The sequence below is a fragment of the Allobosea sp. WAO genome (assembly GCF_001509835.1).
Lineage (GTDB): Bacteria > Pseudomonadota > Alphaproteobacteria > Rhizobiales > Beijerinckiaceae > Allobosea.
In genome coordinates, this window is record NZ_JXTJ01000016.1 from 56,559 (window position 1) to 110,735 (window position 54,177).

Sequence of the window (54,177 nt, forward strand, 5' to 3'; positions counted from 1 at the left end):
GGCGGAAGGTTTCTCAGTCGAGCGCCCGGTGTTCTCCGAACCCGGCATGCCGGATATCGAGAACCTCTATGCCCGGATCGGCAATGACGGGCCGATCCTGGTCATCGCCGGCCATAGCGACGTCGTCCCGCCCGGCGACCTTTCCGCCTGGACGCATGACCCCTTCGCCGCCGAGATCGTCGACGACACGCTTTACGGACGCGGCGCCTGCGACATGAAGGGCGGTCTCGCCTCGATGGTCGCGGCGGTGATCCGCTATCGCCGCGAGAACCCGCAGGCACCGGGTTCGATCGCTTTTCTCATCACTGGCGACGAGGAAGGTCCGGCGGTCAACGGCACAGTCAAACTGCTGGAATGGGCAAAGGCGCGCGGCGAGCGCTTCGACCATTGCCTGCTCGGCGAGCCGACCAATCCTGCGACGATGAGCGACATGCTCAAGATCGGCCGGCGCGGCTCGCTGACCGGCAAGCTCACCGTCCAGGGCATCCAGGGCCATGTCGGCTATCCGCATCTCGCGCAGAACCCGATCCGCGGCATGGTCCGGCTGCTCGCCGGGCTGGATGCAACGCCACTCGACGCCGGCACCGAGCATTTCGACCCGAGCAATCTCGAGGTGACGACGCTCGATGTCGGAAACCCCGCGACCAACGTGATCCCGGCGCAGGCGCGCGCGGTGTTCAACATCCGTTTCAACGATCTCTGGACGCCCGAGACGCTCGCCGGCGAGATCGAGCGCCGTCTGCGCGAGGCCGCCGGCAATACGGTGCGCTACGAGATCATTTTCGAGCCGACCAATGCCGTCGCCTTCCTGACGCAGCCCGGCCCCTTCGTCACCATGGTCGCCGACGCGGTCGAGGCCGAGACAGGCAAGCGCCCGGCGCTGTCGACCACCGGCGGTACCTCGGATGCACGCTTCATCAAGAACTATTGCCCGGTCGTCGAGTACGGCGTGGTCGGCCAAACCATGCACCAGATCGACGAACGCGTCTCGCTGGCCGACCTCCGAGCGCTTGAGCGCATCACCCACGGGCTCCTGACGACCTATTTCGCCGCAGCCCCAGCGGATTGACGGAACCTTTCGGGTCGGACATGCTTTAGACGAAAGTCTAATGCTGTCGAGCCCGGAGGGTCTGGCCATGAGGCTTGGTGCCGACGATGTGACGCGCTCGCTGCGAGCTTCATGGCGCCTGCTGTCAGCCGATTCCAGGGCCCTGCCCGATCTCGACCTTTCCCGCGACGGCTTCTGGCGTTCCTATCTCGCGCTGGTGCTGACCGTTCCGGCGATCATTCCGATCCTCGCCGCCGAGCGCGTGCTGGCCGGGCTGCCCAATACCGCCGGCCTGTTCGACGCCCCTGTCCTGCTCGCCTCGGTGATTGCCGCCGAGCTGCTCGCGGTGATCACCGTGCCGGCGCTGCTGATCATGCTCGCGCCCGGCCTGCTGCACTCACCGCGCTATACTGGCTTCATCATCGCCTGGAACTGGGCGAGCATTCTCTCGGCCGGGCTGATCGCCGTTCCGGCCGCGGTCTTCGCGCTCGGCTGGTCGAATGCCGGCATCGCGACCTTCCAGGCCCTCGCCTTCGGCGCGATCGTCCTGCGGCTGCGCTATTGTGTCGCCCGCGCCGCCTTCGGCCCGCAAAGCGGCATCGCTGGTGCAATCGCCTGCGCCAGCCTGCTTGCCGACTACGCGATCATCCGCAGTTTTGGCCTTGCCGGCTTCTAGTTCTCCAAATGGGCTCTAGATCTGCGTGACCGGCATCAGGGTGACGCCGTAATAGAGCGCCTTGCCCCTGGTGGTGAGCGATTCCGAGACGGGGCCGATCTCGAAGCCGGCCTTGGTCAGCTCGGTCACCGCCCTGGCCTTGACCGAGGCCGACACCGACGCGTCGAAGTTGATCTTCAGCTCGATCGTCGCCTCCAGGACCTTCACGACCTGATGGGCATTGCCCTGCCCGATATTGGTGCGGACGGTCTCGCGGCAGACCGGCCTGAGAAGGGCACGTATCTCGGCCAGTTCATCGTGCGCATAGGTGTAGATCCTGGCGTCCGCCACCGTCACCACAGCGCTTCTCGCGGCGCGAGCCGTCGCGGAAAGGTTGAAGAGCGTCTTGAGAGCAGGCGCCTCGATGCTGAAGCTGCCGCCGATCTGGCTGGCGACGTCGCGGCTTTCGGTCTCGCTCGGTGTCGGCTTGAAGCCATAGAGATCGACCGAGTAGCGCGCGGTGCAGAGTGTCGCCAGTTGCACCGAGCGGGGGCTCTGGTCGCGCGGGTCGTAATGCTCCCTCGCGACCAGCAGACCCGGCCCATGCAAGGTGCTGGGCGGCACGTTTCGCGTGAAGCCGTACTTGACGATGATGCCTTCGAGTTGGCGGTCTTCGCTCTGGCAGGCGGCCAGTGGGAGCCCGGCGAGAAGACAGAGTGCGAGCCGTAATCCCAGTTTCCGACTCATGGCCAACTCCGGCCGGCGCTGACAAATCCAATATACTTAAAGTTGCATATCGACTCTCTGACCGCAACCTTGAGTAGCGTTCGTCAGTCGATCGGGGGATAGTCGACGCCCGCAAGATAGAGCCCGCAGGACGGAGCGAGCGCGGCGCATTGCGAGCGGTCGCGCGCGGCGAGCACCTTGCCGACCTTGTTCTCGGGCCAGCGCCCCATGCCGACCATTTTCAGGCAGCCGACCATGGAGCGGACCTGATGGTGCAGGAAGGAGCGGGCATGGGCATAGACCACGATCTCGGCGCCCTCGCGCCGGCAATCGAGCCGGTCGAGCGTGCGCAGCGGGCTGTTGGCCTGGCACTCGGCAGCTCGGAAGGCGGTGAAGTCGTGATGCCCGAGCAGCGCCTTGGCGGCTCGGTCCATGGCCTCGTGATCGAGACGCACGGGCACATGCCAGACACGGCCGGCATCGAGCGCCGGCTGCGCCCTGCGGTCGAGGATACGGTAGATGTAGTAACGACGCAGCGCCGAGATCCGGGCATCGAAGGTGTCGGGCACCACCTCGGCGCTGAGCACCGCCACCGACAGGCGCTTGAGCCTGGCATTGCTGGCGTCGCGCACCACATCGGTGCGCCATTCCTTGTCGAGATCGACATGGGCGACCTGATGGGTCGCATGGACGCCGGCATCGGTGCGCCCGGCGCAATGCAGACGCACCGAATGGCCGCAGAAGGCCTCGACCGCCTCCTCGACGCTCTGCTGGACGGAGGGGCCGTTGAGCTGGCGCTGCCAGCCCGAGAACGGCGCCCCGTCATACTCGATGACGAGCTTGTAGCGCGGCATCGCGCTAGAGTTTCGCGCCGGCCGAGAGCCGGGCGCCGCGCAGGAACTCGCCGCCGCTCATCGGGGCGCGGCCGGCGCGCTGGACCTGCAGCAGCTTCACCGCGCCGACCTTGCAGGCGACCGTGCCCTCGTCGTCGAGCAGAGTGCCGGGTTCGGCAGCGCCACCCGCGCGGGCCGTGCGCAGCAGCTTGAGGCGCTCAGGCCCCTTGCCGAGATCGACTTCGACGAAGGCGCCCGGAAAGGGCGAGAGGCCGCGCACGAGGTCGTGCACCTGCTGCGCCGGCAGGGTCCAGCTCAGCTTCGCCTCGTCATTGCCGATCTTGCTGGCATAGGTGACGCCTTCCTCCGCCTGCGGCGTGAAGCGCAGGCCCCCGCGCCCGAGCGCCGCCAGAGCCCGCACCATCAGGTCGGCGCCGAGGACGGAAAGCCGGTCATGCATGTCGCCGGCGGTGGCATCGCTGTCGATGGCAAGGCGCTCGACCATGCCGACCGGGCCGGTATCGAGCCCCTCCTCCATCTTCATCACGCAGACGCCGGTCTCGGCATCGCCGGCCATGATCGCGCGCTGGATCGGAGCGGCGCCGCGCCAGCGCGGCAGCAGCGAGGCGTGCAGGTTGAGGCAGCCCAGCTCGGGAACCTCGAGGATCGCCTTGGGCAGGATCAGGCCATAGGCGACGACGACCGCGACATCGGCCTGGTGCGAGGCCATGATCTCGGCTGCCTCGGCGGCCTTCAGCGTCTTGGGCGTGAAGACCGGGATACCGAAGCGCTCTGCAGTGCGCTGCACCGGCGACGGTTTCAGCTCCATGCCGCGCCCGGCAGGAGCCGGCGCGCGCGTATAGACGGAAACGACCTCGTGGCCCTGGCCGATGATTTCGGTCAGGGTGGGCACGGCGAAGTCCGGCGTGCCCATGAAGATGATGCGCAGGCTCATGTGATTTCCCGGCCGCTCAGGCCGCGCTCTCCCGACGGGCGGCCTTGGCGAAGCGCTTGGTCACGCGCTCGCGCTTCAGACGCGACAAATGGTCGATGAAGAGAATGCCGTTGAGGTGGTCGATCTCGTGCTGGAGGCAGGTGGCGAGGATGCCATCGGCCTCGACCTCCTGCGTCGCGCCGTCGAGGTCCATATAGCGTACCTTGACCCGCGCCGGCCGCTCGACCTCCTCATAGTATTCGGGGATCGACAGGCAGCCTTCCTCGTAGACGCTCAGCTCGTCGGAGCTCCAGGTGACCTCTGGATTGACGAAGACCATCGGCGCCTTCGGCGTTTCCTCGTCATCATCGCTCTTCTTGGAAACATCGATGGTGACGAGGCGAACCGGCTCGCCGATCTGGATCGCAGCGAGGCCGATGCCCGGAGCGTCGTACATCGTCTCCAGCATGTCCTCGGCGAGCTTGCGGATCTCGGGCGTGATCGTTGCGACAGGCGCAGAAACCAGCCGCAGCTGACTGTCAGGCAGGATGACGAGGGGGCGAATGGCCATGGAGCGCTCTGCAACAAATGTCTTGAGATTGAGGCGACATAAGCACTTGTACCGTAGCGGTCAAACTGTTCCGCTTTCGTTCGCACTAGTGTAGGTTCATTCGATGAACCAGATCGCTTTTGTCCTGCTCGAACGGCCCGTCAGCTGGGCGGAAGCCGCCTTCGGCTTCGCCGGCCTTACCCTGCTGCTGCTCGTTCTGGCGCTGCTCTTCTCCTGGCGCGGCGGACGCCGGCACGCGGCAGAGGCGGCTGCCGCGGCCGAGCGAGCCCGCGAAATGGACGACAAGGTCGCCGAGATGAACCGGATGCAGTCCGAGCTGACCGGCCGGATGCAGACCATGGCCGAAATCCTCTCGACCCGGCAGGGCGATCTCGCCCGCCTCGTCGCCGACCGGATCGACGGCTTGCGCCAACAGGTCGGCGCCGGGCTCGAGCAGAATGTCCGCCAGACCAATGAGAGCCTCGGCAAGCTGCAGGAACGGCTCGCCGTGATCGACAGCGCCCAGAAGAACCTGACGGAGCTGACCGGCGAAGTGGTGACGCTGAAGGACGTCCTCGCCAACAAGCAGGCGCGCGGTGCTTATGGCCAGGGCCGGATGGAGGCGATCATCCGCGACGGACTGCCGGCGGCATTCTTCTCGTTCCAGCCGACGCTTTCCAATGGCCGCCGGCCCGATTGCCTGGTGACCTTGCCGGGCGATGGCCGCGGCCTCGTCATCGATGCCAAGTTCCCGCTGGAGAGCTTCACCCTGCTGCGCGCGGCGCGCGGCGACGAGGCGAAGAAGCAGGCCGCGGCGCGGGTGCGCGGCGATGTCGGCCAGCACATCAAGGACATTGCCGAGCGCTATTTCCTGCCCGGCGAGACGCAGGACATGGCGCTGCTCTTCGTGCCTTCCGAAGCGATCTACGCCGACCTGCACGAGCATTTCGACGACGTGATTCAAAGGGCGCACCGGGCCAGGGTGATGATCGTCTCGCCCTCGCTGCTGGCGCTGGCGATCCAGCTGATGCAGTCACTCGTCCGCGATGCCCGCATGCGCGAAGAGGCGCGGGTGATCCAGTCCGAGGTCGGCAAGCTGCTCGACGATGTCCGCCGGCTCGGCGACCGCGTCGACAAGCTCGATACGCATTTCCGCCAAGCGCAGGAGGATGTCGGCCTGATCAAGACCTCGGCCGGCAAGGTCACCGGCCGGGCGGAGCGGATCGGCGCGCTGGAGTTCGACGACGGTCCGGGCAGCCAGCCGAACCTACCCTTTGCGAGGGAAACCCGGCTCAAGGCGGCAGAATAAACCCGCGCCGCCATCTGCTGATCACATTCCCGCGTAGTCCTGCGCGCCCGACCCGCTGCGCAGGAGATCGCCCGACGTGCTCGTCCAGATCGGAACCCTCATCGCCGCGACGAGCCTCGTCCAGCTCGCCAACGGCTTCTTCAACACCTTCCTGTCGCTGCGGCTGACCACCGAGAACTTCGGCCCGACGCTGACCGGCATCGTACTCAGCGCCTACTTCATCGGCTTCTCGATCGGCGCCGTCGGCAGCGGCGCCATCATCCAGCGCATCGGGCATATCCGCGCCTATGCCGCCTTCGCCGGCATGGTCGTCGTCGGCACGGCCGGCATGGCGCTCTTCGTCTCGCCGCTCGGCTGGATCCTGTGCCGGATGGCGATCGGCACCGGCTGCGTCGGCCTGTTCATCACCACCGAGAGCTGGCTGAACGCCAAGGCCCCTGCCGACCAGCGCGGCCGGATCTTCTCTATCTACATGGTCGGCACCTTCCTGGCGCTCGCGGCAGGCCAGCTGCTGATCGGCAAGCTGCCGATCGTCTCGTTGACCCCGTTCTTCATCATCATCGCGCTGTTCGCGCTGGCACTGATGATGGTCAGCGCGACGCGGGCCGAGGCGCCGGCGCTCGCGCCCGAGGCTTCCCTCCCCTATGGCGAATTGACCCGGCAGGCTCCGGTTTCGGTGATCGGCTGCATCGTCTCGGGCATCGTCACCAGCGCCTTCTACGCGCTGGTGCCCGCCTGGATGGCGCGCAACGACATTCCCCAGGCAACGATCGCCTTGTTCATGCTGGTCGCGGTGCTCGGCGGCTTCGCCTTCCAGGTCCCGGTCGGCAAGGTCTCGGATCGCGGCGACCGGCGGGTCGTCCTGGCCGGACTGGCGATAGGCTTCGCCGTCGCAGCCATCCTGATCCAGCTCGTGCCTCCGAGGCTCGTCTTCGTGCTCCCGATCGCGGCATTGCTCGGCGGCTTCATGTCGACGCTCTACCCGGTCTGCGTCGCCCATGCGCTCGATCGCATGCCCCAGGACCGCGTGGTGGCGGTGAGCGGACGGCTGATCCTGGTCAGCGGCATCGGCTCGGCGCTGGGCCCGATCCTCGGCGCCCAGGTGATGGGCCAGCTCGACATCAACGGGCTGCTCTATTTCATGGCCGCCGCGGCGATCGCGCTGGCGGCCGTCGCGGGCCTGCGGATCAGGCACCGCGCGCCGCCGGAGCAGATGGCGGAGCGGCCCTTCGCCATCATCGATCCACTGGCGGCGCCGATCTCGCAGGAGCCGGAAGCGACGGACGCGGACGGAACGCCGCGTCCGCTCCCCACCTAAGGCTGGTTCAGCCGGCCTTGAGGGTCGCCGACAGCGCCGGCTTTACGTTCAGCGTCTGGAAGACCACGCAATAGCGCTCGGTCAGCTTGAGCAGGCTGTCGAGCTTCTCCTGCGGCGCGTCGGTCTCGACGTCGAAGAACAGGCGGATCGCCTTGAAACCCACGGCGGCGTCCTTGGCGACGCCGAGCGTACCGCGGAAGTCGAGGTCGCCCTCGGCGCGGACGACGCCCTTCCTCAGCTCGATTTCGAGCGCTGTCGCAACCGCCTTCAGCGTGACGCCGGCACAGGCGACCAGCGCTTCCAGCAGCATGTCACCCGAGCAGAGCTCCGCGCCAGAACCGCCGGTCGCCGGATGCAGGCCGGCAAGCGCGATGGCGCGCCCGGTCTCGACCTTGCAGGCGATGTGCTGGTCGTCGAGCTCGCCCTTGGCCTTGAGCGTAATCACCGCCGCATCGGGCGCCTCGCGATACTTGTCCTTGAGCGGCGCCTGGAGGGCGCGGAGCGCGGTGACGTCCATGATGGCTTGTCCTCGATCGAAACGGATGCCGGCAGGGTTTACCGCATCGGGCGGAAAAACGGATGCGGTTTTCGGCAGGGCAGCGCCCCGCCTCACGCACGGTTCACGCGGCGACTTCCGCCACCTCCGGCTGCGCCGCACCGAGCTCCTTTTCCAGGGAGCGGCGCAGTTCGCGACGCAGGGCGACGAAGCCGACCGAGCGGGGCTCACGCGGATATGGCAGGAGATTGTCGAGTCTGAAGGCGAGCGGCCCCGGCGTCTGCGGCAGCACGAGGATGCGGTCGGCGAGACGAACGGCCTCCTCGACGCAGCCCGTGGCGATCGCAGCCGCCGGCCGCCCCTGGCGGCAGAGGTCCGCTAGCGGCGCGGCGAGCCGGCGCTGCGCCTCCTCGTCCAGCTCGGCGAAGGGCGCGTCGACCAACAGCAGCTTCGGGCGCAGCAGCGACAGCCGGGCGATCGCAAGGCCCTGCAGCTCGACCGCCGACACGGTACCCGGCCGCCGCTCCGCCAGCCCACCGAGACCGACCCTGACCAGGGCATTGGCAATCAACCCTTCCCGGGCGAAAGGCGTCGCGCCGGGAAGCGCGAAAGCGAGGTTCTCGGCAAGATTGAGCCAGGGAAAGAAGCTCGGGCGGGAACCGAGCAGGCCAAGCTCGGCAGTCGGCACTGGGTCGGCATCGGCATCAAGACCGGCAAGGGCTCGCAGCACGGCGCTGCGTCCAGCGACCGGCCCGCCGAGCAGCGCGACAACCTGCCCGGAAGCAGGACGCAGGGCGGCGGCGTCGAAACCAGCAGCGAAGAGCTTTGGATCATGGGAACAGACGGACATCGGGCGCTTCCTTCCAGATCAGGCGAAGGGAAGCGCAGGCGGCCACGGCCACCTTCTCGTCTCCCACGCTTTAGCGGCATTTATTTCGCGCCCGCAAGCTGAGGCTCAAATCGGCGCGTATCCTTTAATACGGTTCTTTCGTCCGCTTTGTCAAACGAAACACCCTTGCGTCACCACCACATCCCCGCGCTCTCGGCGGCCTTGTGCTGCTGGGGCTGGTCGTCGCGCAGCGAGCGGTCGAGCGTGCGCAGCACCTCGCGCTTGCTCGCCTCGAAGGCCGGCGAGAGCCGGTCGCGCGGCCGGGTCTGCGGGTTGTCGAGCTCATCGAAGACGCGGCCCGGCCTCGGCTGCATCACCATGATCCTATCGGCCAGCGTCACCGCCTCCTCGACATCATGGGTGACCATCACGACAGTCGGGCGGCTTTCCTCCCAGAGCGCCAAAAGGTGCTCGTGCAGGCTGGCCCGGGTGGTGGCGTCGAGCGCCGAGAAGGGCTCGTCCATCAGCAGGAGCTTGGGGCGGGTGATCAGGGCACGAGCGATGGCGACGCGCTGTTGCTGGCCGCCGGAGAGCTCGCGCGGCCAGCGCTTGTCGTAGCCGCCAAGGCCGACCCGCTCAAGCGCATGGCCGACGAGGCGCTGGCGTTCGCCGGCTGCGAGATCCGACAGGCCGAAGCCGACATTGTCGGCAACGCTGAGCCAGGGGAACAGCCGCGGCTCCTGGAAGATCACCCCGACATCGGCACGCGGCTCGGTGATCGCCTTGCCGTCCAGCACGATGCGGCCCTCGCTCGGCCGGTCGAGACCGGCGACGAGGCGCAGCAAGGTGGTCTTGCCGCAGCCGGAGCCGCCGACAAGGGCGAGGATCTCGCCCGCCGCCACCTCGGCGGTGATGCCGGCGAGCGCCCTGGTGCCGTCGGCATAGGTCTTGGAGAGCTTGTCGAAGGTCAGCATCGCCGCGCCCTCAGAGCTTGTCGCGCGCCGTGTCCTGCCAGCGCAGGAACGGCCGGGCGAGCGCGACGAGCACGCCGTCCGCGAGCTTGCCGAGCACCGCGAAGGAGATGATCGCGGCGATGATGGTGGCCGGCCGGCCAAGCTGCTGGCCGTCGACGAGGAGATAACCGAGACCTTCGCTCGCGCCCATGATCTCGGCGGCGACAACGAACATGAAGCCGAGGCCGAGGCCGCCGCGCAGCGCCGTGAACCAGTCCGGCAGGATCGCCGGGAGCAGTACGCGCCGGACCATGGCGAGCCGACCCAGGCGGAAGACGCGCCCAACCTCGACGATCTTGCGGTCGATCGAGAGGATAGCGGCGGCGACGCCGAGATAGATCGGGAAGAAGACGCCGACCGCGATCAGCGCCACCTTCGACGCCTCGAAGATGCCGAACCAGAGGATGAAGAGCGGCACCCAGGCGATCGACGGGATGGCGCGCAGCGCCTGCAGGGTCGGGTCGAGCAGGCTGCGCGCCACGGGCAAGGCGCCCGTCAGCGCGCCCAGCACCGTGCCGGCGACGGCGCCGATGCCGAAGCCGGCGAGCACGCGCCAGAGCGTCGCGGCGGCGTGCGTGGCGAGCTCGCCGCTGCGTGCGAGCTCCCAGAGCGTCGCGCCGACGACGCTCGGCGGCGGCATCAGCCGGCCATTGGCAAGGCCGGTCCTGACCAGCACCTCCCAGATCACCGCGAGCACGACCGGCAGCACCAGCCCGGCGAGCCGCAGCCGCGCCTTGCCGGACCGCTTTGCCGGCGCAGCCGCCGGCACCGAGGCCGTACCGATCTCGATCGCGCTCATCGCCGCCCGGTCACGCCGCTCAGTTGGTGGCGGCGAAGCGCCGGTCGAGGAGCGCGTCGACCGCGGCCTTCACATCGGTGCTCGCAGGCAGAACCCCGGCCTGCTGCAGGGCAAGCCCGGCGGCCAGGATGGTCTCGGCCTGGGCCGGGCCGATATTGCTGTGGGTCAGCTCGGTACGGGTGAGCTGGCGCTCGATCACCGCATCGGAGAGCTTCGTCGCCTCGACCAGCGCCTTCTTCACCTCGCCTGGATTGGCGAGGGCGATGGCGCGCGCCTCCTCATAGGCCTTGAGCACCTTGCGGACGAGATCCGGGTTCTTTTCGGCGAACTCCTCTCGGACGTTGAGCACGCCCCAGGTGTTGTCGGCCGCCTTGCGGTGGAAGAGCTTCGCGCCGCTCTCGATCTCGGCAGCCGCCATCAACGGATCAAGCCCTGCCCAAGCCTCGACATCGCCACGCTCCAGCGCGAGCCGGCCGTCGGCATGCTGCAGCAGGACGAGCTTGACGTCCTTCTCGGTGAGGCCGGCATCGGCGAGCGAGCGGACGAGGAAGATGTGCGGATCGGTGCCGCGGGTGACGGCGACGCGCTTTCCCTTGAGATCCGCAACCTTGGTGATCTCGCTCTTGGCGCCGGTGACGAGCGCCGTCCATTCCGGCCGCGAATAGACATAGACCGACTTGATCGGATTGCCGTTGATCTTGCCGATCAGCGCAGCGGCGCCGGCCGTGGAGCCGAAATCGAGCGAGCCGGCATTGAGGAATTCGAGCGCCTTGTTGGAGCCGGCGGAGAAGACCCAGCGCACCTTGATGCCGTCGGCTTCCAGCGCCTTCTCGAGGATGCCGCGCTCCTTCAGGACGAGGCCGACCGGATTATAGGTCGCGTAATCGATGCGGATTTCCTTCGGCGCCTGGGCCAAAGCGGTGCCGGCTGCGACGGTGAGAGCGGCAAAGCCGGCAAGGACGGCGCGGCGGCTCGGAAGCAGAGTCCGGATCATGGCGTTTCCCTTTCGTCATATGGCTGCGAAGGGATCGGAGGCCCTTGCCGGGCCTCCCGCGCCCCACGCTTTAGCTGCACTTGTTTCGCGCCCGCAAGCTGGTGGCTCAAATCGGCGCGTATCCGGTTTTTAGGTTCACGCGTTCTGTTTGTCAAACAATACTTCCGAAATCCGGCTTAGCCAATTTGTACATTACTTCTCTGTTCAATAGAGATTTCTGCCATGGCCGGCATCGTGCTAGGGATCGTTCCCGAGCCCCCTCGCCGCGAAGACACAGCCGTGCAGCCGACCAACGACAAGCCTGCCCCGAAACTGGCCGAGCTGATCGAGGACCCGGCTGCGGCCGTCGCAAAGCTGGCACGACAACTCCGCGGTGGAAACGAGGCCCTGCGCGCCGAACTCGTCGCGGCCCTGCGCGACGCCCTCGAGGAAGGCCGCGTTTCGGCCAAGGACCTCCTCGCCCGGACCCGCAATGGTCTTGCCTGCGCCAAGCGGCTCTCGGCCTCGATGGATGCCGTCGTCGCCAGCCTGCACGCTGCGGCGACACGGCATTTCTATCCCGTCCAGAACCCCTCCTCCGGCGAGCGCATGGCCGTCGTCGCCGTCGGCGGCTATGGCCGCGGCACGCTGGCCCCCGGGTCGGATGTCGACCTCTTGTTCCTCTTTCCGGACAAGCAGACCGCCTGGGGCGAGAGCGTGGTCGAGGCCGTGCTCTACCCGCTCTGGGACCTGAAGCTGAAGGTCGGCCATTCCGTCCGCTCGATCGAGGACTGCATCCGCGAAGCCCGCGGCGACATGACGATCCGCACCGCGCTGCTGGAATCCCGTCTCGTCGCCGGCGATGCCACGTTGTTCAAGGAGATGCAGCGGCGCTACGGCGCCGAAGTCGTCGAGGGCACGGCGCCCGCCTTCACCGAGGCCAAGCTTGCCGAGCGCGAGACCAGGGTGATGCGGGCCGGCACCTCGCGCTATCTCGTCGAGCCCAACGTCAAGGACGGCAAGGGCGGGCTGCGTGACCTCAACACGCTGTTCTGGATCGCCAAATACGCCTATCGCGTCGACGATCCCGCGGATCTGGTCGAGGCCGGTCTGTTCGACGCAAGAGAACTCGCGATTTTCCAGCGCGCCGAGGAGTTCCTCTGGCGGGTGCGCTGCTGGATGCATTTCATCACTGGCCGGGCCGAGGAACGCCTTTCGTTCGACCTGCAGCGGCAAGTTGCGGCGGCGATCGGCTATGCCGGCCGCAATGGCCAGGCGCCGGTCGAGCGCTTCATGAAGGCCTATTTCCTCACGGCCAAGGACGTCGGCGACCTCACCGCGATCGTCTGCGCCGCGCTGGAGGCGCGCCAGCAGAAGCCGCGCGCCACGCTGACGCGGCTTCTCGGCTCGTTGACCAAACGCAAGCGCGTGCGCGCGCTCGGCCATCCCGATTTTACGCTGAAGGGCCAGCGCCTTGCCGTCATCGACGACGACGCCTTCAAGCGCGACCCGGTCAACCTGCTCCGGCTCTACGAGATCGCCAGCCGCGACGACCTCGCGATCCACCCCGATACCAGTCGGCTGGTGACGCAATCGCTCCGCCTGGTGACGGCCCAGCTGCGCCATGATCGCGAGGCCAACCGGATTTTCCTGGAGATCCTCACCTCGCGCCGCTCGCCCGAGGCCGTGCTGCGGCGCATGAACGAATCCGGCCTGCTCGGCCGCTTCATCCCTGATTTCGGCCGCGTCGTCGCGATGATGCAGTTCAACATGTATCATCACTACACGGTCGACGAGCATCTGATCCGTTCGATCGGCATCCTCGCCGAGATCGATGCCGGAGCGCTGGAGGCCGAGCATCCGCTGGCCAATTCGATCTTCGCCTCGATCGCCAACCGGCGCGCCCTCTATGTCGCGCTGTTCCTGCACGACATCGCCAAGGGCCGGCCGGAGGACCATTCGGTCGCGGGAGCACGCATTGCGCGCAAGCTCTGCCGGCGCTTCGGCCTGAGCGAGGCGCAGACCGAGACCGTGGTCTGGCTGATCGAAAACCATCTGGTGATGTCGACGATCGCCCAGAGCCGCGATCTGGGCGATCCCAAGACGATCGAGAGTTTCGCCGCGATCGTACAGTCGCTGGAACGGCTGAAGCTGCTGCTCGTGCTCACCGTCGCCGACATCAAGGCTGTCGGCCCCGGCGTCTGGAACGGCTGGAAGGGTCAGCTCCTGCGCACGCTCTATTACGAGACCGAGATGGTGCTCGCCGGCGGCCATTCGGCGATCGAGCGCAAGGCAAGGGTCGAGCTGAAGCAGGACGCGCTCGCCGAAAAGCTCTCCGACTGGCAGCGGGACGCCGTTCAAGCCTATCTCGCCCGGCACTACCCGGCCTATTGGCTCAAGGTCGAGCTCGACCGGCAGGAGCAGCATGCGCGCTTCCTGCACGCAGCCGAGGCGGCTGGGCGCACCACCGCCACCAAGGTCGAGACCGACAGCTTCCGCGGCGTGACCGAGCTCACCATCCTGGCTCCGGACCATCCGAGGCTGCTCGCCATCGTCACCGGCGCCTGCGCGGCGGCCGGCGGCAACATCGTCGACGCCCAGATCTTCACCACGAGCGACGGGCTCGTGCTCGACACGATATTCGTTTCGCGCGCCTTCGAGCGCGACGACGACGAACTGCGCCGCGCCGAGCGGATTGCTGCGGCGATCGAGCGCGCGCTCAAGGGCGAGATCAAGATCGCCGATCTGGTGGCACAGCGCCGCGCCCCGCCGCCACGCGGCCAAACCTTCCAGGTCGCGCCAGAGGTCATCATCGACAATGTGCTATCGACCCGGCACACCGTTCTGGAGGTTTCCGGGCTCGACCGGCCGGGCCTGCTCTACGATCTCACCACCGCGATCTCGAAGCTCAATCTCAACATCGCCTCGGCCCACATCGCCACTTTCGGGGAGAAGGCGGTCGACGTGTTCTACGTCACCGACCTGACCGGAGCGAAGATCACGACCACGGCGCGCCAGCTGATCATCCGCCAGGCGCTGCTCGCCGTATTCAGCTTCGACCACGACAAGACCCCGGCCGCGCGGGGCAAAGCACCAGCCCGAGCTTGATTTCGGGCGACCGAAATCCGATATCGGCCTCGAAACAGGCGCGGGACCAGCTCCCGCCCCTGACAGTTTGCATGACCGGAGTTTGATGACGCGATGACGCAGAACCCTGCGATGGACGATCCCAAGCCCGAGACGGAAGCCCAGATCGAGACTGAGGGCCAGGCGCCCGACGCCCTCGCCGCCGCCGAGGCCGAACGCGACGACCTCAAGGACAAGCTGCTGCGCACGCTCGCCGAGATGGAGAATCTGCGCCGCCGCACCGAGCGCGAGATCGCCGACGCCAAGGCCTATGCCGTGACCAGCTTCGCCCGCGACATGCTGGGCTCGGCAGACAACCTCCGCCGCGCCATCGAGAGCGTGCCCGCGACAGCCGAGGCCGCCGCCGATTCGGCCTTGAAGTCCGTTGTGGAAGGGGTCGAACTCACCGAGCGCGAACTGCTCAAGACGCTGGAGCGCCATGGCGTGCGGCGCATCGAGCCGCATGGCGAGAAGTTCGACCCGAACATGCACCAGGCGATGTTCGAGGCGCCCGACGAGAGCATCGCCAAGGGCCTGGTCTCGAAGGTGGTGCAGACCGGCTACAAGATCGGCGAGCGCGTGCTGCGGCCGGCGCTGGTCGGCGTCTCGGCCGGCAGCGCCAAGCCGACGGCGAACGGCGCCCAAGGCCCTGACGAGGCCTCCGGCAACTAAGCGACAGCGCAAGGGCAAGCGAGGTCGCTCGCCCTCGTCTTAGTCAATCTTCTTGGCCGAGCCGTCGAGGATCAGACCGGCGGCTTGGTCACGCGGCGCAGCGTCAGGTTGATCCTCCCGCTCTGCGGCAACAGGCTCGACGAGCCCGCGAGGATGCGGTCGATGCCGTGATAGGCCAGCCTCGCCTCGCCGCCGAAGACGAGCGCATCGCCCGAGGCCAGCTTCAGCGAAACCGTCTTGCCGCCGCGCACCGTGCCGCCGATGCGGAAGACGGCCGTGTCGCCGAGCGAGAGCGACAGGACGGGCGCGGCGAAGTCCTCCTCGTCACGGTCCTGGTGCAGCCCCATTTTTGCCGCCTGCTCGTAGAAATTGATCAGGCAGGCCTGCGGCGGATGCGGATAGCCCGCGAGGTCCTCCCAGGCGCGCAGCAGCCGCGAAGGCATGGCCGGCCAGGGCGCACCGGTTTCCGGATGATCAGGCTGGTAGCGATAGCCGCGCTCGTCCGAGACCCAGCCGAGCGCGCCGCAATTCGTCATCCGGACCGAGAAGGGCTTTCCCGTCTTCGGCATGCGCGGGACGAAGAACGGCGCCTGCCGCGCGACCTCGCGCAATTCGCCGACCAGCGCCGCTTGCTCACCTGCGTCGAGATACCCCGGCCAATGGGTGACGCCGGGGGCAACCGCGAGCGGCGCCATCGGGATCAGAACTTGTCGAGCCCGAGCACGTCGGCCATCGAATAGAGCCCGGGCTTGCGGCCGCGGCCCCAGAGCGCCGCCTTGACCGCGCCCTGTGCGAACAGGCTGCGATCCTCGGCGATATGGGCGAGCTCGAGCCGCTCGCCAGCCCCGGCGAAGATCACCTTGTGATCGCCGACCACCGTGCCGCCGCGCAAAGCGGTAAAGCCGATCGCGCCGGCCGGGCGAGCCCCGACCTGGCCGTCGCGCACGGCGACGCGGGCCTGGGCGAGATCGACGCCGCGGCCTTCCGCCGCCGCCTCGCCGAGCAGCACCGCCGTGCCCGAGGGCGCGTCGACCTTCATGCGGTGATGCATCTCGGTGATCTCGATGTCCCAGTCGGCGCCGAGCGTCGTGGCGACCTTGCGCACCAGCGCAGCCAGGAGATTGACGCCGAGGCTCATATTGCCGGAGCGGATGATGGCCGCATGCCGCGCGGCGGCCTCGAGCCTCGCGAGATGGCCAGGCTCCAGCCCGGTCGTGCCGACGACATGGGCGATGCGAGCCTGGGCGGCGAGGCCGGCAAAGGCGACTGTGGCCTCAGGCGAGGTGAAATCGAGCACGCCCTCAGCCTCGACGAAGGCTGGCAGGGCATCGTCGGTGACGATGACGCCGCTGGCGGGCAGGCCGGCCAGCACCGCTGCGTCCTGGCCGATCGCGGGCGAGCCGGGACGCTCGATCGCGGCGCTGAGCACGCAGCCCTGCGCCTCCGCGACCGCCTTGATCAGCGTGCGGCCCATCCGGCCGGCGGCGCCGACGACGACGAGGCGCATGTCGCTCATGATGAAACGCTCCAGAAATGCCAAGCCAGCGCCCACGCGGGCGACGGCAATGCCTATAAGCCGCTTCGGCGCCGGCCGAAACGAAAAACGGCCGGGCGAACCCGGCCGTTCCGATAAGAGGTGAAGCTGGCCTTACTCGGCCGGCTGGATCGCCGAGACCTGCCACTGGCCGCCGCGCGGACGCACGAAGGTCCAGAGCTCGGTGACCTCGCGCGGGATCGTGGCGTGGCCCTCGACGACGCGGCCGCCCTCACGCTCGACCAGCGCATTGAGCGAGCTGAACCGCATCGCGACCGTGGCGTATTCGACGCCGGCCTCGCGCCAGGATTCGGCGAGGTCGCCCTGCAGCAACTTGACGTCGGCGACGCGGTCGACGAGGCCCTTGCCGGCGTTCTCGGCGATGTCTTCGGAGAAATAGCCAGCCATCTCCGGGGTAGCGAGACGACGCAGCGTGCCGAGATCCTCGTTCGAATAGGCGATCTGGACGTCGTTGAGCAGACGCTCGAAGCTGCCGTAATCGGCCGGCGCGAGCTCGAACTCGACCGGCTTGGCCGCGGCAGTCGCCGCACCCATGCCGCCCATCATGCCGCCCACGCGCTGCGCAGCCTGCGGCTGCTCCGGCTGATAGGGCGCACGATCAAGCGGCGCGCCGGCAGCGGCGAGCTGCGGCTGCGAGCGGCGACGGAAGAAGCGCAGCGCGAGCCAGATCAGGCCGCCGATCAGCGCAACCTGGAACAGCATGCCGAGCATGCCAGCAAGGCCGCCGAAGCCGGCGCCCGAGAGCAGGCCGAACAGGCCGGCGCCGAGCAGACCAGCGCCGATGCCCATCATCATGTTGCGGGCGAAAGACGGACGCGCCGCCTGGGCGGCGGCGGCAGCGCCGGGGGCGGCCGCCGAAGCGCTGGGCGCAGGGGTCGCGGTACGCTGCATCGGCGCAGCGCCGGTCGGCGCCGTCTGGGTCGGCGCAACCTGCTGCGTGGTGCGCGAACCGCGGCTGCCAAAGCCCTTGCCACCGCCGGGCCGAGCCTCGGCGAGGACGGGAACGAGCAACAGCGCACCAGCCACAAGGGCGACGGCCCGGCCACGCCGGGCAAGCGAAATCAAAGACATGGTCCCTCCCGGGGCCGGATTGGCCCTCTTCGCGCAAATATGGAGGGGTCGTACGACTTTCGCAAGGTGAGAGCCCTGCCGGAAAGCGCAGTTTCCGCCAGCGGCGGGCGGTTTAGGCCGCGAGCGCTCCATGCTATGCTTTCGGCTTCGTTACGCAGCGACAGCGAACGAAAGGAGCAGGCCATGATCCGGATCATTCGGAGGCTGCACCGCACCGGCGCGACGGCATCATGCCTCGCCGCGCCTCTCGCGACATCGCTGCTGCTCCTGGCGCTCCAGGCGCAGTTCCTGCCGGCGCAAGCGCAGGACCATGCCGAGGCGCTCGACCGGCCGCGAATGGCCCAGGCGCCCGAGCCCTATTGCTTCTGCTGGAGCGACGGCAAGAAGATCGCGGAGGGCGCGACCGCCTGCATCCGCACCACCAAGGGACGACGCCTCGCCCTGTGCGGCCGGGTCATCAACATGATGTCCTGGGAGGTCAGCGAGAATCCCTGCCCCGAGAGCTGAGCGGAGCACCGCGAGCGCGGCACCTCAGGCCGAACGGGGCTTGCAACGAGACCCCGGAAAAGGAAAAGCGCCGCCGGTTTCTTCCGGCGACGCTCCCCTAACCGTCTCTATGGTCCTTCGACTTCAGACTGACTTTTGTCAGAACGCTCCGACCACGATCGCCAGAACCAGCAGAAAAGCCGCTCCCATGGCCAACCGGTCGAGACTTAGCGCAAGGCTCATTGAACCCTCCTTTGTCATTGACCTGTCGCCGACGTTAGCAGAATCGAGCCTCGCCGCAAGCGGAAACGGCGCGAGAAGCGGAAGCCGGCGAGAGCAATGACCTTAATCAAGGGTTAAAGCATTCATTCGCTTTGTATATGGTCAAGATCAAGACCTTTCTCGTAAAAGGCTTTAGTATTCACAGGTCAACAATAGACAGTGACCATCACAATCCCGCCCGAGTTGTTGCGGCGCAATATTGTCCCACGCGGAACAGACGTCACCCTCCGGCCGACGTTTCGTCAAGCGGCGGCCACGATGAGTCGCTCCAGCGCCTTGCCCACGGCAATCACCTGCGCGTCAGCGCCGAAGCGTCCGACGAGCTGGAAAGAGACCGGCAGGCCGCGCGGGCCGCGCATCAGCGGCACGGTCAGGCATGGCGTCCCCATCAGGGTCCAAAGCCGGTTGAAGCGGGAATCGCCGGTCGAGGCCAGCGTCGCCGGCGCCTCGCCGGGTGCGGCATAGGTCACGAGGACATCGACCTCGCCGAGCCAGGCCTCGGTGACGTGACGCCCGCGCCGCGCGACGCGCCTCGCCTCGTCGTACTGCGCCGGCGTCGTCCGGCGGGCCTCGTCGAGATAGGCGCGCAGCTTGGGCGGCAAGGCATCGCGATGGTTGGCATATTCCCAGCCCAGGGCCTGCGTCGCCTCCCAGTCCTGCAGCGGCCCGTGCGCCTTGAAGGCATCGGCGAGCTCGGCAGGCGCGACCCGTTCCACGACGCTCGCGCCGGCCTGCCGCGCCAGCGCGGCGATGCGCTGCAAGGCCTCCTCGCAGGCAGGTTCCGGCGCCTCGGCGAATTCCTGGCGGTTGAGGCCGAGCCGGAGCCCCTGCAACGATGCCTCGGTGGCATCAAGTTCCGGCCGGACGGTCAGCGCCGCCAGGGCGAAGCCCAGATCGTCGGCGCTGGCCGCCATCAGGCCGAGCGTATCGAGCGAGCGCGAATACGGCTTCACGCCGACGGTGGGCAGCAGATCATAGGAAGGCTTGATGGCAGCCGCGCCACAATAGGCCGCCGGGCGGATCACCGAACCGCCGGTCTGCGTGCCGATGGCGAGCGGGATCAGCCCGGCTGCGACCGCCGCGGCCGAGCCGGCCGACGAGCCGCCGGGGCTGGCAGTCGGATCGTGCGGATTGCGGGTCGGGGCGGGATCGAGAAAGGCGAAGGCGGTGGTCTGGGTCTTGCCGGCGATCGTCGCGCCGGCCGCTTTCAGCGCCATGACGATCGCGGCGTCAGCGCGTGGCTGCCAGCCCTCATAGATCGGCGAGCCCATTCCGGTCGGCAGATCGGCGGTGTCGATGATGTCCTTGACGCCGCAGGCGATGCCGGCGAGCGGGCCCTCGCCCGGCTCCAAGGCCTGCGGGCGACTGGCGAAGGCGCGCAGCTCGCCGTCGCGCGCCTCGATGCGGCTTTCGCTCTCGGCGAGGGCCGCCTGGGCGGAAACCTCGCCATTGGCGACACGGCGGGCAATCTCGCGAACCGAAAGCATGGCACGTTCCTGGATGGCATAGCGGCCGCAGGCTCGGGCCGGACAAGGCATGCTGGCACGAAGCCGTCGCGCTGCGGTAGCCGGCAAATCGCGGCCATGTAGCAGTCTGGTGCATGGCCCCGCTATAGCAGCCGGGGCCATGCGGGCTTCAGGCGAGGCGGCTCAGTAGCTCGCCCGCCCGCCGGAAAGGTCGAAGATGCCACCGGTAGAGAAGGAGCATTCGTCGGAGGAGAGCCAGAGCACCATGCGCGCGATCTCGTCGACCTCGACGAAGCGGCCCATCGGGATGCGGGCGAGGATATCCGCCCGGCGTTCGGCGGAGATCTCCTTCGCCATCGCTGTCTCTGCTGCCGCAGGGGTCACCGCGGTGACCATAATGCCGTCCAGCGCAGTGTCGCGAGCGACGCTCTTGGTCAGCGCGATCAGCCCCGCCTTGGAGGCGGAGTAGGCGCCGGCCATGGCCATGCCTTCCTTGCCCTGGATCGAGGCGATGTTGACGACATGGCCGCGCAAGGGATGGCCGCCGGCGCTCGGCGCGCGTGGCGGCTGCTGGCGCATCAGGCCGACCACTGAGCGCGTCACCAGATAGGTGCCGAACAGGTTGACCTGCAGCACACGCTGGAAATTCTCGGGCGAGGTTTCCCAGATCGGCTTCACCTCGCCGAGCACGCCGGCATTGTTGACGAGGATATCGATGCGGCCATGGCTGGCGAACGCGGCCTGCGCCGCCTCCTCGACAGCCCCCGCCACCCTGATGTCGAGATGGCGCCTGCTCACGCGGCGGCCGAGATCGACAACCGCCTCGGTCAGCGCATTCGCGTCCTGGTCCCAGAGCTCGACGCTGGCGCCAGCCGCCAGAAGAGCCCGGGCGATGCCACGACCGATCCCACCGGCACCGCCGGTGACGATGGCGCAGCGGCCGGAGAGATCGTAGCGCACGCTCATCAGCCGGCACTCCATTGTGTCTTGGTGCGGGTGATCTGATGGCGATAGAGGCCGAGCGTGAAGGGCCCCTCGCCGCCCAGCGCCGCCAGGCGGTCGGCGCCGAGCTCAGCCTTCGCCAGCGCGACGAAGTCAGCCTCGTCGCCCCAGCCTTCCAGCAGCAGCACCCAGCGCGGCACGGCGTTGGCGACCCCGCGCGCCTTCTGCTCGGCAGTGGCGACGCCGCTCGCCTGCGCATCGGCCGTCAGCAGATGGACACCGGCTATGCCCGGCTGGGCCAGCAGATCGGGAATGAGGCCGCGGAGCAGAGCGGCCTTATGGCTCTCGGCGGCCTCATCCGGCACGTCATAGCGCAGCGTCGCGATCAGGCCGCCTTGGGCGGGCCCAGACGTATGAGCGACCTTGCAGATCGAGCGAGCGACCGAGCGGAAATGCTTCACGGCCGACAATGTCCAAGGCGTCGGCGCGTTGACCCGGGCAGTGTAGTCCTGCCCCTTCAGCACCTCGACGGTCTGCGCCTCGTAGAGGTTGAAGAATTCGAGGTCTGCCTCGATCGCGACATAGCGCCGGCCGCGCAGGAAGCCGGGGATGCCGACACGCTCCGGCATGTGCTCTTCGCCATGCCAGGCATAGAACTCCGCCCTGCCCTCCGGCGCGATGTCGTGCCAGATCGCAACCGCCCCCTCACCCGCCAGGCTCATCTTTCCTCCGTCAGGCTCGCTGCCGGGCACATTGACTCGGCCCCTTTCCGTCTCTATACGAAAATCGAATCCAAATTGGAAATCATTTCCAATAACAATATCGAACGGGACGAAACGGGTGACGATCGCTGCGGTCGAGCGCGCATTGAAGATACTGGAAGCCCTGGCCGGCGAGGCCGAGGGCGCCGATCTCAGCCTGCTCGCCGAACGGCTCGACCTGCCGGTCAGCGCCACGCATCGCCTGCTGGCGACGCTCGCCGAACGCGGCCTCGTCGCGCAGGACGCCAGTTCCGGCGCCTATGGGCTGACCCTGAAGCTCGCCCAGCTCGCCTTCCGCAATCTCGACCTGCGCGGCCTGCCCGACGCCGGCCAACTCGTGCTCGACGACCTCGCCCGCACCACCCGCGAATATTGCCGCCTCGCCGTCGTCGAAGGCGAGGATCTGGTCTGGATCGCCCGCGCCCAGGGCGCGACCGCCGGCCTGCGCTACGAGCCGCCGATGGGCACAGACATCGTGCTGCACGCCACCGCGACCGGAAAAGCCTGGCTCGCCAGCCTGCCCGAAGCGGAAGCGCTGCGTATCGTCTGCGCCCGCGGCTTCGAGGCGGAGGGACGCACCGGCCCGAATGCCCTCGGCGACGTCGATGAATTGCGCGCCCATCTCGACGAGACCCGCAAACGCGGTTTCGCGGTCGCGATCGAAGAGGGCGAGATCGGCACCGTCGCCATGGCGGCGACCTTCCGCGCAGGCCCCGAGCCGGAGGCGGCCATCGCCGGGACATTGAGCGTCGCCGGCCCGCTGCAGCGCATGCACGAAGTCCGGCGCGAGGAGATCGCAAGCGCGCTGCGGCACGCCGCGCAGGCCATGGCCGAAATCTGGCCGCTGCGCCGCCGACAGATCACGCCGGCCGGCGCGCAAGCGCCGCGCCTGCGCGCGGCGGCAACCGGAACACCCGCATGAGCCAGAATAACGCCGCCACAAACAGCACCGCCACCACTTCCGCCCCGCCTCCGGCCACGACCAGCAGTGCCAGGGCCGGCGCGCTCGCCTCCGCCATAGCCTGGCCGCTCGCCAGCTTCGCCGTGCTTTTGCTCGCCTGGCAATGGTTCGTGCCGGCCGCCGGCATCCCGGAATACATCCTCCCCGTCCCCAGTGCCTTCTTCGAGCGCCTCTGGACCGACCGCGCCCTGATCTTCCAGCACACGCTGGTCACCGCCAACGAGATCGTGCTCGGCTTCCTGATGGCGGCGGTGATCTCGATCCCGCTCGGCTACATCATCGTTTCGGTGAAACTGCTCGAGAAGGCGATCTATCCGGTCATCGTCTTCTTCCAGCTGGTGCCGAAGATCGCGATCGCACCGCTCTTCGTGGTCTGGTTCGGCTTCGGCCTGTTTCCGAAGGTGCTGCTGACCTTCCTGCTCTGCTTCTTCCCGACGCTGGTTGCGAGCATGACGGGGTTTAGGGCACTGGACGAGCGCGTGCTCTACCTCACGCGCTCGATGGGCGCCTCGGCCTGGCAGACCTTCCGCTATGTTCGGGTTCCGGCGGCGCTGACCTACATCTTCTCGGGGCTCAAGGTGTCGGCGGTCTTCGCCGCGACCGGCGCGATCGTCGGCGAATTCGTCGGTGCCAACGCCGGGCTCGGCTATCTCCTGCTGCGTGGCACCAGCTTCCTCGACATGCCGCTGATCTTCGCCTGCCTGGTGGCGCTGAGCTTCGTCGGCATCCTGTTCAGCTATCTCGTCGACGGGCTCGAAATGCTGCTGATGCCATGGCAGCGCAAGGGCTGAAGACCGACTGAAGGCCAAGGGAACGACCATCAATCCGGGCAAACCGGAATCATAAGGGAGGACAGGACCATGCTCAGAAGGACATTGCTCACCGCAGCCGCCGTGCTGGCGCTCGGCACCAGCGGCGCGCTCGCCCAGGCCGGCGGCAAGCCGATGAAGATCACGCTCAACTTCCTCGCCGCGGCCCCGAATGCCGGCTTCATGATGGCCAAGCAGATGGGTCTCTACGAGAAGGCCGGGATCAACCTGACGATCGAAGAGGGCAAGGGCTCGGGCACCACGGCTCAGATGGTCGCGACCGGACAGAGCGATGTCGGCTTCGCCGATGCGCCGGCCGCTATGCAGCTGCGCACCAAGGGCGCGCCGGTGAAGATCGTCGCCCCCGTGCTGCAGACCAACGGCTTCGCCATCATCTCGCTGGAAGAAAGCGGCATCGCCTCGCCGAAGGACCTGGTGGGCAAGAAGCTCGCGGTCCAGCCCGGCACGGCGCAGACGATCCTGCTCGACGCGATCCTCGCCTCGAACCAGATCGACAAGAGCAAGGTCGACGTCATCAACATCGATCCCGGCGCCTTCGTCGGCGCGCTGCTCGAGAAGAAGGTCGACGCCATCCTCGGCGGCGCCGATTTCCACTCGATCCAGATCCGCGAGCGCGGCTTCAAGGTGCGCGACATGTTCTATCGCGATGTCGGCGTGCCGACGGTCGGGCTCTCGATCATCGCCCGCGACGACAAGATCAAGGCCGATGCCGATCTCTACAAGAAGTTCATCGAGGCGAGCCTGCAGGGCTGGGACGCCGCACGCAAGAACCCGGATGCCGCCGCCGATGCGGTCGTCGCGCAGTTCCCCGCGGTGAAGAAGGCGCAGGTGCTGGCGCAGTTCGAGGTCGTCAACAAGCTGCTCTGCGCGCCCGGCGCGACCGCGCTCGGCAAGGTGCCGGAGAAGAACTGGAACACCAGCTTCGAGCTGCTGACCCAGTATCTCGGCCTGCCCAAGGACAAGCCGATCACCGATTACTACACCACCGAGCTGCTGCCGGCTTCGCCGCCGGCCTGCTCGTAGACCGCACGAAGCGTCACCGGAACCGCGCCGTCATTCCGGCCGCACTGCAGCGGAGCGCCGGAACCCATCGTAGAGCACGACGCCCTTCGATGGATTCCGGGCCTACGCCGCTTCGCGGCTTGCCCGGAATGACGGTTCGGTTCTCGACTGGGAACGAAAAATGACCGCCACAGCCGCTTCCGCCGCCGCCTCGATCGAGGGGCGCGGCATCGTCAAGACCTTCGGCGGCTTCACCGCCGTCGACGGGCTGACACTCGACATCCGGAGCGGCGAGTTCGTCAGCCTGATCGGCCCCTCCGGCTGCGGCAAGAGCACCTTCATGCTTATGGCGGCCGGGCTGATCCCGACCAGCAGTGGCGAACTCCTGGTCAACGGCAAGCCTCTGCGCGAGCCGCTGACCGATATCGGCATCGTCTTCCAGGACCATCTCCTGCTGGAATTCAGGACGGCGCTGGAGAACGTCATGCTGCAGGCCGAGATCCGCGGCCTGCCGCCCGCGCCGGCGAAGGAACGGGCGCTCGATCTATTCAAGAAACTCGGGATCTCGCACGCGGTCGACCGCTACCCGAAGCAGCTCTCGGGCGGCATGCGCCAGCGCGTCTCGATAGCCCGCGCGCTGATCCACGATCCGTCCGTACTGATGATGGACGAGCCCTTCGGCGCGCTCGACGCGATCACCCGCACCCAGATCCGGCACGACCTCGAAATGCTCTGGCTCGAGCAGGCCAAGACCGTGGTCTTCATCACCCATTCGATCGACGAGGCGATCGGCCTGTCCGACCGGGTGCTGGTGATGTCGCCAACGCCGGGACGGATCGTCGACGAGATCAAGATCGAACTGCCGCGGCCCCGCCCGGCCCATCTCGGCGACTATCCAAGCTTCAACACCTATGCCGACCGCATCCACGACGCCTTCCGGCGCTTCGGCGTGATCAAGTACTGAGAGCCGGTTTGCCTCAGCTGACGACCGGCAGGACCTCGACGTCGTAGCCGTGCGAGATGCTGCGGCCGAGCTTGCGGTCGTGCAGCTCCATCTCGAAGCGGGCAGCCGGGCGAATGCCGCCGATGGCGCCTAGCGTGCCGCAGAACATCGCCGAGCCCGGAGGCAGGCCGCCGCCGGGCTTGCGCGAGATCAGGTCGGCGGGCGTGCGCAGGCTCGCAAGCTTGCCTTCCTGATAGAGCTCACGCTTGCCGTCGATCACGGCGAAGGCACGCATCTCGATCTCGTCCCAATGGCCCTCGACTTCGGCAAGCCGCCAGAGTGCACTGGCAATGGGCTTGCCGCAGAGCTGCTTCGACAGCGCGATCCCGAAGGTCTCGGCCTTGCGGTCGGTATGGTCGGATCCGAGCCCGAGCCAGAGCCCGTCGGCCAGCGAGACCAGCAGCGGTTCGACCTCGCCGGACGAATCCGGACCGAGCACGGAAAGCATTGGCGCCTGCGTCAGCGTCTGCGCGTCGACCCGGTAGAACACCGGCATCGCGCTCGGCCTGGGCACACCGATGGCGGCGAGTTCCTCGACATGGTGGCGCAGCGCCGCCTCGTCGCGGCCGGCCCAGCCGGCGATGACGAGATGGTCGATCTCGACCGCGACCCTGTCGCGGCCGGCCATGGTGAAACGGTCGAAGGAAAGCATGGTCATTGCACTACCGATGGGAGCCAAAGGGCGAGTTGCGGGAACCACATCAGGATCAGGACGCCCAGGATGTAGACGAGGAAGAAGGGGATGACGCCGGAGAAGACGTCGGTGATCGGGCCGCCATCGCGGCGCATGCCCTGGAGCACGTAGAGAACGGTACCGTCAGGCGGCGAGATCAGCGCGATCTCGACCAGCATGGTGACGATGACGCCGAACCAGACCGGGTCGTAGCCCAGCGCGACGACGACCGGGAAGATCACCGGGATCGTGGTGATCACCATGGAGAAGCCCTCCATGAAGGTGCCGAGCGCGAGGTAGAAGCCGATGATCAGCAGCATCACCGCCCAGGGCGGCAGCGGCATCTCGCCGACGAGCTTGGCCAGCGCCTGCGGCACGCCGAGGCCGACGAAGACGTAGTTCAGCACATAGGCGCCGAACAGGATGAGCCCGATCAGCGCGGTGTTGCGCGCCGTCGCCTCGGCCGAGTCGTTCAGCATCTTGAAGGAGAGCCGGCCCTCGATCGCCGCGAAGACGATCGCGCCGATCACACCGAGCGCGGCCGATTCCGTCGCGGTGGCGAGGCCGCCATAGATCGTGCCGAGCACGATCAGGATCAGGATCGCGGTCGGCGCGAGGTCGACGAGGCTGCGCAGCTTGACCGAAAGCGGGATCCGCGGCGTCGCGGGGTCGACATGCGGTGCGTCGGTCTTCGCCTTCCAGAGGATGACCAGGACGAAGAGCACGACGACCAGGATGCTGGGACCGACGGCAGCCAGATAGAGAGCGCCGACTGAGGTCTCGGTGATCAGCCCGTAGATGATGAAAGTGATGCCGGGCGGGATCAGGTTGCCGAGCGCGCCGCCTGCGGCGAGCGAGCCGAGCACCATCTTGGGATTGTAGCGCGTGCCCTTGAAGAAGGGCAGCGCGACCGAGCCCATGGTCGCAGCTGTCGCGACCGAGGAGCCCGAGATCGCCGAGAACACGCCGGATGCTGCGATATTGGTGTGCAGCAGGCCGCCGGGCAGTCGGTCGAGCCAGACATTCAGCGCCTTGTAGAGCCGATCGGACAGCCCGGCGCGCAGGAGGATCTCGCCCATCAGCAGGAAGAGCGGCACCGCGACGAGGACGAAGCTCGACGAAGGGTTCCAGACGGTCTGGCCGATGAAGGTCCAGAACGGCCTGTCGGAAAAGGAGAACCCGATGATCAGGCCGAGCACGCCGAGCGCTGCGCCGATATAGATCCCGGCGCCGAAGAACAGCAGGAACAGGCCGACGAGCAGCAGCACCTCGCCGATCAGGAGGTTGCCCGGGCCGATGCCCATGAAGCTCATCGCCACCATCATGCCGACTAGGACGAGCAGGAAGACGATGGCGATCATTTCGTCGCTCCCTTGCCGGTCGCTGCGGCAGGCATGGCATCGACCGCACCGACGGCCTCCAGCGCCTCGGCCGCCTCTTCATCATAGGTACGCTGGTGCAGCAGCGCCTCGGCCTCGCTGCCGCGCCCGGCCAGCACCAGCAGGGTGCTTTCCGCGAGCATCAGCAGGATCAGGACGAGGAAGACGAGGATGCCGAAGGTCCAGAGCCCCTGGGGAATCCAGAGTGGGGTGCGCAGCACGCTGATGTCAGTGGCGCCGAACAGCAGTGACTCGTCGACCAGTTCCCAAGCGCCCTTGGCGACGAAGCCGATGAAGACCGCGAGCGCCGCCAGGCTGAGCAGATGCATGGGGTAGCGGATCTTCGGCGGCAGGAAGTTGATCAGCACGTCGATGCGGACATGGGCCCGGCAGGTCAGCGCGTGGGCGAGCGCCCAGGAGATGCCGAAGGCCAGCGCATAGCCGGTCAGTTCGGTGGTCGACTGCGAGGAGAAGCCGAGGAAGCGACGCGCCAGCACGTCGAAGGTGATGAAGGCGGCACAGAGGATGAAACCCCAGCCGGCGGCATAGCCCATGAAAGTGCCAAGCCTTGCCACGAGCCGCCGACATAAGGCGGCCGCGACGATCATTCTATCGAGCATCGCGGCCGTTCCCTTCAGCGTGCTTCGTAACGGACACCGGTGATCGGGGCGACCAACCGGTTATAGGCTTCACCGCAGCGCTCGCCGCAGCGCTTAACCCAGGCCGGCAGCACCGCGGTGCGCAGGCTGGCCCGCAGCGTCTCCATGTCGGCATCTGTCGGGCGGGTGATGGTCATCGGCTTGTTCTCGACGACATGGCCGATCTTGCAGCCTTCCTTCTGGCCGGCATTGCAGGCGATGCCGTCTTCGGTGGCTTCCAGGCCGAGCGCCCATTGCTGGTCCTCGACCTGCTTGAAGGTGGCCTGCAGGAAGTCGCGCACCGCCGGGTCGAGCTTGTTCCACCAGGCGAGGTTCGCGACATAGGCAGAGTTCCCCCAGGAAACCGGCAGCGCGTACATGTGCTTGGTCACCTCGTACCAGCGCGCGCCATTGCCGGTCGCGGTGCCGGTGATGGCGCAGTCGACGATGCCGCGTTCGAGCGCGCCATAGACCTCGGGGAAGCCGATCGCCGTCGGCTGGGCGCCGAAGGACTGCACGAAATCATTGGTGGAGCCGCCGGCGGTGCGGATGCGCCTGCCCTTGAGATCGGCGAGGCTCTTCACCGGCTCGCGGCAATAGAAGACCTGCGCCGGATAGGGGAAGGTCGCGATGATGCGGACCCCGAAGCGTTCCAGCTCCTTATTCACCTCCGGCAGCACGGCGTCGATCACCTTGCGCGACTGCGCATGGGACGGGTTGAGCCCGGCGAGATCGGACATTTCCAGCATCGGCACGTCGCCGGCGACGGTCGGCAGCGCAGGCGCCCCGATGTCGATCTGGCCGGAGCGGATCACGCGCAGCAGCTCGGGGCCGGTCAGCGCGCGCTCGGGCCAGCTTGCCAGCGTGACCTTGATGCGGCCTCCCGACTTCTCCGGGATGCCCTCGCGCAGCATCGGGATGTCGACCTTGGTGTATTGTGGGATGGTCGGCGAGAGCTGCGTCACCATGGTGACGTTGACCGCCGGTCCCGGCGGCACGGTCTGGGCATGAGCCGTCCCGATGGCGCACACGGCCAAGGCCGCCGCCAGAGATCTGGAAATCCTCATATGGTTCTCCCGGTGCGTGGCCGCGACGCGGCGGCCACGCATCATGGATGCAATCGCGATGCCTGCAACGACCTAATGCCGTTGCGTCATCAGACGCGTGTTACTTGGCCTGATAGGCAACGCCGGAGATCGGCGCCACGGCGCGGTTGTAGACCTCGACGCAGCGGGCGCCGCAACGCTCCATGAACTGCGGCAGGATCGCCGAGGTCAGGGTGGTGCGGAGCACGTCCTGATCGGCCTGGACCGGGCGGAAGAGGCCCATCGGCTTCGCTTCGACGACCTTGCCGATCTTACAGCCGGCCTTGTCGCCGCTGTTGCAGGCGAGGCCGTCCTCGGTGGTCTCCTCGCCGAGCTTCCACTGGGCGTCCTCGACCTCCTTCATCGTGGTCTCGAGGAAGGCGCGGACCTGCGGATCGAGCTTGTTCCACCAGTTGAGGTTCACGACATACATCGAGACCGACCAGAACAGCGGCAGCGCGTATTGCGACTGGCTGACCTCGTACCAGCGCGCACCGTTGCCGGAGCTGGAGCCGGTGATGGCGCAATCGACGACGCCGCGCTCAAGAGCGGTGTAGACCTCGGGGAAGCCGATCGCCGTCGGCTGGGCGCCGATCGAGTTGACGAAGGTGTTGGACGAACCGCCGCCGGTGCGGATGCGCTTGCCCTTGAGGTCGGCGAGGCTCGTGACCTTGTCGCGGCAGAAGAAGACCTGCGCGGCGAAGGGATACATGCCGACGATGCGCGTGTTGAAGCGCTCCAGCTCCTTGTTGAGCTCGGGCAGCAGCGCCTGCGCAACCTTGCGCGCCTGGCCGACCGTCGGGTTGAGGCCGGCGAGATCGACCATGTCGAGCATCGGCACCTCGCCCGAGACGGTGTTCAGCGGCACGGCGCCGATATCGACCTGGCCGGAACGGACGAGGCGGATGATCTCGGGACCGGTGAGGTTGCGTTCCGGCCAGCTCGCCAGGGTGACGTTGATGCGCCCGCCCGATTTCTTCGGCACGCCTTCGCGCAGCAGCGGGATATCGACCTTGGTGTATTGCGGCAGGGCCGGGCCGACCTGCGTCACCGCCTGGATGTTGACGGTCGGACCGGCAGGCAGGCTCTGCGCCGAGGCCGGGCCGGCAAGGGCGAGCATGAGGGTCGCGAGCGAGGCATAGCGAAGTCGTTTCATGGCAAGCGCTCCTGTCGGGTCGATGGGATCGGCGGGTAGTAGTTGAACTCGATCATCAGGCAGCCGTCCTCGGTGAAGAACGGACCATGCAGGACCTGGGCCGGGCGGCAGGCATAGGAGCCGGCCGGCAGCAGTTCTGAATTGCCGAGATCGTCGGGACGACCGATGCGGAGCGATCCCGAAATCAGCAGGACCTCCTCGCACCAGTCGTGCACCACCGGCTCGGCGACAAAGGCACCGGGCGCCCACCGCGACAGCCGCGTCATCGCTCCGCTGCGTCCGGCATGGTCGAGACTGCCGGAAAGAAGCTTCTGCTCGACGCCGGCATAGCCCGCGACCGGTTCCCAGCCCTCCGGCGCGAGCGCATCGAAGAATTCGCGATGAGCTTTCGCGAAGGCGCCGAAGCCGGGATGAGATGAGCCGCTCACAGGACCGACAGCCGGCTGTTCTTGAGATCGGTGACCAGCATCGCACCCGGCGCATGCGTGATCGCAAAGGGCGGCCGGGCGGCGGCGATCACCGCCTGCGGCGTCACCCCGCAGGCCCAGAACACCGGGAGTTCGCCCGCGCGCACCTCGACCGGGTCGCCGTAATCGGGCTTAGACAGGTCGCGGATGCCGATCTGCTCGGGCAGGCCGATATGGATCGGCGCGCCATGGACGGACGGAAAGCGCGAGGTGATCTGGATGGCGCGGATCGCATCGGCCGGGCTGAACGGGCGCATCGTCACCACCACTGGCCCGGCGAAGGGCCCGGCCGGCGCGCACGGGATCGAGGTCCTGAACATCGAGACGTTGACGCCTGCGGCGACGTTGCGGACCTCCAGTCCGTCGGCGAGCAGCGCCTCCTCGAAGGAGAAGCTGCAGCCGATGACGAAACCGACGAGATCGTCGCGCCAATGCGAAAGCAGATCGGTCGGCTCCTCGACCAGCTCGCCATCGCGCCAGACCCGGTAGCGCGGCAGATCGGTGCGCAGATCGAGATCAGCACCGAGGTCCGGCATGTAGGGATCGCCGGGCTCGGTCATGCCGATGATCGGGCAGGGTTTGGGATTGCGCTGGCAGAAGCGCAGGAAATCGCCGGCGACATCGCGCGGCAGCACCACGAGATTGCCCTGCACGAAGCCGGGTGCCAGCGACGAGGTCTGGCAGGAGAGCCCGCCCTCACGCACGGCGCGACGCGCCTCGGCTCCGGTCATGGAGCTGCGCTCCGACCTGGTCGACTGTTCCAACATTCCCCTCGTGCCCCTTGACGGTGCCTCTGCGTCAATATTGGGGGGAAGCCGGCGATGTCGTCCAATTGTCATTTGGGATCGCTGCTGATAAATCTGACTTATCGACAGGGGCGCCCATTGATCGAGTTCCGCACGCTCGAAACCTTCGTCTGGGTGGCGCAGCTGAAGAGCTTCCGCGGCGCGGCGGCGCGCCTCAACACCACCCAGCCGGCGGTTTCGCAACGCGTCGCGCAATTGGAAGACCAGCTTGGCGTGCGTCTGCTGGAGCGCGGACGGCGCTCCTTCGCCCTGACCGAGGCCGGGCGCTCGGTGCTCGCCCAAGCCGAGCGCCTGCTGCGGCTGCGCACCGAGCTGGTGGCCTCGGTAACCGACCGCTCGCAATTGCGCGGCACGCTGCGGCTCGGCGCGGCGGAAACCATCGTCCACACCTGGCTGCCGCGCTTCATCGAGGCGATGTCGGCGCGCTATGAGCGGATCACGCTGGAGATCGAGGTCGATATCTCGCCGAATCTGCGCGAGCGTCTGCTGAGCCAGCAAATCGACCTCGCCTTCATGCTCGGCCCGATCAGCGCGCCCTCGATCCGCTCGCAACCGCTGCGCAACGAGCCGATACGCTTCTTCGCCAGCCCGCGGCTCGGCTTCTCGGCCGGACAGAACCCGCTGGCAGAGATCGCCGCCTTCCCGATCATCACCTTCGCGCGCAACACCCAGCCCTATATGCGGCTGCGCGAGTTGCTCGCCGACCCGCATCTGCCGCCTACCCGCATCCATGCGAGCGCCGCAATGGCGACTGCGGTTCGCATGGCGCTGGACGGGCTCGGCGTGGCGCTGATCCCGGCCTCGATCGTCACGGAGGATGTCGAGGCCGGCCGGCTCGTCGAGGTCGGCTGCGCCCAGACGATCCCAGACTTGCAGTTCGTCGCAGGCTGGCTGGCCGCGCCCGACACGCGGATCATCGACCTCGCGCTCGAGATCGCCGCAGCCTCGGCCGCCGGGCGTTGAGGCCTCAGAAGATGTTCGAGCGCTCGTACTGAACCGGCCAGCTCGCGGCGTTGGACTTGAGCGCCCCGGCGGCACGCAGCGGCCAGACCGGGTCGGCGAGCAGGGCCCTGCCGAGCAGGACGAGGTCGGCCGAGCCATTGGCGATGATGCTCTCGGCGAGGTCCGGCGAGTGGATCAGCCCGACGGCCCCGGTCGCGATGCCGGAGCCGGTGCGGACCTCCCGCGCCAGCGGCACCTGATAGCCGGGATGAATCGGGATCTGCTGGCGCGGATCATTGCCGCCGGAGGAGCAGTCGATCAGGTCGACCGTGCCGAGCGCCTTCAGCAGGCACGCCAGCCTGACGCTGTCCTCGATCGTCCAGCCACCTTCGACCCAGTCGCTGGCCGAGAGCCTGATGAAGAGCGGCAGCTCGTCCGGCCACTCCGCCCTCACCGCCTCGATCGATTGCAGGAGGTAGCGGATACGGTTCTCGAAGGAGCCGCCATAGGCGTCGCTGCGGCGATTGCTGAGCGGCGAATAGAACTGGTGGATCAGGTAGCCATGGGCGGCGTGGAGCTCGATGATCTTGAACCCGGCCTCGCGCGCACGGCGGGTCGCGGCGCGCAGCGCCTGCAGCGTTTCGTCGATACCTGCCTGGTCCAGCTCCGCCGGAACCGGCCAACCCTTGGCGTAAGGTTCGCCGGAAGCCGAGACCACCGACCAGCCGCCCTCCGCCTCCGGAACCGGCCGCGTTCCTTCCCAGGGCCGCCCGACCGACGCCTTGCGGCCGGCATGGCCGAGCTGGACCGCGGGAAGGGCGCCCCGCGCTGCGATGAAAGCAGCGATGCGGGCGAGCGCGTCGCGCTGCGCATCGTTCCAGAGGCCGAGACAACGCCGGGTGATGCGGCCGCGCGGCTCGATATGGACCGCCTCTGTGCAGACGATGCCGGCGCCGCCGGCAGCCCGGGCGCCGAGATGGACGAAGTGCCAGTCGTTCGGCAGGCCATCCTCCGCCGAATACTGGCACATCGGCGAGAGCATAATGCGGTTGCGCGAGGTCACCGAGCGAAAGCTGATCGGCCGGAACAGATGCGGATTGGGGTCGCGCCGGAGGATGCGGCGCTCATTCTCGCCGCTGATGCGGGAGTCGATGGTCGTCAGAAGCTCGCTCACCTTGGATGTCCGATCTCGTCGCCGGTTGCCGGGGCTTTCCGGCCGGCTGCGAGATTCGCGAGCCGGTGCCGGAGCTTCCCTTAGGTCGGCATGTAAGCATCGGCCAGCGAGATCAGAAAATTCTCATTTCTGATGCAGAACGATAAGCCTGATTTATCGTGCTATGCGCATCGCTGGCACGAGCCCCCAAGGACCGCAGCGGGCGGGGTATCAGTGTCCGTGCCCCTGCCCCTGCGGCTCTCTCAGGAAGGCGAGCGCCAGCGCCGCCGTCCCCAGCAGGCCGACCACCGCGAGCCAGGCATTGAGCTGCATGCCGCGGGTGAACGCCTCGCGGGCGAGGCCCAGCATCGGCTCGGCATAGGCCGGCACCTGCTGGGCGGCCATGACGGCACCGCCGAGCGTCGCGCGCGCCGCCTCAGCGACATCGGCCGGCAGGCCCGCCGGCACCGAAGCCGCCATCTGCACCCGGTAGATCGCGGTCGCGGCACTGCCGAGGATCGCAATACCGAGCGCGCCGCCAAGCTCGATGCTGGTCTCCGACAGGGCGGCGGCCGAGCCGGCACGCTCCGGCGGCGCGGCGGAGACGACGAGGTCCGTCGTCAGCGCCACGACCGGGGTGAAGCCGAGCGAGAACACCACCGAGCCGACGACGATGACCGCAATCGAGCTGCCGGCCGTGATCTGCGTCATGATCAGGAAGCCGAGCGCCGCGACGACGAGGCCCGCCACCATGATCTGGCGCACGCGCAGGCGCCCCGCCAGCGCCGGCACGAACATCGAGCCGACGATGAAGGCGAGCGCCGAAGGCAGTGTGTAGAGCCCGGCGACCAGCGGCGAGAAACCGGCGACGAGCTGCAGATACTGCGCGACGAACAGGAAGATGCCGAACAGGAAGAAGAAGCCGAGCACGTTGATCGCGAGCGCGACACGGAAGGCCGCGCTGCGGAACAGGCTGAGATCGACGAAGGGATCGGCGAGCCGCTCCTGCCGGCGCAGGAAGACGACGCCGATGGCAAAGCCCGCGAGCATGACCGCGACCGGCAGCCAGGCGAAGCCGTCCTCGGCGATGCGCTTCAGCCCGTAGATCAGAGCCAGAACGGACACGACCGAGAGCACAGCGCTCGGCAGGTCGATGCTGCCGGCATCGGGGTCCTTGTACTCGGGCAGGAGCAGCGGGCCGAGGATCAGCAGCAGCAGCATCACCGGCACATTGGCGAGGAAGACCGAGCCCCACCAGAAATGCTCGAGCAGGAGTCCGCCGGCCAGCGGGCCGATGGCGCCGCCTGCCGAGAAGCTGGAGATCCAGATGCCGATGGCGAAGCGGCGCTCGTCGGGATCCTCGAACATGCTGCGGATCAGCGACAGCGTCGACGGCGCGAGCGTCGCGCCGGCAAGGCCGAGCAGAGCCCGCGTTGCGATCAGCATCGGCGCGCTGGTCGAGAAGGCGGCAATGACCGAGGCGACGCCGAAAGCCGCAGCGCCGATCAGCAAGAGCTTGCGCCGGCCGATCCGGTCGCCCAGCGTCCCCATGGTGACGAGCGCGCCCGCGACCATGAAGCCGTAGATGTCGACGATCCAGAGCAGCTGCGAGGCGCTCGGCTTGAGGTCGGCGGTGAGATGCGGCACCGCCAGGTTGAGCACCGTCAGGTCCATCGCATAGAGCAGGCAAGGCAATGCGATCACGGCCAGCCCGACCCATTCGCGTTTCGTCGCCTTGCGGTGGGTCGCTGTCGTTTCCATGCCTTGCCTCATCAAGCCGGTCACCCGCGGACCTGCCGCGGGGGGCGCTCGCTCTGACGGCAGCTCCTGTCACCTATTGTCAGGACGTCGCAACGTTAGCCCGGCTTTCGCCGAATCTTGCGCCGCCCCGCGGCAAGGACGCACGGGGTTGCGCGAATCCGACACTGAAAGAGAGGCCAGCAATCGCCGGTTGCGCCGGCATCCCGCGCCCAACAGCAATGGGGGCGCTCCGGATGCGACCGGAACGCCCTCATCATGACGGTGATCTGGTCCTGCCGCGCGCTCAGATATCGGCGCGCGGATCGTGCTTGGCGAGGCGGGCGAGCAGGTAGTCGACCTCGGCCTTCGCCGCGGCGGAAAGGGCAGAGCCCGGCTTGCGCTGGGCGTCATGGGCGAGGATGCCGCGCTTCATCATGGTGTATTTGCGCACGGCGAGGCCGACGCCCTGCTGCTGCTCGTAGCGCATCAGCGGCAGATGCGCGTCGAAGATGTCATGCGCCTCGTCGCGCTTGCCGGCCTTGCTCAGCTTGACGACATCGATCAGCAGCTCGGGGAAGGCGTAGCCGGTATTGGCGCCGTCGACACCGCGCTCCATCTCGAAATCGAGGAAGATGCCGCCATTGCCGGTGACGATCGAGACATGACGCAGGCTGCCCTCGGCCTCGAACTTGCGCAGGGCCGAGATCTTCTCCAGGCCCGGCCAGTCCTCATGCTTCAGCATCACGCAGGACGGGTTGTCCTGGATGATCTTGCGGATCACGGCCGGCGTCATCACCACCGAGAGCGTCAGCGGATAGTCCTGGATGACGAAGGGGATGTCGGTGCCGATCGCCTCGACCGCCTGGGCGTAGTAGCCGGTGATCTGATCGTCGGTGCGCAGCGAAGGCGGCGGCGCGATCATCACGCCGCCGGCGCCGAGATCCATCACCTGGCGGGCGAGCGACCGCATCGCCGCGAAGCCAGGCGCCGAGACACCGACGATGATCGGCTTTCCGTCCATCTTGGCGACCGCCCGCTTGACGAGGCCGACCGACTCCTCCGGCTCGAGCTTGGGCGCCTCGCCCATGATGCCGAGCACGGTAACGCCATCCGAGCCGATGTCGGCGTAGAACTCGAAGAGCTTGTCGGCCGACTTCCAGTCCACGGCGCCATCCGGCATGAACGGCGTCGGGGCGATCGGGAAGACGCCGCTGGCTTCGGGGGTCAGGCGCATGATCGGGTTCCTTCGGAGGTCTTGGTCAGACGATGCGGGTGCGGATGCTGCCGACGCCGGCAATGGAGCCTTCGAGCAGATCGCCCTTCACCACGGCCGCGACGCCTTCCGGCGTGCCGGTCATGATCAGGTCGCCGGGCGCGAGTTCGACGAGGCCTGAGAGATAGGCGATGGTCTCGGGCACGTTCCAGATCTGCTTGGCGAGGTCGGAGGTCTGGCGGACCTTGCCGTTGACCTTGAGCTCGATCAACCCGGCAGCGGGGTGACCGGCCTTGGCCGCCGGCACAATCTCGCCGATCGGCGCCGAAAGGTCGAAGCCCTTGGACATGTCCCAGGGGCGGCCGGCCTTCTTGGCGGCGGCCTGCAGATCGCGGCGGGTCATGTCGAGGCCGGCGGCATAGCCGAAGACATGGCCGAGCGCATCGGCCTCGGCAATGTCCTTGCCGCCCTTCCCGATCGCGACGACGAGCTCCATCTCGTGGTGCAGGTCGGCGGTCTTGGTCGGATAGGGCATGTCGGCGCCGCCGGTCAGCACGGCGTCGGATGGCTTGGTGAAGAAGAAGGGTTCCTCGCGATCGGGATCGCCGCCCATCTCGCGGGTATGCTCGGCGTAGTTGCGCCCGACGCAGAAGATGCGGCGCACCGGGAAATGCCCTCCGCCGGCGACCGGCACGGCGGCGGCCTTCGGCGGATCGATGACATAGCTGGACATGGCGGCGTTCCCCTTATGGCGCTCTCGCTCGCTTCATGGGCGAGGGAGAACCTCGGGGCAAGTGCCGCCTGGCTGGGGGCGGGGCTGCATGGCGCTCAATCCACCCGGCGCGAGCCGAATGGCCTCACCCTCGCCCCCGGCACTTCGCTCCCCTCACCGTTCAGCAAGGCTGAGGACGACCTCGACTTCCTCGTCGAACATGCCGCCGGTCGGATAAAAGCCAAGCTTCTCGTAGAATGCCTGCGGGCTGCCGGCCCCAAGACCATAGCTCGTATAGAGTTCCCTGATCCCTCGAGCCCGCAGGCGATCGGCGATCTGGAGGATCGCCCGTCTTCCGAAGCCGCTGCTCTGGTACGGCCGCGCGATCATGAAGCGCCAGAGATAGGGGCCGGGACAATCGATCCCGTCATCCCAATCCGACCCGTCATGCACCATGGCGAAGCCGATCAGGGTCTCGTCCGCATAGATCCCGCGAAACCAGGCCGATTCCGAACAAAACCCTTCCGCGATCGACACGCCGTTGTCGGCGACGAAGTCCCGCTGCTCATCGGTAAGCGTTTCGCTGAGCTCGCAGATCTCGGAGACATTGGCTGATGTGACACGGCGGAAGGTGACCTGCGCATCGGCGGGAACAGTAGGCATAGACAGCACTCATCTGGGGTCAGCGAAGAAACTGGGGCTTGTCCCGATGCAGCCTCACCGCCGGCCAAGGCCGCGCGAGAAGGTGCGCCGGTGGCATTTTTTTTGCTGTGCAGGCGTCGCCGGCATTGCCAATCGCGGAACGGAAGACGCCCGCTGGCGCCGCCGGCAAGCGCTAGCTGACGGTGAAGCGATAGAACGGGCCGTCCTCGTCGAGGCCGTGCCGCACGCGCTGCGCGCCGGCCGCCGCGATCGCCTTCGGCCAGAACGCCCGCGCCGGCTCGTTGCCCGCCATGATCGCGACATGCCAGGAGCCGGGATGCCTGCGCATCAACGCGGCAGCCATCTTGCGCCCATAGCCATGGCGGCGCGCGCCCGGCACGATCGAAAACTCGGCCATAGAGAAATCGACCCCGGCCTCTTCAGACGCGCGCACCAGCGCGAACCCGACCGGAACCTCCCCTTCCAGAAAGAGGTACGGCCACCTGCCCTCCGGCTCCTGCCAATAGGCGTCGAAATAGGGGTACCCGTCTCCCACTTCGCCAAAGACCGATAGCTCAGACAGATACGACCCAAGCATTTCCTTGAGGATCATCCTGTCCGATACTTGCGCCTGCCGCAGGTCAGGAAGATTGCATACTTTACTCATAGCCTGCAGAAAGCTCGCTCAAGAAGGGCGAGCTTCTAAACAGATCTTATCGGACTTGAAAAGCCCTGCGGCATGACAGCGCCACAGGCTCCGCCGTCACGACGCCTTCGGCAGGTCCGGCACCTTGTAGGCGGTGGTCGCCTTGATCCGCTCCATGGCGAAGCGCGAAGTGACGTTCTTCAACGGAATCGTCTCGATCAGCTTCTTGTAGAAGCCGTCATAGGCCGCCATGTCGGCGACGACGACGCGCAGCATGTAATCGACGTCGCCAGCCATCCGATAAAACTCCATCACCTCCGGCATCGCTGCGACGCTTTGGGCGAACTTCTCCAGCCAGGGGCCGGAGTGATCGGCCGTCTCGATCTGGACGAAGACGGTCAGCCCGAGCCCGATCCGCTCCGGCGCCACCAGAGCGACGCGCTTGGTGATGACCCCGGACTGCTCCAGGCGCTGGATGCGCTTCCAGCACGGGGTCTGCGACAGGCCGACCCGGTCGGCCAGCTCGGCGATCGAGATGTTGGCGTCCGCCTGCAGGACGGTGAGAATCTTACGGTCGATCGCATCCATTCTTTCGGCCTCTGGATTTTGAGATGAATTATCTCTCTGAACCGGATCAATCAGAAGATACTTCTTTTTGCCGGTGACTTCTTGTCTTTAGATAGAAAATCCTTTTATCAGACGTCAATAGGCTCAAATACACACGTTGATCGAGGGATTAAGCCATGGATCGCCGCCAGTTCCTGTTCGCCGGCACTTCGCTGCTCGCCGCGGCGCCCTTCGCCGGCGCGCGCGCCCAGGCCGCCATCCCCGCCCGCATCGGCTACATCCCAATCATCGGCACCGCCCCGATCTTCGTCGCCAATGGCGAGGGCTGGTTGAAGCAGGCCGGGATCGAGCCCGCCTTCACCGTCTTCGAATCCGGCCCGAACATGATCCAGGCGCTCGCCTCGGGCACGATCGACCTTTATGTCGCCGGCGTCGCGCCGCTCGCCGTCGCCCGCTCGCGCGGCGTCGACATCCGCGTCGTCGCCTCGACCGCGACCGGCGAGAACGTTTTCGTCGCGGCGCCGGCGCTGGCCAAGTTCTTCACCCCCAACACGAGTGCGGCCGCAGCCTTCAAGGCGCACAAGGCCGCGACCGGCAAGGTGGCGCGGCTCGCGACCCAGCCGGCCGGCTCGGTGCCCAACACCGTGCTGCAATACTGGCTCTGGGAGGTCGCCAAGGCCGACAAGGCCGATGTCGAGATCGTGCCGATGGGCATCGACGCGACGCAGCAGGCGGTGCTCGCCGGCGCGGTCGAAGGGGCGATCGTGCGCGAGCCCGCCCTGACCATCGTGCAGACCCGCAATCCCGGCATCAAGCTGATCGCCGGCGGCGAGGAGCTGTTCCCCGGCCAGCCCGGCACGGTCGTCGCTGCCTCCGGCAATTTCGTCACCAAGAACCCCGACGCAGTGCAGAAGCTGGTCAACGGGCTGGTCCGCGCCGCCGACCTGCTGGTCAAGTCGCCGGACAAGGCCGCTCCCCATGTCGGCGCCGCGCTCGGCAAGGGCATCGTCGACCCCGCCTTGATCCAGAAGGCGCTCGTCTCGCCGGCGAGCAGGTTCGAGATCGACCCGCGCAAGATCATCGAGCCTGCCCGCGCCATGCAGGCCTATCAGGTCAAGCTCGGCTCGTTGGAGAAGGAGCTGCCCTTCGACGGCCTGTTCGAGACGCAGTTCTACGAGCGCGCCCTCAAGGCAGCCGGCTGAGGCGGTCGCGAGATTGTCGCACTGAAGACATCCCTCATCCTGAGGAGCGATCCGTAGGGATCGCGTCTCGAAGGACGGCCCAGCTCCTGCCGGAGCCTCCTGGACCATCCATCGAGACGCCGCTACGCGGCTCCTCAGGATGAGGTTCCGAGTATTCGATAGGATTGATCTTGCAGTCATTGCGGGCCCCGGCCCTAGCCCTGACGGGCCTCGTCGCCTTCCTGCTGCTGTGGGAGGCGATTCCGTTTTTCGGCATCGTCAACCCGGCCTTCCTGCCGGGGCCGAGCGTGCTGCCGGCCGCTTTCCTGCGTGAGCTTAAGTCGGGCGCCTGGCTGTCCGCGATCGCCGGCTCGCTCGGGCACTATTTCATCGGGCTCTTCACCGGCGCAGGCCTCGGCATCGCGTTCGGGGTGCTGACCGGCATGTCGAAGATCGCCGAGGAGCTGAGCTCCTGGGTGGTGCGCCTGCTGCGGCCGATCCCGGGCCTTGCCTGGGTGCCGTTCGCGATCATCTGGTTCGGCGTCAGCCCACAGGCGGCGGTGTTCATCATCGCGATCGGCGTGTTCTGGATCGTGTTCTTCGCGGCGCAGGGCGCGATCCGCGGCGTCGACCGCGACCTGATCGAGGTCGCCGACGCCTTCGGCTTCCACACGCCCTTGCAACGGCTCACCAAGATCCTGCTGCCGGCGGCGATGCCCGGCATCCTCGTCGGCGTGCGCACCGCGCTCGGCCAGGCCTGGATGGCGGTGGTCGCGGCCGAAATCTTCGGCGTCGCCGGCGTCGGCCAGCGCATGATGCAGGCATCGAGCCTGCTCGCGACCGATCTCGTGGTGATCTACATGCTGACGATGGCGGCGCTCTACGGGCTGCTCGATACGGCCTTCGTCGCCTTCCAGAAATGGGTGCTGCGTTGGAAAGCGTGATCGACATCAAGGGCCTGTCGCTGACCTTCACCCGCGACGGCGAGGCGACCGAGGTGCTGCGCAAGCTCGAACTTCAGGTCGCGCGCGGCGAATTCCTCGCCATTGTCGGCCCCTCCGGCGTCGGCAAGTCGACGCTGCTGCGCGTCATCGCCGGCCTCGCCAAGCCGAGCGCCGGAAAGGTTACGATCCATGCGAAGGACGCCTCGCGCCGGCCGGTCGCCCTCGTCTTCCAGGATTCCCGGCTGCTGCCCTGGCGCAAGGTGGTCTCCAATGTCGGCTTCGGTCTCGAAGGGCAGGTGCCGCGGACGCAGCGCCTTGCTAAGGCGCAGGAAACGCTCGACCTCGTCGGCCTCGGCAGCCTCGCCGAGCGCTGGCCGCACCAGCTCTCCGGCGGCCAGCGCCAGCGCGTCTCGCTGGCCCGGGCGCTCGCGGTCGAGCCGGAAATCCTCTTGATGGACGAGCCCTTCTCGGCACTCGACGCGCTGACCCGCGAAACGCTGCAGGACGAGTTGATCCGGGTCTGGCAGCGCACCGGCAAGACGGTGCTGTTCGTCACACACGACATCGACGAGGCCGCCTATCTCGCCGACCGGGTGGTGGTGCTCTCCGGCGCGCCCGGCCAGATCATCGCCGAGCACCGGATTTCGGCTCAGCATCCGCGCCGGCGCGGCGCAGCGGCGGAAGCCGAGATCGTGCGCGCGGTGCGCGTCGATCTCGGGGCCGATACGGTCAGCGACGGCGCGGCGATTTGAACATTTCGAGACTTGCGGAGGTCGGTATCACCGCTTCGCTCGTCACTCGGTAGGCCGCATTCCCACGTCCTCCAGCGCCGCCCTGATGGTGCCAATCGGCTCCCCGCGTGCGACCAGCTCTGCTGCACGCCGGCCATGTCGCGCCAGCGCGTGGTGGTTCTTGTCCGTGGCGGACAGCAGGATGTGCAGCGGCTCGAAGCCGGCGGCCTGCAATCGGCGAACATAGGTCAATTGGCTCGGATAGGGCACAATCCGGTCCTGAAGGTCAGACAGCACCAAGATCAGCGGCCTGGGGTCGCGGCGAATGCCAGAGAGGTGATCGATCGGATCGTAGAGCACAGTCCCGTCACTCTGGACCGTGCGCCGCTTGTTCCAATAGTCGGTCACCTCACGCACGGACAGCAATGCTGACGACAGGACCAGTGCCGAGACGTCCCGCCGCCTGTTGAGCAGCGAAGCGGCGATATGCCCGCCTCCCGATTGCCCAACCAGAATGAAGGTCGAGACGCGATGGCGCTGCCTGATCGCATCGAGCGTGCGTTCCATCAGCATGACCTCGCGCGGTTCACGGCGCTGATTGTGATCTCCGGACGAGCCGAACATGCCGGGACGAGCGATGAAGATCGCTGGGACGCCCGCCCGCTCGGACCAGCGCGCCATGTCGCGCTCGATCCGCTCCGGCGATCGTCGCTCGTAACCTGCCCCGACGAAACGGACGCCCTCTCTCGTCTTCAGCAGTACGTCGCCGCTGAAATAGACCAGAACTGTCGGATTATCCGCCGCGCTCAAGCCCTGCGCATAGCTGCGCAGGCAATCGCCCTTGCCCCCGAGTTCGATCCAAAAGCCTCCGGGAACGCCGGCGCAATGCGCGGGCGAACTGAACGAGCCATGCAGGGCTTCATAGGACTCGAAGCGCGCGCTCGCGCGCGGAACCGCAAGCTCCTTTGGCGCAACCGGCGCAGCCGAGGGCAACTCCAGCCTTTCAGCGAAAGCGCTCGGCGCGGCGACTGTTGTAACGGCGACGATCAACCAGCGAAGCAGCTGTTTCATGACTCAACTTCAAAGCAGCGTTGAAAATCCAAACCGACCACAACCAACTGCGCCGTCGCCGATCGCTCAGCGGACCTTTTGTCGTGGCTGATCCAAATTATCGATCAAAAATTGCCAACGCATTCGCGCCTCTTTCCGCACGAAAATCCGCCTGCTTCCACGCAAGAGGCCATTTCGCGTGACCGCGATCACCGCTCGAAGAGCGCGTTCCGCACCGGAACGGCACCGTCGAAGGACATCTGCACGGCCGCTCCGGAGCGCGCATCGACGGCGTGGACATGCAGATGCGGCTCCGTGCTGTTGCCGGAGTTGCCGACCTGGCCGATCAACGCGCCGGCGCTGACCTGCTGACCGGCCTGGACGACGACACTGTCCATGCGCAGATGGGCGAGTTCGACCAGCAGCCCGTCGCACGCGAGGACGACATGATTGCCGGCGGGATTGCCGCGATCGGCGGTCGGCGGCGGCAAGTCTGGCAGGCCATCCACCACCGCCGAAACCACTCCGGTGCAAGGGCTGACGACGACCTTGCCGAAGATCGCATAGCGGGCGGGATCGCCGGGTAACAGGCCAAAAGCCCTGAAGCCGATCGCATCGACCGCCGTGATGTCGAGCGCATGGCGCTGCGCGGGATGGTGGCTGTGATGGTTGAGGATACCGATACCGCCGCCATGCGCGACGATGAACGAGCCATCCTTGAGCGGGAACAGGAACGGGCGCGGATCTTGCCGCGCCATGCCCCAGGCCGTGACATAGATCACCGCCCCGCCAATGAGCACGAGCGAAGCCAGCATCGGGCCGTAGCTGCGCCAGAAGGGCGCATCGCCACGCACTCGCCATGGCCGCCCGGCATGCCGAACACCTGACACGATCGCTGCAATGAGAGCCAACCCGGCCAAAGCGGCGCGCGTCCAGATGCCGCCGATGTCCCATCGTCCGAGCAGCAGGATCAGCCAGACCAGCGCCGCCGTTTCGACCGCGACGATCAGCCAGGCAAGGCGGATCGGTACGTCCAGGCGCCATAGCCGCCACACGAAGGCGAGCGGAAGGGCGATGCTGATGAACACGAAGAGGCCGACGGCATAGATCATCGCGCTGATCTATGTCGGGCGGCGGGTTTGGCTAGGGCAGCTGGCCTATCGCGACTGTTCCCCACAAAGGAATTTTGTTCGCCTTTACGAACGACAGCGGAGCTGATATTTCCCTCGTCCGTTATAACGAACAGATCGGACGGCAAGCCATGACCATCGAAGCGGCGAGCACGGCAGGACTGCATCCCGAAACCCGGCTGGTCCATGCCGGCACGCTTCGATCCCAGTTCGGCGAGACCTCCGAGGCGCTGTTCCTGACCCAGGGCCATGTCTATGACAGCGCCGAACAGTGCGAGGCGCGCTTCCTCAACAAGGATCCCGGCTTCCAGTACGGGCGTTTCTCGAATCCGACCGTCTCCATGCTGGAACAGCGCATGGCCGCCTTCGAGGGCGCGGAATCCTGCCGCGCGACCGCGACGGGCATGGCGGCAGTCACAGCTGCGCTGATGAGCCAGGTCAGGGCCGGCGACCATGTCGTCGCGGCGCGCGCGCTGTTCGGCTCCTGTCGCTACATCATCGAGGACCTGCTGCCGCGCTACGGCATCGCCTCGACGCTGGTGGACGGCACCGATCTTGCCGCCTGGCGCGCCGCCGTTCGGCCGAACACCAAGGCCTTCTTCCTCGAAAGCCCGGCCAATCCGACGCTGGAGGTGATCGACATCGCCGCCGTCGCCGGGCTGGCGAAGGAGGTCGGCGCGAAGCTCGTCGTCGACAATGTCTTCGCGACGCCGCTGTTCCAGCGACCGCTCGAGCTCGGCGCCGATCTCGTGGTCTATTCCGCGACGAAGCACATCGATGGTCAGGGCCGCTGCCTCGGCGGGCTCGTGCTCGGCTCGAAGGAGCTGATCGAGGGCGAAATCCAGACCTTCCTGCGCCAGACCGGCCCGGCTTTGTCGCCCTTCAACGCCTGGGTGATGCTGAAGGCGCTGGAGACGCTGCCGCTGCGCATCCGCCAGCAGGCGCAAAGCGCGACCACGGTCGCCAAATGGCTGAAGAGCCGCAAGGAACTTCCGCATGTTGCCTTCATCGGCGACCCCGAGCATCCGCAGGCCGAGATCATCGCAACGCAGATGAGCGGCCCCTCGACGCTGATCGCCTTCGAGGTCGCCGGCGGCAAGGACGCGGCCTTCCGCTTCCTCAACAAGCTCAAGCTGATCCGCATCTCCAATAATCTCGGCGACGCCAAGAGCCTGATCGTCCACCCGGCTACGACGACGCATCAGCGCTTCACGCCGGAGGTGCGCGCCAGCATGGGCGTCAGCGACGGGCTGATCCGCCTCTCGATCGGCCTGGAACACGCCGACGACCTGATCGCCGATCTCCAGCAGGCGCTGGGCGGCTGAATTCCAAGCCCGAACCCGTCAGTCCAGCCACAGCGGCGCTGGCCTGGAACGACGGGCGCCGCGGGAGAGAATTGAACCCGGCAGGCCGATCCGCGTTGAACCTCGACAGCAACCGAGGTTCACATGCTCCGAAACATCGCCTGCGCGACCGCGCTGCTCGCCTTCCTCGCTGCCCCTGCCCTGGCGCAGAGCGCCTCGCCGGCCTCGCCAGCACCCGTCGAGAAACCCGCTTCGCCGGAGCTTGCGGCCTGCAAATCGACGGCGATGGTGGCGATCACCGCGCGCGAGCCGGAGATCAAGGACATCGTCATCGACGAGGACGGGCTGACCATCGCAACCTCGGACACCAAGGTCGAGGATACGCCGATCAAGCGCATCATCATGGGCGAGGCCTATCTGAAGACCGATCGCTCCGACAAGCCGCGCCGCTTCCTCTGCCTGCTGGGCGAGAAGGGCAAGGTGCTGCTGACCTTCTTCACGCAGAACTGAGACTAGATCGCCGAGCGCCCCATCGGGCGCAAGCTGGCGATCCAGCCGTTGTTCAGGCATCAGATTCGTCCGAAAAGTGGATTCCACTTTTCGGTCCGATGCTCCACTCAGGGTTCGTCGACGACACGCGTCCCCGGCCGGTCGCGTCCGTCAGCAAGTTCCTCGTGCCATTGGCCATCGGAGTCCTGATAGACGATGCCGTCGGTGGTGCCCGGTCGCTTCTGACGCGCTGCCGCTTTCTCGGCCGCCTTCAGCGCCGCATCATGGGTGCGGAAGGTCTCCGACAGCGCGCCGCCGACCTTGTAGGCCCACCCCCCATCGTGCTCGACGACTTCGTATTTGACGATGACCATGAGCATTCTCCATCGCTCACAGGTCGAACCGCCGCGGCCGCGCCGGGTTCCACCATGAACGAAGATAACGCCGTCAGGCCGACTGTGGGAAGGGCTGCGCCCCGTCGGTAGCCTTATTCGCCATTGCCGGTGTCGGCGGCGCGCAGCCCGTCCAGCACCGGCATCGAGGTGATGTTGTAGCCGGCGTCGACATGATGGATGTCGCCGGTCACGCCCCCCGAAAGATCGGAGAGATAATACAGCGCGGCCCCGCCGATATCCTCGAGCGACACCGATTTGCGCAGGGGCGAATTGGCGCGCTGCCAGGAGTACATCGCACGGGCATCGGAGATGCCGGCCCCGGCCAGCGTGCGCACCGGTCCGGGCGAGAGCGCGTTGACGCGGATGCCGCGCGGGCCGTAATCGGCCGCGAGATAGCGCATGCTCGCCTCGAGCGCCGCCTTGGCGACACCCATGACATTGTAGTTCGGCATGACGCGGGTCGAGCCGCCATAGGTCAGCGTGATCATGCTGCCGCCCTGCGGCATGCGCTCCGCGGCGCGCTTGGCGGCTTCCGTGAAGGAGAAGCAGGAGATCACCATGGTGCGCGAGAAATTCTCGCGGCTGGTGTCGGCATAGAGCCCCTTGAGCTCGTTCTTGTCGGAGAAGCCGATGGCGTGGATCAGGAAATCGAGCGTGTTGCGCTCGGGATCGTCGCCCCAGGCCTCGTCGAGCGCCGCGAAGGTCGCGTCGACGGAGGCGATGTCCTCGACATCGCAGGGGATCACCAGCTTCGAGCCGATGCTCTCGGCGAGCGGCTTGACCCGCTTGCCCAGCGCCTCGCCCTGATAGGTGAAGGCCATCTCGGCGCCATGGGCGTGCAAGGTGCGGGCGATGCCCCAGGCGATCGAGTTCTGGTTGGCGACGCCCATGACGAGGCCGCGCTTGTTGTGCATCAAGGGGAGCATGGGATTCCGGTCTGGCTGCGGTCAACGGCCGCTCATAGCGGCATTTTCACCACCCCGGAAGCCCGGAGCGGATTAGGCGCGTCATAGCGCCGGTCAGGTTTTGCCGCTCAGGGCTGCGGCGGTCGCCTTCGAGGTCGCGAGCGGCACGATCTCGAAGCGGACAAGATCGCCCCAGGCGAGCACCCATTGCTGCAACAAGGTGACGTCGTCGCATTCCATGACCTGGAAGCAGCGCGAAAGATCGGCAGAGACCCAGCTGTCGACGTAGCGCAGCCCGTCCGGTGCCATCCGGCCACGCTCGGCGAACCGAGCGTAGACATCTTTCACGCGCCCCTGATCGAAATGCTCGATCACCATGAACAGCATGGCGGAGCTCAGGCCTCCAGGCGCTTCATCACGATGGTGGCGTTGGTGCCGCCGAAGCCGAAGGAGTTCGAGAGCACGCAGCCGAGGCCCGCATTGTCGATGCGCTTGCGCACGATCGGCATGTCGGCGAAGGCCGGGTCGAGCTCGTCGATATGGGCGCTCTCGCAGATGAAGTCGTTGTTGAGCATCAGAAGCGAGTAGATCGCCTCCTGCACGCCGGTGGCACCAAGCGAATGGCCGGTGAGCGACTTGGTCGCCGAGATCGGCGGGCTCTTGTCACCGGCACCGAAGACCTCGCGGATCGCCTCGATCTCCTTGGCGTCGCCGACCGGGGTCGAGGTGCCGTGCGGGTTGATGTAGCCGACCTTGGCGTTGACGCCCTGGAGGGCCATGCGCATGCAGCGCACCGCGCCCTCGCCCGACGGGGCGACCATGTCGTAACCGTCCGAGGTCGCGCCATAGCCGACGATCTCGCCATAGATCTTGGCGCCGCGGGCCTTGGCGTGCTCGAGCTCCTCGAGCACCAGGACGCCGGCGCCGCCGGCGATGACGAAGCCGTCGCGGTTGACGTCATAGGCGCGCGAGGCCCGGGCGGCGGTCTCGTTGAAGTTGGACGACATCGCGCCCATGGCATCGAACAGCACCGAAAGCGTCCAGTCGAGCTCCTCGCAGCCGCCGGCGAAGACGACGTCCTGCTTGCCCCACTGGATCAGCTCATAGGCATTGCCGATGCAGTGGTTCGAGGTCGCGCAGGCGGAGGAGATCGAATAGTTCACGCCCTTGATCTTGAACCAGGTCGCGAGCGTCGCGGACGCGGTCGAGGACATGCCCTTGGGTACGGCGAAGGGGCCGACCTTCTTGGACGAGCCGCTCTCGCGCGCCTTGTCATAGGCGTCAATCAAAGCGCGGGTGGAAGGACCGCCGGAGCCCATGACGATGCCGGTGCGCTCATGGCTGATCTCGCCCGCCTCGAGGCCGGAATCGAGAATCGCCTGGTCCATCGCGACATGGTTCCAGGCCGAGCCGCCGCCATGGAAGCGCATGGCGCGGCGGTCGACGACATCAGCGGCGACGAGCGAGGGCACGCCGGCGACGCGGCTGCGGAAGCCGTGCTCCTCGAAATCCGGGACATAGGAGATGCCGGACTTGGCCTCGCGCAGCGAAGCCAGCACTTCCTGCGTATTGTTGCCGATGGACGAGACGATGCCCATCCCGGTGACCACAACGCGTCTCATGCTCGTTTCTCCGGCTGTTTGGTGGCGTGCCGGGTCGCCAGGCCCGGCTCGTTAATCATGTCGATACGGCGCAGATGGACCGAGCGGCCGCACAGCGCAAGACGGGCCGGCGATTTTGCTCAGGCCGCTTCGGGCTTGAACAGGCCGACCCGCATGTCGGAGACCGTATAGATACGCTTGCCGTCAGCCTCGAGCCAGCCATCGGCGATCCCCAGCACGAGCTTCGACTTGAAGACGCGCTTGAACTCGACGCCGTAGACCACCTGCTTGACGCTCGGCAGCACCTGGTCAGCGAACTTGACCTCGCCGACGCCGAGAGCGCGGCCGCGGCCCGGAAGGCCGAGCCAGCCGAGGAAGAAGCCGGTGAGCTGCCAGAGCGCATCGAGGCCGAGGCAGCCCGGCATCACCGGATCTCCCTTGAAATGGCAGTCGAAGAACCAGAGGTCCGGGCGGATGTCGAACTCGGCGCGGACGAAGCCCTTGCCGTGCGGGCCGCCTTCCTCGCTGATGTCGGTGATGCGGTCGAACATCAGCATCGGCGGCAGCGGCAGCTGCGCATTGCCCGGCCCGAACAGCTCCCCACGACCGCAGGCGAGGATCTCCTCGTAGCTGAATGACGATTGCCGCTCCATATCCCGTTCCGCTCCGTTCCGGCCGCCCGATCTCACGGCGGTCATCTGTCGTGACGCGTGCCTAACACGGTGTCGCCGCGAAACGAAAGGGCGAAAGGCATCGCACAGCGTGGATGATCCGGCCGTTTCTTTGAGCAGGCCCGCCATGACACGCCGTTGCAAAGACGAGATGACGCAGCCTTGCGCCGCAATGCTTGCGGCCCGGAGATCGAAGCCTTAAATCGGTAGGCAGGAGCCGGCCGCGTCTCGCGCCCCGGCATGAAAGCAAGGACGCAGACCCGAAGCATGAACGATCTGACGCCACAGGAACAAGGCTACGGATCGAGCGCGCGCCCGGGATGCCCATTCCACGACGTGCGCCAGCGCCTGCGCCGCGTGGGCCTGCGCCCGACGCGCCAGCGGGTCTCGCTCGGCTGGCTGCTCTTCGCCAAGGGCGACCGGCATGTCAGCGCCGAGATGCTCTATGAAGAGGCGATGAAGGCGCGCGTGCCGGTATCGCTCGCGACGGTCTACAATACGCTGCATCAATTCACGCAATCGGGCCTGCTGCGCGAGCTTGCGATCGACGGCGCCAAGACATTTTTCGACACCGACAACAGCGACCATCACCATTTCGTCGTCGATGGCGAGGACAAGGTGATCGACATTCCGGCTTCGGCCGTCGATGTCGCGGAGCTCCCGCCGCCGCCTGATGGCTATGAGATCGCCCGCGTCGATGTCGTCGTCCGCCTGCGCAAGATCGACGGCTGAGGCATTTCCGCGCCCGGACGGGCGGAGCGCCGCGACAGGTACGGGATTTCGCATCATGACGGCATCGCGGCGCGCTTTCGTCGGCACCCTCGCATTCGGACTCCTGACCCCGGCCGGCGGAGCCTTCGCCGCAACCATGACCTTGCGCGGGACGGTATCCTATCGCGAGCGCATCGCGCTGCCGCCCGGCACCATCGTCGAGGTCAAGCTGCTCGATGTCTCGCTCGCGGATGCGCCGGCACGCACCATCGCCGAGACCACCGCCAGCGGCGCGCGCAACCCAACGCGCTACGTGCTGCGCTTCGACCGGGCGCAAATCCAGCCGCGCCGGCGCTATGCGCTGCAGGCCCGCATCCTGCACCGTGGTCAGCTGCTCTTCATCAACACCAGCCATCACGGCATTTTCGACGGTGGGCCGGAGCAGACCGATATCCGCGTCGAACGCGTCGCCGGCACGCCCTCCCCCGCCCCGGAGAGCTCCAGCTCGCCCGTCGGGCGCTGGCTGCTCGAAGATATCAGGCAAGCGGGGGTGATCGACCGGCTGCAGACCGTACTCGAGATCGCTGTCGACGGCCGGGTCAGCGGCTCCGGCGGCTGCAACCGGATGAGCGGCTCGGCGCGGATCAGCGGCACGCGAATCAGCTTCGGACCGGTGGCCGCGACGCAGATGGCCTGCACGCCCGCGGCGATGGATCAGGAGCAGAAGTTCTTCGCCGGATTACGCGCGGTGCGGCGCTGGCGGACTGATCCGGCGCGCGGCAAGCTCGCGCTGCTCGACGGAAGCGGCCGGCCGATCATGACCTTCTCGGCGATGTGACCGGCCGCCCGCAGCGGGCGGCGCCGGCTCAGTTCAGCTTCTCGTTCGGGTAGACGCCCCAGAGCCGGTCCTGGCGCAGATAACCGTTGATCTTGTTGACCGTGACATTGCACCAGCCGCCACCGGGGCAGGAATGGACATTGGCGATCACGCCGGGCTCCAGGCTGGCGAGGATCGTGGCGTTGTCGCTGGCGGATTCACGCAGGGCAAAGGTCTCGCCCTTCACCTTGGACCAGGGCGCGACCAGCACGGTGCGCCGCCCGGAGAGCAGGCTGTGCAGCACCCAGCCCTCGGTGCCGTCGGCATCGCGCACACGCCGCCAGGTCTCGAACTCGGCGGTGACCTCGACCGGCAGTCCGGCGCGCTGGAAGACCCAGCTGGTGCGATGCTCCTTCGACGGCCCCTCGCGCAGATTGACCCGGTCCGATTTCAGGCTGACATAGCGCGGTACCGGCAGGCCGCTGACTTGGCCGGTCGCAAGCTCCTGCGCGAATGCGCCCGCCGAAGCGAGAGCAAGCCCCGCCATCACCGCCAGGCCTGCAAGACCGCTCCTCATGCTAGCCGCCATCCAATTCTCTCCTTCGCCCTGCCGGCCGGCGCGCCGTATAGGAGGCGCGGCAGGCCCGGGTCATGATCAACGGCGACGCAGCGCGGAGCCGGATCTGCGCGAAAAACCGGTTTCCACTTTTCCGCATCCTGCTCTAGACAACAGATCGGCTGCCGGCGTCGAAAATCCACCAGAACCCATTCCTGAAGCGCCTCGGTTAATGGCGGGTTGAGGCGGAAACGAGACCGGCGAAGCCGAAGCGTTGGGAGCATGCGGCGATCGGGCGCGGGCCCGGGCCAAATGCCCCGGAGGAGCCGCTTATGTCGAAGAAGAAGCCGCTGGTCGTCGTCACGCGCAAGCTGCCCGCCGTCGTAGAGACACGGATGCGCGAGCTGTTCGACGCAAGGCTGAATCTCGACGATACGCCGATGAGCCAGGCCGCCCTGGTGGAGGCCCTGAAGACCGCCGACGTGCTGGTCCCGACCGTGACCGACAAGCTCGACGCCGGGCTGATCGCCCAGGCTGGCGAACAGCTGCGCCTGATCGCGAATTTCGGCAATGGCGTCGACAATATCGACGTCGCCAGCGCCGTTCAGCGCGGCATCACCGTGACCAATACGCCCGGCGTGCTGACCGACGACACCGCCGACATGACGATGGCGCTGATCCTTGCCGTGGCCCGCCGCATCGCCGAGGGCGCGCGCGTCATCACCGACGACGAATGGGGCGGCTGGTCGCCGACCTGGATGCTCGGCCGGCGCATCACCGGCAAACGCCTCGGCATCGTCGGCATGGGCCGGATCGGCCAGGCGCTCGCCCGCCGCGCCTCCGCCTTCGGCCTCTCGATCCACTATCACAACCGCCGCCGCATCGATGCGCGCACCGAGGAGGCACTCAACGCCACCTACTGGGATTCGCTCGACCAGATGCTGGCGCGCATGGACGTCGTCTCGGTCAACTGCCCGCACACGCCGGCGACCTACCATCTGCTCTCGGCGCGCCGGCTGAAGCTGATGAAGCCCGATGCAATCCTGGTAAACACCGCGCGCGGCGAGATCGTCGACGAGACGGCGCTCGCCCGGATGCTCGAAGCCGGCGAGCTCGCCGGCGCCGGGCTCGACGTGTTCGAGCACGAGCCGGCCGTCAATCCGCGCCTGCTGAAGCTCGCCCGCCAACACCGCGTCGTGGTGCTCCCGCATATGGGCTCGGCCACGCATGAGGGCCGCGCCGATATGGGCGAGAAGGTCATCGTCAACATCAAGACCTTCATGGACGGGCACAAGCCGCCGGATCGCGTGCTGCCGAGCATGCTCTGAGCGCAGCCTGAAGGCCTGCGCCGCGCCGAAACAAGCCGCCTTGCCGAGCGCGCCGTCAGATCGACAGCGCGCTTACATGGCCATGCCGTGTCCCCAGGAAACTGGGCGCGCTCCAGGCGACCCTGCCTCGGAGCGGGAGTAGCCTTCAGCCGCCGCGCGAGGTGGCGAACTGGCCCGCCTTGCGGAAGCGCCAGAGATAGGACGGCACCTCCGCCTCGAACGAGACCGGCGCGATGCCGATGCCGGCGAGCGTGCGGCCGTCCTTGCGGGCGGCTTCGGAGACGACATTGTCGCTCTCCAGCAGGGTGACCTGGTCCCGGGTCAGCAGGAACTCGTCCGGCAGAAGGCCGAGCGAGAGCGTGTTGACGATCTCGAGGATCCGGGCCTGGAAGCGGGCGAGCGGGAAAGGCAGCGAGGCGATGACGCGCCGGCGGCCGGTGACCTCGCAGACATATTCGACCAGCTCGCGGAAGCTCTTCACCTCGGGACCGCCGAGCTCGTAGACCTTGCCGCCCTCGACCTTGCCCTCGATTGCAAGCGCAACCGCCTTGGCGACATCGCCGACGAAGACCGGTTGGAACTTGGTTTCGCCGCCGCCGACCAACGGCAGGACCGGCAGCATGCGGGCGAGTGAGGCGAAACGGTTGAAGAAGGTATCCTCGGGGCCGAACATGATCGAGGGGCGCAGCACGACGGCGCTCCCGACCAGCTCGAGCACCGCCGCCTCGCCCTCCGCCTTGGTGCGGGCATAGTGCGACTGCGAATCGACATCCGCGCCGAGCGCCGAGACCTGCACGAGGCGCTCGATGCCGAGGCTGGCGCAGGCGTGGGCGACGGTACGTGCGCCACGCGCCTGGACATTGGAGAAATTCTGCCGGCCGCTCTCGCTGAGGATGCCGACCAGA

General features: G+C 67.2%; 58 protein-coding genes (2 of these 58 running past the window's edge). 20 read left to right on the forward strand and 38 right to left on the reverse strand.

The window, feature by feature from the left end; translation table 11 throughout:
- Nucleotides 1-1,069, forward strand: the 3' portion of a protein-coding gene (dapE, locus tag DK26_RS24425) for a succinyl-diaminopimelate desuccinylase (protein ID WP_066478371.1). It extends 131 nt beyond the left edge of the window; the window shows 1,069 of its 1,200 coding nt (coding positions 132-1,200); its start codon lies off the left edge, out of view; it ends in the stop codon at nt 1,067-1,069.
- Nucleotides 1,070-1,136: 67 nt separating this feature from the next.
- Entirely contained in the window at nt 1,137-1,724 is a 588-nt protein-coding gene (locus DK26_RS24430; protein WP_157089829.1) for a hypothetical protein, read from the forward strand.
- A gap of 15 nt (nt 1,725-1,739) precedes the next feature.
- Here the strand turns inward: DK26_RS24430 and DK26_RS24435 are convergent, their stop codons facing one another.
- The 4 genes from DK26_RS24435 to def form a co-directional block, all read right to left on the reverse strand.
- On the reverse strand, nt 1,740-2,450 hold the full coding sequence (locus DK26_RS24435) for a hypothetical protein (RefSeq protein WP_066478375.1): 711 nt from the start codon (nt 2,448-2,450) through the stop codon (nt 1,740-1,742).
- An 83-nt stretch (nt 2,451-2,533) separates the two neighbouring features.
- Nucleotides 2,534-3,283 (reverse strand): tRNA pseudouridine(38-40) synthase TruA, encoded by a 750-nt coding sequence (truA, locus tag DK26_RS24440; RefSeq protein ID WP_066478377.1) that lies wholly within the window; start codon nt 3,281-3,283, stop codon nt 2,534-2,536.
- 4 nt (nt 3,284-3,287) lie between these two features.
- Nucleotides 3,288-4,217, reverse strand: a complete 930-nt coding sequence (gene fmt / locus DK26_RS24445) for a methionyl-tRNA formyltransferase (protein WP_066478378.1) — start codon at nt 4,215-4,217, stop codon at nt 3,288-3,290.
- 16 nt (nt 4,218-4,233) lie between these two features.
- Nucleotides 4,234-4,767, reverse strand: coding sequence for a peptide deformylase (gene def / locus DK26_RS24450; RefSeq protein WP_066478379.1), 534 nt, complete (start codon nt 4,765-4,767; stop codon nt 4,234-4,236).
- A gap of 103 nt (nt 4,768-4,870) precedes the next feature.
- Here def and rmuC point away from each other — a divergent pair, with 103 nt between their 5' ends.
- On the forward strand, nt 4,871-6,055 hold the full coding sequence (rmuC, locus tag DK26_RS24455) for a DNA recombination protein RmuC (protein WP_066478381.1): 1,185 nt from the start codon (nt 4,871-4,873) through the stop codon (nt 6,053-6,055).
- Between the two features lie 76 nt (nt 6,056-6,131).
- Entirely contained in the window at nt 6,132-7,373 is a 1,242-nt protein-coding gene (locus DK26_RS24460; protein WP_066478383.1) for an MFS transporter, read from the forward strand.
- 7 nt (nt 7,374-7,380) lie between these two features.
- On the opposite strand, the gene DK26_RS24465 is transcribed toward DK26_RS24460, so the two are convergent.
- The 5 genes from DK26_RS24465 to DK26_RS24485 form a co-directional block, all read right to left on the reverse strand.
- A complete protein-coding gene (locus DK26_RS24465; protein ID WP_066478386.1) occupies nt 7,381-7,890 on the reverse strand; it encodes an OsmC family protein in 510 nt (169 codons plus the stop codon).
- 103 nt (nt 7,891-7,993) lie between these two features.
- Nucleotides 7,994-8,719: an ATP-binding cassette domain-containing protein gene (locus tag DK26_RS24470; protein WP_066478393.1), complete on the reverse strand. Its 726-nt coding sequence runs from the start codon at nt 8,717-8,719 to the stop codon at nt 7,994-7,996.
- A 170-nt stretch (nt 8,720-8,889) separates the two neighbouring features.
- Nucleotides 8,890-9,672: an ABC transporter ATP-binding protein gene (locus tag DK26_RS24475; protein ID WP_066478396.1), complete on the reverse strand. Its 783-nt coding sequence runs from the start codon at nt 9,670-9,672 to the stop codon at nt 8,890-8,892.
- 10 nt (nt 9,673-9,682) lie between these two features.
- Complete coding sequence (locus tag DK26_RS24480) at nt 9,683-10,510, reverse strand: ABC transporter permease (protein ID WP_066478399.1); 828 nt, start codon at nt 10,508-10,510, stop codon at nt 9,683-9,685.
- Nucleotides 10,511-10,529: 19 nt separating this feature from the next.
- The gene (locus DK26_RS24485) at nt 10,530-11,504 is read right to left on the reverse strand and encodes an aliphatic sulfonate ABC transporter substrate-binding protein (RefSeq protein WP_066478401.1); all 975 of its coding nucleotides are present in this window, start codon (nt 11,502-11,504) and stop codon (nt 10,530-10,532) included.
- 279 nt (nt 11,505-11,783) lie between these two features.
- Here DK26_RS24485 and DK26_RS24490 point away from each other — a divergent pair, with 279 nt between their 5' ends.
- Together DK26_RS24490 and grpE are read left to right on the forward strand one after the other, a co-directional pair.
- Nucleotides 11,784-14,591 (forward strand): [protein-PII] uridylyltransferase, encoded by a 2,808-nt coding sequence (locus tag DK26_RS24490; RefSeq protein ID WP_066478574.1) that lies wholly within the window; start codon nt 11,784-11,786, stop codon nt 14,589-14,591.
- A 111-nt stretch (nt 14,592-14,702) separates the two neighbouring features.
- Entirely contained in the window at nt 14,703-15,281 is a 579-nt protein-coding gene (gene grpE, locus DK26_RS24495; protein ID WP_248310099.1) for a nucleotide exchange factor GrpE, read from the forward strand.
- A 71-nt stretch (nt 15,282-15,352) separates the two neighbouring features.
- Here the strand turns inward: grpE and DK26_RS24500 are convergent, their stop codons facing one another.
- The 3 genes from DK26_RS24500 to DK26_RS24510 form a co-directional block, all read right to left on the reverse strand.
- Nucleotides 15,353-15,976: an alpha-ketoglutarate-dependent dioxygenase AlkB gene (locus DK26_RS24500; RefSeq protein WP_066478408.1), complete on the reverse strand. Its 624-nt coding sequence runs from the start codon at nt 15,974-15,976 to the stop codon at nt 15,353-15,355.
- A 5-nt stretch (nt 15,977-15,981) separates the two neighbouring features.
- Nucleotides 15,982-16,788 carry a 4-hydroxy-tetrahydrodipicolinate reductase gene (dapB, locus tag DK26_RS24505; protein ID WP_066478575.1) on the reverse strand — a complete coding sequence of 269 codons (807 nt, stop codon included), beginning with the start codon at nt 16,786-16,788 and terminating at the stop codon, nt 15,982-15,984.
- 141 nt (nt 16,789-16,929) lie between these two features.
- Nucleotides 16,930-17,907 (reverse strand): TIM44-like domain-containing protein, encoded by a 978-nt coding sequence (locus DK26_RS24510; protein WP_066478411.1) that lies wholly within the window; start codon nt 17,905-17,907, stop codon nt 16,930-16,932.
- A 183-nt stretch (nt 17,908-18,090) separates the two neighbouring features.
- Between DK26_RS24510 and DK26_RS24515 the strand changes: the two genes are divergently transcribed.
- Nucleotides 18,091-18,414, forward strand: a complete 324-nt coding sequence (locus DK26_RS24515) for a hypothetical protein (protein WP_066478412.1) — start codon at nt 18,091-18,093, stop codon at nt 18,412-18,414.
- A gap of 503 nt (nt 18,415-18,917) precedes the next feature.
- On the opposite strand, the gene DK26_RS24520 is transcribed toward DK26_RS24515, so the two are convergent.
- The 3 genes from DK26_RS24520 to DK26_RS24530 form a co-directional block, all read right to left on the reverse strand.
- Complete coding sequence (locus DK26_RS24520; protein ID WP_066478413.1) at nt 18,918-20,162, reverse strand: amidase; 1,245 nt, start codon at nt 20,160-20,162, stop codon at nt 18,918-18,920.
- 162 nt (nt 20,163-20,324) lie between these two features.
- Entirely contained in the window at nt 20,325-21,107 is a 783-nt protein-coding gene (locus DK26_RS24525; RefSeq protein WP_066478416.1) for an SDR family NAD(P)-dependent oxidoreductase, read from the reverse strand.
- Complete coding sequence (locus tag DK26_RS24530) at nt 21,107-21,805, reverse strand: hypothetical protein (protein WP_066478420.1); 699 nt, start codon at nt 21,803-21,805, stop codon at nt 21,107-21,109. Before DK26_RS24530 ends, DK26_RS24525 begins: the two co-directional genes overlap by 1 nt.
- Nucleotides 21,806-21,923: 118 nt before the next feature.
- On the opposite strand from DK26_RS24530, the gene DK26_RS24535 reads away from it, so the two are divergent.
- The 4 genes from DK26_RS24535 (at nt 21,924) to DK26_RS24550 (ending at nt 25,601) form a co-directional block, all read left to right on the forward strand.
- Nucleotides 21,924-22,766, forward strand: coding sequence for an IclR family transcriptional regulator (locus DK26_RS24535; RefSeq protein WP_066478423.1), 843 nt, complete (start codon nt 21,924-21,926; stop codon nt 22,764-22,766).
- On the forward strand, nt 22,763-23,596 hold the full coding sequence (locus DK26_RS24540; protein WP_083533570.1) for an ABC transporter permease: 834 nt from the start codon (nt 22,763-22,765) through the stop codon (nt 23,594-23,596). The genes DK26_RS24535 and DK26_RS24540 overlap by 4 nt, the downstream gene beginning before the upstream one ends.
- 69 nt (nt 23,597-23,665) lie before the next feature.
- The gene (locus tag DK26_RS24545) at nt 23,666-24,658 is read left to right on the forward strand and encodes an ABC transporter substrate-binding protein (RefSeq protein WP_083533571.1); all 993 of its coding nucleotides are present in this window, start codon (nt 23,666-23,668) and stop codon (nt 24,656-24,658) included.
- A 160-nt stretch (nt 24,659-24,818) separates the two neighbouring features.
- On the forward strand, nt 24,819-25,601 hold the full coding sequence (locus tag DK26_RS24550; protein ID WP_066478428.1) for an ABC transporter ATP-binding protein: 783 nt from the start codon (nt 24,819-24,821) through the stop codon (nt 25,599-25,601).
- A gap of 13 nt (nt 25,602-25,614) precedes the next feature.
- Here the strand turns inward: DK26_RS24550 and DK26_RS24555 are convergent, their stop codons facing one another.
- The 7 genes from DK26_RS24555 to DK26_RS24585 all read right to left on the reverse strand — a co-directional run bounded on the left by DK26_RS24555 (nt 25,615) and on the right by DK26_RS24585 (nt 31,805).
- Nucleotides 25,615-26,292 (reverse strand): DUF2848 domain-containing protein, encoded by a 678-nt coding sequence (locus DK26_RS24555; RefSeq protein WP_066478431.1) that lies wholly within the window; start codon nt 26,290-26,292, stop codon nt 25,615-25,617.
- Nucleotides 26,293-26,294: 2 nt separating this feature from the next.
- Nucleotides 26,295-27,674, reverse strand: a complete 1,380-nt coding sequence (locus DK26_RS24560) for a TRAP transporter large permease subunit (RefSeq protein ID WP_066478433.1) — start codon at nt 27,672-27,674, stop codon at nt 26,295-26,297.
- Nucleotides 27,671-28,312, reverse strand: coding sequence for a TRAP transporter small permease (locus DK26_RS24565; RefSeq protein WP_083533572.1), 642 nt, complete (start codon nt 28,310-28,312; stop codon nt 27,671-27,673). The genes DK26_RS24560 and DK26_RS24565 overlap by 4 nt, the downstream gene beginning before the upstream one ends.
- Before the next feature lie 14 nt (nt 28,313-28,326).
- A complete protein-coding gene (locus DK26_RS24570; protein WP_184231607.1) occupies nt 28,327-29,397 on the reverse strand; it encodes a TRAP transporter substrate-binding protein in 1,071 nt (356 codons plus the stop codon).
- Between the two features lie 100 nt (nt 29,398-29,497).
- On the reverse strand, nt 29,498-30,571 hold the full coding sequence (locus tag DK26_RS24575) for a TRAP transporter substrate-binding protein (RefSeq protein ID WP_066478438.1): 1,074 nt from the start codon (nt 30,569-30,571) through the stop codon (nt 29,498-29,500).
- Nucleotides 30,568-30,999: a cupin domain-containing protein gene (locus DK26_RS24580; protein ID WP_184231608.1), complete on the reverse strand. Its 432-nt coding sequence runs from the start codon at nt 30,997-30,999 to the stop codon at nt 30,568-30,570. The genes DK26_RS24575 and DK26_RS24580 overlap by 4 nt, the downstream gene beginning before the upstream one ends.
- Entirely contained in the window at nt 30,996-31,805 is an 810-nt protein-coding gene (locus DK26_RS24585; RefSeq protein WP_083533575.1) for a putative hydro-lyase, read from the reverse strand. Before DK26_RS24585 ends, DK26_RS24580 begins: the two co-directional genes overlap by 4 nt.
- 117 nt (nt 31,806-31,922) lie before the next feature.
- On the opposite strand from DK26_RS24585, the gene DK26_RS24590 reads away from it, so the two are divergent.
- Nucleotides 31,923-32,807 (forward strand): LysR family transcriptional regulator, encoded by an 885-nt coding sequence (locus DK26_RS24590; RefSeq protein WP_066478440.1) that lies wholly within the window; start codon nt 31,923-31,925, stop codon nt 32,805-32,807.
- 4 nt (nt 32,808-32,811) lie between these two features.
- On the opposite strand, the gene DK26_RS24595 is transcribed toward DK26_RS24590, so the two are convergent.
- The 7 genes from DK26_RS24595 to DK26_RS24625 all read right to left on the reverse strand — a co-directional run bounded on the left by DK26_RS24595 (nt 32,812) and on the right by DK26_RS24625 (nt 39,480).
- Nucleotides 32,812-33,960 carry an NADH:flavin oxidoreductase/NADH oxidase gene (locus tag DK26_RS24595; protein ID WP_211200561.1) on the reverse strand — a complete coding sequence of 383 codons (1,149 nt, stop codon included), beginning with the start codon at nt 33,958-33,960 and terminating at the stop codon, nt 32,812-32,814.
- A 210-nt stretch (nt 33,961-34,170) separates the two neighbouring features.
- Nucleotides 34,171-35,700 carry an MFS transporter gene (locus DK26_RS24600; RefSeq protein WP_066478441.1) on the reverse strand — a complete coding sequence of 510 codons (1,530 nt, stop codon included), beginning with the start codon at nt 35,698-35,700 and terminating at the stop codon, nt 34,171-34,173.
- Between the two features lie 283 nt (nt 35,701-35,983).
- A complete protein-coding gene (locus tag DK26_RS24605) occupies nt 35,984-36,913 on the reverse strand; it encodes a dihydrodipicolinate synthase family protein (protein ID WP_066478443.1) in 930 nt (309 codons plus the stop codon).
- 25 nt (nt 36,914-36,938) lie between these two features.
- Entirely contained in the window at nt 36,939-37,625 is a 687-nt protein-coding gene (locus DK26_RS24610; protein ID WP_066478445.1) for a fumarylacetoacetate hydrolase family protein, read from the reverse strand.
- A gap of 153 nt (nt 37,626-37,778) precedes the next feature.
- Nucleotides 37,779-38,267: a GNAT family N-acetyltransferase gene (locus DK26_RS24615; RefSeq protein ID WP_066478447.1), complete on the reverse strand. Its 489-nt coding sequence runs from the start codon at nt 38,265-38,267 to the stop codon at nt 37,779-37,781.
- 172 nt (nt 38,268-38,439) lie between these two features.
- The gene (locus tag DK26_RS24620) at nt 38,440-38,859 is read right to left on the reverse strand and encodes a GNAT family N-acetyltransferase (protein WP_184231609.1); all 420 of its coding nucleotides are present in this window, start codon (nt 38,857-38,859) and stop codon (nt 38,440-38,442) included.
- Between the two features lie 150 nt (nt 38,860-39,009).
- Nucleotides 39,010-39,480 carry an Lrp/AsnC family transcriptional regulator gene (locus DK26_RS24625; protein ID WP_066478449.1) on the reverse strand — a complete coding sequence of 157 codons (471 nt, stop codon included), beginning with the start codon at nt 39,478-39,480 and terminating at the stop codon, nt 39,010-39,012.
- A 155-nt stretch (nt 39,481-39,635) separates the two neighbouring features.
- On the opposite strand from DK26_RS24625, the gene DK26_RS24630 reads away from it, so the two are divergent.
- The 3 genes from DK26_RS24630 to DK26_RS24640 all read left to right on the forward strand — a co-directional run bounded on the left by DK26_RS24630 (nt 39,636) and on the right by DK26_RS24640 (nt 42,336).
- Complete coding sequence (locus DK26_RS24630; RefSeq protein WP_066478450.1) at nt 39,636-40,661, forward strand: ABC transporter substrate-binding protein; 1,026 nt, start codon at nt 39,636-39,638, stop codon at nt 40,659-40,661.
- A gap of 170 nt (nt 40,662-40,831) precedes the next feature.
- The gene (locus tag DK26_RS24635; RefSeq protein ID WP_066478582.1) at nt 40,832-41,584 is read left to right on the forward strand and encodes an ABC transporter permease; all 753 of its coding nucleotides are present in this window, start codon (nt 40,832-40,834) and stop codon (nt 41,582-41,584) included.
- Nucleotides 41,560-42,336 (forward strand): ABC transporter ATP-binding protein, encoded by a 777-nt coding sequence (locus tag DK26_RS24640; protein WP_066478452.1) that lies wholly within the window; start codon nt 41,560-41,562, stop codon nt 42,334-42,336. Before DK26_RS24635 ends, DK26_RS24640 begins: the two co-directional genes overlap by 25 nt.
- A 42-nt stretch (nt 42,337-42,378) precedes the next feature.
- On the opposite strand, the gene DK26_RS24645 is transcribed toward DK26_RS24640, so the two are convergent.
- Nucleotides 42,379-43,386 carry a hypothetical protein gene (locus tag DK26_RS24645; RefSeq protein ID WP_066478454.1) on the reverse strand — a complete coding sequence of 336 codons (1,008 nt, stop codon included), beginning with the start codon at nt 43,384-43,386 and terminating at the stop codon, nt 42,379-42,381.
- A gap of 188 nt (nt 43,387-43,574) precedes the next feature.
- Nucleotides 43,575-44,477, reverse strand: a complete 903-nt coding sequence (locus DK26_RS24650) for a M23 family metallopeptidase (RefSeq protein ID WP_066478455.1) — start codon at nt 44,475-44,477, stop codon at nt 43,575-43,577.
- A 149-nt stretch (nt 44,478-44,626) separates the two neighbouring features.
- Here DK26_RS24650 and DK26_RS24655 point away from each other — a divergent pair, with 149 nt between their 5' ends.
- Nucleotides 44,627-45,820, forward strand: coding sequence for an O-succinylhomoserine sulfhydrylase (locus DK26_RS24655; RefSeq protein WP_066478456.1), 1,194 nt, complete (start codon nt 44,627-44,629; stop codon nt 45,818-45,820).
- A gap of 123 nt (nt 45,821-45,943) precedes the next feature.
- A complete protein-coding gene (locus DK26_RS24660) occupies nt 45,944-46,309 on the forward strand; it encodes a hypothetical protein (RefSeq protein ID WP_066478457.1) in 366 nt (121 codons plus the stop codon).
- A gap of 107 nt (nt 46,310-46,416) precedes the next feature.
- On the opposite strand, the gene DK26_RS24665 is transcribed toward DK26_RS24660, so the two are convergent.
- From DK26_RS24665 to fabA, 5 genes are all read right to left on the reverse strand, one after another.
- Entirely contained in the window at nt 46,417-46,662 is a 246-nt protein-coding gene (locus tag DK26_RS24665; protein WP_066478458.1) for a DUF2188 domain-containing protein, read from the reverse strand.
- 113 nt (nt 46,663-46,775) lie between these two features.
- Nucleotides 46,776-47,609, reverse strand: a complete 834-nt coding sequence (fabI, locus tag DK26_RS24670) for an enoyl-ACP reductase FabI (RefSeq protein ID WP_066478460.1) — start codon at nt 47,607-47,609, stop codon at nt 46,776-46,778.
- A gap of 93 nt (nt 47,610-47,702) precedes the next feature.
- The gene (locus tag DK26_RS24675) at nt 47,703-47,975 is read right to left on the reverse strand and encodes a DUF3303 family protein (protein ID WP_066478461.1); all 273 of its coding nucleotides are present in this window, start codon (nt 47,973-47,975) and stop codon (nt 47,703-47,705) included.
- An 8-nt stretch (nt 47,976-47,983) separates the two neighbouring features.
- Nucleotides 47,984-49,210, reverse strand: coding sequence for a beta-ketoacyl-ACP synthase I (fabB, locus tag DK26_RS24680; protein ID WP_066478463.1), 1,227 nt, complete (start codon nt 49,208-49,210; stop codon nt 47,984-47,986).
- 119 nt (nt 49,211-49,329) lie between these two features.
- Nucleotides 49,330-49,842 carry a 3-hydroxyacyl-[acyl-carrier-protein] dehydratase FabA gene (gene fabA / locus DK26_RS24685; protein WP_066478465.1) on the reverse strand — a complete coding sequence of 171 codons (513 nt, stop codon included), beginning with the start codon at nt 49,840-49,842 and terminating at the stop codon, nt 49,330-49,332.
- 285 nt (nt 49,843-50,127) lie between these two features.
- Here fabA and irrA point away from each other — a divergent pair, with 285 nt between their 5' ends.
- Both irrA and DK26_RS24695 read left to right on the forward strand, forming a co-directional pair.
- Nucleotides 50,128-50,592, forward strand: a complete 465-nt coding sequence (irrA, locus tag DK26_RS24690) for an iron response transcriptional regulator IrrA (protein ID WP_066478468.1) — start codon at nt 50,128-50,130, stop codon at nt 50,590-50,592.
- Nucleotides 50,593-50,647: 55 nt separating this feature from the next.
- The gene (locus DK26_RS24695; protein ID WP_066478474.1) at nt 50,648-51,409 is read left to right on the forward strand and encodes a YbaY family lipoprotein; all 762 of its coding nucleotides are present in this window, start codon (nt 50,648-50,650) and stop codon (nt 51,407-51,409) included.
- Nucleotides 51,410-51,437: 28 nt separating this feature from the next.
- On the opposite strand, the gene DK26_RS24700 is transcribed toward DK26_RS24695, so the two are convergent.
- Nucleotides 51,438-51,977 carry an SH3 domain-containing protein gene (locus DK26_RS24700; protein ID WP_066478475.1) on the reverse strand — a complete coding sequence of 180 codons (540 nt, stop codon included), beginning with the start codon at nt 51,975-51,977 and terminating at the stop codon, nt 51,438-51,440.
- A gap of 299 nt (nt 51,978-52,276) precedes the next feature.
- Between DK26_RS24700 and DK26_RS24705 the strand changes: the two genes are divergently transcribed.
- On the forward strand, nt 52,277-53,272 hold the full coding sequence (locus DK26_RS24705; RefSeq protein WP_066478476.1) for a D-glycerate dehydrogenase: 996 nt from the start codon (nt 52,277-52,279) through the stop codon (nt 53,270-53,272).
- A 145-nt stretch (nt 53,273-53,417) separates the two neighbouring features.
- On the opposite strand, the gene DK26_RS24710 is transcribed toward DK26_RS24705, so the two are convergent.
- Nucleotides 53,418-54,177: the 3' portion of a complex I NDUFA9 subunit family protein gene (locus tag DK26_RS24710; protein WP_066478477.1), read on the reverse strand. It continues 245 nt past the right edge of the window; 760 of the gene's 1,005 nt are visible here — the last part of the coding sequence; its start codon lies beyond the right edge, outside the window — the gene reads right to left on this strand; it ends in the stop codon at nt 53,418-53,420.

What these genes read in the sequence shown, in the direction of transcription:
- DK26_RS24430 (WP_157089829.1), top strand. Translation starts at nt 1,137, where the DNA reads ATGAGGCTTGGTGCCGACGATGTGACGCGCTCGCTGCGAGCTTCATGG.
- DK26_RS24435 (WP_066478375.1), bottom strand. Translation starts at nt 2,450, where the DNA reads ATGAGTCGGAAACTGGGATTACGGCTCGCACTCTGTCTTCTCGCCGGG.
- truA (WP_066478377.1), bottom strand. Translation starts at nt 3,283, where the DNA reads ATGCCGCGCTACAAGCTCGTCATCGAGTATGACGGGGCGCCGTTCTCG.
- fmt (WP_066478378.1), bottom strand. Translation starts at nt 4,217, where the DNA reads ATGAGCCTGCGCATCATCTTCATGGGCACGCCGGACTTCGCCGTGCCC.
- def (WP_066478379.1), bottom strand. Translation starts at nt 4,767, where the DNA reads ATGGCCATTCGCCCCCTCGTCATCCTGCCTGACAGTCAGCTGCGGCTG.
- rmuC (WP_066478381.1), top strand. Translation starts at nt 4,871, where the DNA reads ATGAACCAGATCGCTTTTGTCCTGCTCGAACGGCCCGTCAGCTGGGCG.
- DK26_RS24465 (WP_066478386.1), bottom strand. Translation starts at nt 7,890, where the DNA reads ATGGACGTCACCGCGCTCCGCGCCCTCCAGGCGCCGCTCAAGGACAAG.
- DK26_RS24470 (WP_066478393.1), bottom strand. Translation starts at nt 8,719, where the DNA reads ATGTCCGTCTGTTCCCATGATCCAAAGCTCTTCGCTGCTGGTTTCGAC.
- DK26_RS24475 (WP_066478396.1), bottom strand. Translation starts at nt 9,672, where the DNA reads ATGCTGACCTTCGACAAGCTCTCCAAGACCTATGCCGACGGCACCAGG.
- DK26_RS24480 (WP_066478399.1), bottom strand. Translation starts at nt 10,510, where the DNA reads ATGAGCGCGATCGAGATCGGTACGGCCTCGGTGCCGGCGGCTGCGCCG.
- DK26_RS24485 (WP_066478401.1), bottom strand. Translation starts at nt 11,504, where the DNA reads ATGATCCGGACTCTGCTTCCGAGCCGCCGCGCCGTCCTTGCCGGCTTT.
- grpE (WP_248310099.1), top strand. Translation starts at nt 14,703, where the DNA reads ATGGACGATCCCAAGCCCGAGACGGAAGCCCAGATCGAGACTGAGGGC.
- DK26_RS24500 (WP_066478408.1), bottom strand. Translation starts at nt 15,976, where the DNA reads ATGGCGCCGCTCGCGGTTGCCCCCGGCGTCACCCATTGGCCGGGGTAT.
- dapB (WP_066478575.1), bottom strand. Translation starts at nt 16,788, where the DNA reads ATGCGCCTCGTCGTCGTCGGCGCCGCCGGCCGGATGGGCCGCACGCTG.
- DK26_RS24510 (WP_066478411.1), bottom strand. Translation starts at nt 17,907, where the DNA reads ATGTCTTTGATTTCGCTTGCCCGGCGTGGCCGGGCCGTCGCCCTTGTG.
- DK26_RS24515 (WP_066478412.1), top strand. Translation starts at nt 18,091, where the DNA reads ATGATCCGGATCATTCGGAGGCTGCACCGCACCGGCGCGACGGCATCA.
- DK26_RS24520 (WP_066478413.1), bottom strand. Translation starts at nt 20,162, where the DNA reads ATGCTTTCGGTTCGCGAGATTGCCCGCCGTGTCGCCAATGGCGAGGTT.
- DK26_RS24525 (WP_066478416.1), bottom strand. Translation starts at nt 21,107, where the DNA reads ATGAGCGTGCGCTACGATCTCTCCGGCCGCTGCGCCATCGTCACCGGC.
- DK26_RS24530 (WP_066478420.1), bottom strand. Translation starts at nt 21,805, where the DNA reads ATGAGCCTGGCGGGTGAGGGGGCGGTTGCGATCTGGCACGACATCGCG.
- DK26_RS24540 (WP_083533570.1), top strand. Translation starts at nt 22,763, where the DNA reads ATGAGCCAGAATAACGCCGCCACAAACAGCACCGCCACCACTTCCGCC.
- DK26_RS24545 (WP_083533571.1), top strand. Translation starts at nt 23,666, where the DNA reads ATGCTCAGAAGGACATTGCTCACCGCAGCCGCCGTGCTGGCGCTCGGC.
- DK26_RS24550 (WP_066478428.1), top strand. Translation starts at nt 24,819, where the DNA reads ATGACCGCCACAGCCGCTTCCGCCGCCGCCTCGATCGAGGGGCGCGGC.
- DK26_RS24555 (WP_066478431.1), bottom strand. Translation starts at nt 26,292, where the DNA reads ATGCTTTCCTTCGACCGTTTCACCATGGCCGGCCGCGACAGGGTCGCG.
- DK26_RS24560 (WP_066478433.1), bottom strand. Translation starts at nt 27,674, where the DNA reads ATGATCGCCATCGTCTTCCTGCTCGTCCTAGTCGGCATGATGGTGGCG.
- DK26_RS24565 (WP_083533572.1), bottom strand. Translation starts at nt 28,312, where the DNA reads ATGCTCGATAGAATGATCGTCGCGGCCGCCTTATGTCGGCGGCTCGTG.
- DK26_RS24570 (WP_184231607.1), bottom strand. Translation starts at nt 29,397, where the DNA reads ATGAGGATTTCCAGATCTCTGGCGGCGGCCTTGGCCGTGTGCGCCATC.
- DK26_RS24575 (WP_066478438.1), bottom strand. Translation starts at nt 30,571, where the DNA reads ATGAAACGACTTCGCTATGCCTCGCTCGCGACCCTCATGCTCGCCCTT.
- DK26_RS24585 (WP_083533575.1), bottom strand. Translation starts at nt 31,805, where the DNA reads ATGTTGGAACAGTCGACCAGGTCGGAGCGCAGCTCCATGACCGGAGCC.
- DK26_RS24600 (WP_066478441.1), bottom strand. Translation starts at nt 35,700, where the DNA reads ATGGAAACGACAGCGACCCACCGCAAGGCGACGAAACGCGAATGGGTC.
- DK26_RS24605 (WP_066478443.1), bottom strand. Translation starts at nt 36,913, where the DNA reads ATGCGCCTGACCCCCGAAGCCAGCGGCGTCTTCCCGATCGCCCCGACG.
- DK26_RS24610 (WP_066478445.1), bottom strand. Translation starts at nt 37,625, where the DNA reads ATGTCCAGCTATGTCATCGATCCGCCGAAGGCCGCCGCCGTGCCGGTC.
- DK26_RS24615 (WP_066478447.1), bottom strand. Translation starts at nt 38,267, where the DNA reads ATGCCTACTGTTCCCGCCGATGCGCAGGTCACCTTCCGCCGTGTCACA.
- DK26_RS24620 (WP_184231609.1), bottom strand. Translation starts at nt 38,859, where the DNA reads ATGATCCTCAAGGAAATGCTTGGGTCGTATCTGTCTGAGCTATCGGTC.
- DK26_RS24625 (WP_066478449.1), bottom strand. Translation starts at nt 39,480, where the DNA reads ATGGATGCGATCGACCGTAAGATTCTCACCGTCCTGCAGGCGGACGCC.
- DK26_RS24630 (WP_066478450.1), top strand. Translation starts at nt 39,636, where the DNA reads ATGGATCGCCGCCAGTTCCTGTTCGCCGGCACTTCGCTGCTCGCCGCG.
- DK26_RS24640 (WP_066478452.1), top strand. Translation starts at nt 41,560, where the DNA reads ATGGGTGCTGCGTTGGAAAGCGTGATCGACATCAAGGGCCTGTCGCTG.
- DK26_RS24645 (WP_066478454.1), bottom strand. Translation starts at nt 43,386, where the DNA reads ATGAAACAGCTGCTTCGCTGGTTGATCGTCGCCGTTACAACAGTCGCC.
- DK26_RS24650 (WP_066478455.1), bottom strand. Translation starts at nt 44,477, where the DNA reads ATGATCTATGCCGTCGGCCTCTTCGTGTTCATCAGCATCGCCCTTCCG.
- DK26_RS24655 (WP_066478456.1), top strand. Translation starts at nt 44,627, where the DNA reads ATGACCATCGAAGCGGCGAGCACGGCAGGACTGCATCCCGAAACCCGG.
- DK26_RS24660 (WP_066478457.1), top strand. Translation starts at nt 45,944, where the DNA reads ATGCTCCGAAACATCGCCTGCGCGACCGCGCTGCTCGCCTTCCTCGCT.
- DK26_RS24665 (WP_066478458.1), bottom strand. Translation starts at nt 46,662, where the DNA reads ATGGTCATCGTCAAATACGAAGTCGTCGAGCACGATGGGGGGTGGGCC.
- fabI (WP_066478460.1), bottom strand. Translation starts at nt 47,609, where the DNA reads ATGCTCCCCTTGATGCACAACAAGCGCGGCCTCGTCATGGGCGTCGCC.
- DK26_RS24675 (WP_066478461.1), bottom strand. Translation starts at nt 47,975, where the DNA reads ATGCTGTTCATGGTGATCGAGCATTTCGATCAGGGGCGCGTGAAAGAT.
- fabB (WP_066478463.1), bottom strand. Translation starts at nt 49,210, where the DNA reads ATGAGACGCGTTGTGGTCACCGGGATGGGCATCGTCTCGTCCATCGGC.
- fabA (WP_066478465.1), bottom strand. Translation starts at nt 49,842, where the DNA reads ATGGAGCGGCAATCGTCATTCAGCTACGAGGAGATCCTCGCCTGCGGT.
- irrA (WP_066478468.1), top strand. Translation starts at nt 50,128, where the DNA reads ATGAACGATCTGACGCCACAGGAACAAGGCTACGGATCGAGCGCGCGC.
- DK26_RS24695 (WP_066478474.1), top strand. Translation starts at nt 50,648, where the DNA reads ATGACGGCATCGCGGCGCGCTTTCGTCGGCACCCTCGCATTCGGACTC.
- DK26_RS24700 (WP_066478475.1), bottom strand. Translation starts at nt 51,977, where the DNA reads ATGGCGGCTAGCATGAGGAGCGGTCTTGCAGGCCTGGCGGTGATGGCG.
- DK26_RS24705 (WP_066478476.1), top strand. Translation starts at nt 52,277, where the DNA reads ATGTCGAAGAAGAAGCCGCTGGTCGTCGTCACGCGCAAGCTGCCCGCC.